Raw genomic sequence first — 56,586 nt, 5'->3', positions numbered from 1 at the left:
ACATGCCAAAAGCACATCCAGAGTGGGATCCGAATAACTTACCAGAAGATGATCCGCATTGGGATGGTGTTAGTAGTATTGCAGATATATTCATAGGTAAATCTATTTATCCATATCCAACATGGGTTGACAATTTACATTGTTTTCCTTCTTTTGCTTCATTACTGGAAGATGCACAACGTGTTCTAAAAGTTGATGTAAAAGAAAAAGTTATAAATCGTCTTAAAGAATTTACCGAAATGCTGTCAACCCACAGTGATTACCAATTTGTTATTATTGATACGAATCCACAGTTTGGCCCACTAACAATGGCAGGGTTGCGAGCAGCAACTCATGGACTATTGCCAACTGAACTAGAACAATATGGTATTAATGGAACCATAGGTATGATCCAAGCAATTTCACAAGAGCAACTTAGAAGAGTAAAAGATGACACAATCAAAATAGCGGGAATTTTACCTAACCAAGTTCGTAAAACAGCAGTACATACTAAGTTCCTTAATGACTTGCGTTCGATAGAGAAATCAGAAGAATGGTTGTTACCTCCGATCGCCCAAAGAACTATTTATTCAGAATTAGTAGTAGAAGATGCAAAACCTAATTGTGTATTTAACCTACCGCAAACACATCTAGCTAGAATTGAGAGTGAAAAATGGTGTTCTTATGTATATGACAGGGTATTTCATAATGTATACAACAAAATAGAAGAAAAGGAGGCTTCTTATGGTTAGTAAATTCAAACTAAATCCAGTCAAAACCGGAGAGACAAAGGAAGCCATATCAAGAACACTGGCGATTGCCAATGATTATGCCGGGGAACTGTCAATAGAAGTATTATCCTTAGATAAAATAGAACTTGATCCAGAAAACAATCGTGAACTAGCACTCACTCTTCATGATGCTATGAATGGAATAGATCCTTCTGATCCTGACTATGCAAAAAAGAAAAATGATTGGAAGTCACTTGAATCATTAGCAAAAACTATACTAGATGATCAGTTAATTAACCCCATATTTGTATACAGGTTTGGGAACAAATGTCGTTTAATCGCTGGTGAACGTAGAACCTTGGCCTCAGCGATTGCTGGTAAAAAGGAAATTATAGCAAGAATTGCAAGTCAACGACCTGTTGGTACAAAGTTAAGAGTTCTACAGTGGATTGAGAATAATGAGCGTGTTGACTTATCTCTGGCTGAAAGAGTTGCGAGTATTGAGGCTATTGTTAAAGAGTATTTAAACGAAAATAAAGAAAAAAGTGATAGCGAGAAAATAACATCAAAAGTATTAAGTGATTTAACGGGAATGTCTATAACACAATCTCGAAGATATATCCTGATTTTGCAAGCTAGTCCAGAGATAAAGCAGGCGATTGCTGAAGGAAAAATAGAGAATGTAAAATTAATTGAATTAATTATTTCAGTTGAAAACGCAGAACATCAACAAGTTCTCTTAAAGGCAGCCATAGAAAATCTATCCTTTGATGCAATTGTTAAGCTAAAAAAAGAACTTGAATTTTCGTTAGTTACAAAAAAAGAAATAAGAGGACGTAAACAATTAAATGTTAGTTTAGGTAAGGTAAAACCCAATATTGCCAAAATTATCTTTGATGCCTTAGTTTCAAGCAACATTCTACACGAGAGCATCGTCGAGCAAATGAATATGTTAAGCAATAATGTCCAATGGAATAATGGTAAATCAGTTGAGGAGTGCTTTAAAAAAATAATTCCTCTAATTGCTCAGGAAGTGTGATTAAAATGAATAAACTGAAACTCAATAATAATGAAGACGATAAGAAAATTATTACATTTACTATTAATAAAGAAATTAAAGAGTCACTCAGAGAAATTCTGTTAAATTCTGAAAAATATAATTTAAAAAAGAAAACTGATTGGGTAAACGAAGCCATCATAATGTTAAAGGAAAATCCTGATTACAAAGAAATGGTACTCAATGCAGAAGGGAATAGTGAAAATTTTGTATTTGATAAAATTTATATGACATTTAAGCAACGATGTTTTTTTTCTGATATGAGAAATGAAGTTGTAAAGGAATATCCTGATATAAGAGGCCCTCAAACTGCCATAATACGCGCTGCTATTTTGAGTAGAATGATGAGGAAAAAATAAGAAAAAAGGCCAAACGGAATGGGTAATGTTCGCTGAAAAAACAATACGTAAACATGTAACAATTATTCATGCATACTCTTTAATGAGTGTATTGCAACGGAAAATTGTCAATGTGCTTTTGTATGAAGCAATAAAAGGAGATGGCCGCATAAATAACCATCAAAATTCGGTCGCTGTCGAATGCAATATGCCTTTTTCTATGCTGTTAAAAGCAGTTAAGTTCAATAGTAATAATACCCAATATCTAAAAGAGTCCATTGATGGGTTGGCATCATTAAAAATAGAATGGAATTTATTGAAAGATAAGGTACCTACAGATATCTCTTTTTTAAATTTACGAGTTTTACATGGAGCACCTACGTTCTATCAGGATAATACCATCAATTTTTCTTTTCATAAAATCATGCTTGATTTACTAGTTAATCCATCTATATACGGTACTATTGACATTGATCTGCAATCTGAATTTGAATCGAAATATGGTCATGCTCTTTATGAAAATAGTACACGGTTTATTAACTTACAAAAAAATAAAATTATTTCGTTAGATACATTTAGAAAAATTTTAGGAGTTCCTGAAGATAAATATCCAAGTATGCGGGAACTTACAAGAAATGTCATTTCGCCTTCATTAGAAGAGGTTAATGATCGAGCTAATTTTGCTGTTAGTTTGGATCCAATAAGAGTTGGTAGAAAAATTACTGGATTTGAGGTGTTAGTCCAGAATAAAAAAAATACAATAAAATCAGAAGTCAGCTGTATTGATTATGAAAATGAGAAGATGCATAAAGAAATAAAAGTAACTTTTGGTATATTAAATGAGTCTATATTAGAAAATATTATAAATAACTACTCAGAAGAATATATTCAAGAGAAGATTAACTATACCAAGAAATATGCAAAAAAAGAGCGCACAGGTTTTTATCCAATTCCATATTTTATTAGTGCTTTAAAATATGATTATAAATTCAAGGAAGAATCTAAGCCAGACGGTTCTCAAGAAAAAGAATCTAATGAACAAATTGAGTGGGAAAAGAAATTATTCGCTTTACAGGCAGAGCTTAATCATTGGGAAAAACTATCAGGTTATACTAAAGCTGGAGATAATCAAGAGCATGTTAAAAACATGCAGAAATTTGTTCTGGAAACCCGAGAAAAATTAAAGCAACATTATTTAGAGAAGCCAATTAAAATGGAGGCGGTTTAATATGAAATTTCCTGCCTTTGAACCAATTAATCTAAAAAATGACATACAATCCTTGGAAGCAATTGATCTGTGTTTATCAAAAATTTATCCAGATCAAAATCAGGCTAGAAAGTTTTTTAGCGATGCTTCACTAGAAGAACTGGCCTCGTCAATTCGACAGCATGGGATTATACAGCCTATTCTTGTCAAAGAAAGAGATCATAATAGGAATGAATATCAAATTATTGCGGGTGAACGGCGTTGGCGTGCAGCTAAAATAGTAGGATTAGAAAAAATCCCTGCAATCATCAGAAAATATAATAAAGCAAACGGGATGGCAGTTTCTTTAATTGAAAACATTCAAAGAGAAGATTTAAACCCATTGGAAGAAGCACAAGCTATACAGCGGTTAATAGAAGAGTGTTACATGACGCATGGTGAAGTTGCTGAAACTTTAGGTAGATCGCGAACAACAGTTACTAATCTTCTTAGATTGCTTACTCTCACGGATGAAGTAAAAGAAATGTTAAAAATGGGATTACTAGAAATGGGGCATGCCAGAGCTTTATTAAGTTTGTCGAGCATACAACAAGCAGAAACAGCAAAAATAATTATCAATAAGTCTTTATCCGTTAGGGAAACTGAAAAATTGGTTCGGCGCTTAAATATGCCAGAAGATAAACAAGAGTTTTTTCTAGATCCCCAATTTGAACAAAAAACGAAAGATTGGATGGCACAATTATCGAAAAAACTTTCATCCAAAGTTAACATGCATTTTAATGATGGAGGAAAAGGTAGGGTGGTGATAAGTTTTGACTCTTTAGAGGAAGCAGATTGGTTAATGGCCCATCTTAAGGTGGAAGGGTAGGGCTATTTTTTTATTCACAAAATTAGTGGATAACTATGTGGAAAAATTAGAAGATGTTTGCCCTCGAGTCTGTAGTTATAATTTTACTGGTATACTGGAAAAAAATGACCTCCAAATTTTACCTTCAAGAGACGATTGGACTACGGCGAATGGTAAAGTGTGGCAAGAGCTCAGCTTCTTTCTAATCACTATTAAAGCGCTCTTAAATCTGTCTGATTATTTAATGATCACTTTTCTTTTTAGAAATTAAAAAAATAAGTCAAGTTGGAATGCTTTTGTATGAGATAAGTTGTTTTGAACAGTCGTGGAACAATTATTTTGACTCAACTCGGATCTTGGTTTTCTCTTGCTTTTGGCATGGGTTTTATTAGCATATTTTTGTGATACTAAAAGAAACAGCAGATTGTGAAGGGAAAAAATATTTTCACTATACAAAATTTTAAGTCGATAATTATGCTGATAACGGATTTTTATCATGATTAAGAATTGAGCAAAAGCATTTGTGTACGTTGAAAAAGCCAATATTCTTCTTTGTCCCAACTTGGATTTTATTCGTCCGTTAATAGCGGTGATTGTCCAATCATCTAGTAAATCTTTCTCTAAACGAAGTACATAATAGCGTTTGTCTTTTTCAAAGCGTGCCTCATGGTAGACTTCATTGTAGGTAAAATCCAAATAGTGTAACCAAGGTAAAGTAATAAACCATGGTGTCATTTAGAATGTAGCCAAGTTAGCAATACGTTTCAGGCGATCAGGGTTGTCTTCAACATAAATTGCGGTGGTGACAATGTTGGCATGACCTGCAAGGCGAGAGACTGCTTTAATATCAGCGCCTTGCTCAATTAAGCGGGTAATGAAAGTACGTCTACCAGAATGAGAACTTGCTCCAATAATTCCTGCCTTATCATAGAGTGACTTGAACCATTTTTGCAAACTATTGGGTGTAAAGCGACTTTTACGTTGGGTCTGAAATAAGGGTTTGTCTCGTGCAACAGGTTTTAGGGTATCGAGATGAGCTTGGAGTGCTTTGCGGATTTTTTCATTGGCAAGATAAGCGTAACGTTGTTTTTCACCTTTGGTCATTGAGCGCTTCAAACAAATCTCTTCAAGTAATTGATAGTTGTAATCGGCTACATCTGCAATAGTGAGAGAGGCGATTTCTTTCACTCGCAATCCAAGTCCAAAAGAACAATACACAAGGGCACTATTTCTTATAGCGAATTGCCCATCTTTGGCAACAATAAGCAGTCGCTTAAACTCTGCTTCACTTAAGACTCTGGCCTTTCCTTCTTTTGGCATAAAAGACTCAATATTTTCCTGTTATAATGGTATTCTAAATAAATCAGGCTGTCTTGGCAAAAGCAAAAATAAAATTGTGGTTTATGGTAGAGCTTTAGTATGAATACACTCATCGATTCAGCAATAAAATATCTTTTTAATCATTATTGCAGTGAAAAAGAGCTCATAAGGCAATTAGAGAGGGATTTTTCGCATGTGCCCGAGTTAGATGCTCAGATTCATGCAACCATAGTTCGCCTTCGGGAATTACATTTAATTAATGATAATCGTTTGGCTGAATCATTAAGTGCCCGTTATATCCATAAAGGAAACCGTTTTATTCAACAAATATTAAAACAAAAGGGCGTTAAAGAAGAGGTGATTGAGCAAATCTTAGAACATATTGAACTGGAAGAAGTTCGCGCCCTGGATGAAGCTCGGAAAAAAATGCGTGGATTTAAAAATGATACAGATGAGGCGATAAATACAAAATTGGCTCGTTTCTTAAGTGGCCGATGTTTTTCCCATGCTACGATAAAAACCGTACTTAAACAGTTAAGTGAAGAACAGACTACTTAAAATTTTAGATAGTGTAGCGGATGAATACAACAATCATTTGCATCTATAAGAAAAGAAAACTGTAAATTACACTCTGAATGAAATGATAAACTTACAACGCATCATGATTATTGGTAGACCAGGAAGTGGCAAGTCCACTTTTTCTGTTATGTTGCAAAAGAGTCTAAATATTCCATTGTTCCATTTAGATAAATATTTTTTTATTGCCGACTGGGTGCCACGAGAATATGAGGATTTTTTGTCACTCCAAAAAGAATTAGTTGCCAAGCCTTGCTGGATTATTGATGGTAATTCCAGTCGATCATTTGAGATGCGTTATCGCGAAGCCGACATGTGCTTGTACTTTAATTTACCCAAATGGCTATGTTATTGGCGGGTGTTTAAGCGCTTGTTTTATAAGGCTTCAGAAATCGATGATAGAGCCGCTGGTTGCAATGAAACGGTACGATGGTCGCTATTAAGTTATATGTGGAACTATGAACAACGGATTAACCCCTTATTAAATGCTTTAAAGAACCAATATCCAAAAGTGAAATTCATTGAGCTGCGTAGTCCATATGATGTGGCGCACTTGATGCGTGTGCTTACACATAAAGAAGAGTACAGTATTGTGACAGGATTTTAATAAATGATGCCGACGAATATGATGATACTCTTGATGGGTATTGCAGGTACCGGTAAAAAAACCATAGGCGAGGCAATTACAACACTGGCTTCTCAGTTTCGATTAGCGCATCACCATGCTTGGATCGATCCGGTTCTAAAACTTCTAGGTAACGATGCTCAAGTATTTTGGTCTCTTGATGATAAAGGATGGGCAGCGCTTAACAAGGCCCGTGATGTTATTTTTGACACTATGATTGAGGTTTGTTCTAAAGAAATGAGCTTTGTTATTACCTATGAGCTCTTAGCAAATAATTCTTGGCATCAGGAGTTTTTTAATCAAGTACAAACCGTTGCTCAAAAACGGGAAGCTATGTTTGTTCCTATCCGATTGATTTGTAATGATGCAGAGCTTGTTAAACGTTTAAAATATTCAGATCGAAAAGGCTATTTTAAAACACAGGATGAGGCACTCATTACAAAAAGACTGTTTGAAGAAGACGTTTATTTTAGCAAAGAGCCGTATGAAATGACTCTAGATGTGAGCCTCCTTTCAGCAGAGGAGTCAGCGCGTCGTATTTTGGATTGGACTTCCTTAATTTATGGCAGTAAAAATCAGAATCTGGAATTTAAACCATTGAGCCAAAGAGATTTGAACTTAATGACCCAATGGTTTGCAGAGCCTACGGTGAAACAAGGTTATGCACGAAATCAGCAGTTTTCTTTAGAAGATATTGTTACTAAGTACTTGCCCAGAATTGAAGGCATTGATCCAGTTCCAAGTTTTATTATTTATTTGAATCAAAAACCAATTGGTTTTATTCAATATTACTGTCTTTCCGACCATTTACCCGAAGGAATTTCAGGAAATAATGCTTCCTTGTTTGACGAGGCAACACCTGAACAATTGGCTGGTATCGACCTTTTTATTGCAGAGCCATCGTTTCGTGGAGTAGGGTTGGGCAGACAAATTATAAGGCGTTTTATTGCCGAACAACTCTACAAATTTAAAGCCGTTGTGGTTGATCCACAAATTGGAAACGAGCAAGCCATTGCGTGCTATCAAAAGGCTGGTTTTCTTCCCACGCAATACAGTGAAGACGCTAATTACCTACTCATGATAAACATGCTTTCTTATAGAGGCTCCTATGAATATTCTTGAAACTTCCCGTCTGATTTTACGTACTTGGAGAGAAGCTGATCTTGATCCTATGTCACTTATTGATCAAGATAAAAAGGTATGCCAATTTTTACCAGGAATAGGGAACAGGAGTGCTACAAAAGCAGGCATTGAGCGGATTATTGCACATTATAAAGAGAAGGGATTTTCTTTGTATGCTGTTGAACTAAAAAATACTGGGGAAATGATAGGATTTTTAGGATTAATGACACCTTCTTTTGAAGCACACTTTACCCCCGCTGTTGAAATTGGCTGGAGACTTTCCTCAACGCATTGGAATCAGGGTTATGCTACGGAGGGAGCAAAAGCGGTTTTGCATTATGCATTTACCTCTTTAAATCTTCCCGAAGTAGTTTCATTTACAGCAGTAAATAATCTAGCTTCGAAACGTGTTATGGAAAAAATTGGTTTACAACATAACCCAAAGGATGATTTTGACCATCCCAAATTGGAGCAAAACAGTCCCTTGAAACGGCATGTGCTTTATCGATTATCTAGGGCTGATTATTTGAAAAACAAGAGTATTCAAGAATGATTTGGGAGACCACATTAAAAAAAATTACGGATGAAACTGCGAATCGTGCTGCTAATAAGTGGGTAAAAAACCCTACCCATCTTAAGCTTATCAATAATCAAATTAACTGTGTTTATCGATTTGAATCTAAGAACCAAGGCTTTTACCTTCGCATGACGCATGAAAAAATACGAAAAGCTCATGAACTTTTGAGTGCCATTGATTTTCAGAAGCATTTATATTTGCATCAAGTTCCTATTTGTGAACCGGTTGTATCCCAAGAAGGAAATGATGTCGAAACGGTACACCAAGATGATTTGGAATTTTTTGTTCATGTTTGCCGTGAGGTGCCAGGGCAAATCATGAATTTTGATTATCCAGATAAAAAAGCTTATCTAACATGGGGCCGCGCCCTAGGTCTATTGCATCAAGCCTCGCAAAGTTATGTTGCATCGGAACATCATTTTTTAACTTGGGAAGATTTGTGGCGTGAAACTTGGGATTATGCGCGTCAAGAAGAGGCTCTGATCCAGGATTTATACCAAACCATCACGACACGCTTCAAAACTTTTTCAAAAAACTCAGCACATTTTGGCCTAACCCATGGGGACCATCGTCCTGGGAATGTGCTTTATGATGGTGAGAGCGTTCATCTGATTGATTTTGATGAGCCAGTTTATCATTGGTATCTTGCCGATATCGCTAAACCTTTTTTGGACTTATGCAATAAGCCATGGCCTCTCTGGAAACCCTTGTTTGAATGGTTTATAGAAGGGTATAGGCAAATCCGGCCATTGAGTTCAGACGAATTAAAAGAAATGAATCATTTTTCGCAAATGAAAAGCTTGGATATCTACCTTTGGTGTAAATACAACTGGTTTGAAGAAACAGCGCCAGGAGGAAAGCCACGCAATGAGTGGCTTCATGACTTAAAAACTATGGCATTAACGCCTTTGTTTTATGTACCATAATCGATTAAGGCGATTTATATTGGGGTGGGTAATGAATAATATCATGGATGCGCGATAGTTCATTGGTTGGATTCCGGTAGCCATGCGGTTGATTGGCATTAAAACGAAGCCCTTCTCCTTTAGAAAGTGTTTTCCAGCTCCCGCCTAACAAAAGCTCAATGGTTCCATCCACAACAATGACATGCTCAATGACTCCATGTTTATGTGGAGGTGAAAGATGTTCACATTCGGGCAATAACTCAATAACAAACAATTCAAAATGTAACTGCTCATCAAAAGGAAATAGAGGCAGTACTCGTATTTTTTCATCATCTGGATGCAAGGTTTCAGCATGTCCCGCCCTATAAGCAGGATTGGTTGAATTATCCAGACTGTCTTCAATAAACGAAGAAAAGGAGGCTTGAAAGCCGCTCGCAATTTTCCATAAGGTAGAAATCGTTGGACTTGATTCTTCTCGTTCAATTTGCCCGAGCATCGCTTTAGAAACGCCGGTTTCAAGCGCTGTTTTTTCTAAACTCCAACCTCGTTCTTGTCTTAATGATTTTAATGTTTTTGCAATACGTTTTGAAATTTCTTGCATGATGTCTCTTAATAAAAAGCTTGTGCGTTTTAGCGCACGAGTATATACTGGTTTATTATGCGTTATAACGCACGAATTGTGAAGTAAATTGTGGAGGACTGTATGGTTGAACACCCTTTTAAAAACAAACTGGTTGCGGTACTTAATAAGCGTATTGAGCCAGGAAAAGTGATGAATGCGCTTGCTCATATGTGTATTGGTTTAGGTTCCGTAATTGGTGAAGAAGAACTGCGTTTAACCGATTATCGAGATGCAGATGGAGGATCTCACCCTTATATTTCAGAAATACCTTTTATCATTCTTTGTGAGAACTCCAACAAAATTAGAACATTACGCCAGAATGCTTTAGCAAAAAATGTTTTTTTTAATGATTTTACCGATACGATGACTGTGGGTACCTATCAAGAGCAAATTGAAAGAACGGCAGAGGTTAAAGAGAACGATCTGATTTACTATGGCATTGTTTTATTTGGGGATTGGGATGTGGTAACAGAGCTTACTAGAAAGTGTTCTTTGTGGCGATGATAAGTAAGTGATCATGATGAATAAAGGTAAAAATTTAAGTAAAAGCGCGCAAATCATACAGGATTTTTTATCTCAAAAGGGTCTATCGTGTGAGATCAAGGAACTTGATTCGAGCACACGCACTGCAAAAGATGCTGCTGATACTTTGGGTTGTGGTGTTGCTCAAATTGTGAAGTCACTATTATTTTGCACTGAAAAAACCAACAAGCCGATATTGGTATTAGCAAGTGGTGTTAATCGTGTGAATGAGAGCCTGATTGGGAATCTCATCAATGAATCTATTGGGAAGGCTGATGCAGATTTTACACGAGAAATAACTGGTTTTGCGATTGGTGGGGTCCCTCCAGTTGGCCACAAAAATGTTATTAATACGGTTCTTATCGATGAAGATTTGTTATGCCATGAAGTCCTTTGGGCCGCAGCCGGAACGCCCAATGCCGTATTTTCATTGTCTCCTGAAACACTTAAGCAGCTAACCAATGGGATAGTGGTAAAGATTAGAGAGTAAGTTATGCAAAAACTATTTTGGGATAATCCCTATCAATGCCAATTAATGACTAAGGTGGTGTCGGTAAATGAGAATCGACTACTTTTTGCAGAGGCTATTGGTTTTTCGTTTTCCGGTGGTCAAGAAAGTGATACAGTTCTCGTGAATGGCCTGATGGTCACTCATTCTGAAATAGAAAATCACTTGATTTATTATACGTTACCTTCGGGGCATGGACTTTCTGAAGGAGATGTTGTCCTTATGGAAATCGATTTTGTTCGTCGTTACAAATTGATGCGTCTTCATTTTGCTGCTGAATTAATCTTAGAGCTTGTTCAAAGAATGCTTCCCATTGAAAAAATAGGTGCGCATATTGCTGAACATAAGGCTAGAATCGACTTTAGCTATCAGCACAATATCTCGGATATTTTTGACTCTCTTTTGTTTGAATACAATCAAATTATTGCAAAAGATATGCTTATTCGCACTGGGTTTTCTGATGAGAAGAGTCAAAGACGTTATTGGGAGATTGAAGGATTTTGTAAGGTTTCTTGTGGTGGAACACATGTACAATCAACCGCGGAAGTTGGATTCATTGCCCTAAAAAGGGTTAATATTGGCAGCGGAAAAGAACGCATAGAAATAAAGCTCCTTGATCCCAACTTAGGTTTAAAAGATGAAAGCAAGCTCCATAAATGAACACAGAATTCTTGATTCTAATCTTCTTGATAAAATCACCTATATATTAAATAAGAGATTTGATGCAGAGGTTAAGATAATTTCCACTCAGTTTTTAAGTGAGCCTGAACGGAGAAATTGCATAGTAAGACTCTTTTTATCAAGCCAAACGAAAGAAATCCCTGAAAGTATTATTTTAAAACAATCTTTACGAGAAGACACCGATGCTAATGATGAGGAAGCTTATGCACGATTTGCAAGGGATTGGGCAGGTCTTGAATTTGCCTCTGAGATTAAGCAAAACAAGCATAATGTCCCAAAGTTTTTTGGTGGAAGTAAAGAGTATCGATTTATTCTGATTGAAGATTTAGGAGTTCAGCATGTTAGTTTAGTCGATTCACTTACTGTAGCTGATCGCAAAAAAGCTATTGCTGCATTGACCCGTTTTATGAAAGCCTTGGGAAGTTTTCATGCAGCAAGTTTTGGAAATACCGGGCTTTATGAACAAATTTTGCAAATGATTCATCCTGAGGCGGAAACGGTTGATGATGAGCTTAATTTCGCATTGAATGATTTATTACCGAAACTGGGATTGGCAAATAAAAATTTAGGCTTAACTTTAACTCATGAATGCATTGAAGAAGCGAAATCTTTAATTGAATATGTAATAAAGCCCGGATCTTTTACTGTTCTGACTCATGGGGACATTTGTCCTGATAATGTATTTGATCATGCAGAAACTAAAGATTTGCAGCTTATTGATTTTGAATGGTGTGTTGTGCGTAATGCTTTGTTAGATGGGACTTATTTGCGAATGAGTATGCCAACGTGCTGGTGTGCTAAAGCCATTCCTACGGATGTTATTGAGCATATGGAACAAATCTATAGGGAGGAACTCAAACAAACGATTTCAGAAGCAACTGATGATAAACAATACAATCAAGCTTATACCTATGCCTGCGGTTTTTGGCTTTTACAACAAACGATACCTTTTATTAATTCAACTTGGGAAAAAGATAGGATTGGACCTTCAGGTCCTGTACCGAAGGATTCTTTATGGAATGAAGAAGATAACTGGGTTAGACCTAGGGTTTTATCGAGGTTGCAAGCATTTATAGATAGTAGCAATGCTTATCAACATTTACCCTACTTACGAGCGATGGCTCAAGCCATGTTAGCTGAATTAAAACGTTGTTGGCCTGAAACATCTTTTCTCAAATTTTATACTGCATTTGAACAAGAATAATAAAAGAATATTTAATTATTCGATAAATGAGTGCTTAAGAAGGCACGCCTAGACAAGACGGAATAATTCATTTTTATTGACAGATTCCGGAAACAGCATCAGGAGTAAAGCCACTCGATGAGTGGCATCATGGAATGATGCAAATGGTGCTTACACCATTATTTGGTAAAAAACTCATTGGATAACAGGTTTTGAATTTGACTATTGACCCTAACATAGTGTCATGCCCTATTCTCAATCTTGGGAGGAGACATGATGACAAAATGGCATATAAAAGAAATCAGTGAGTTAACTCAGACATCGGTTCGCATGTTGCGGCATTATGACAAAATAGGTTTGTTACAACCCTCTTATCTTGAGCCCAATGGTTACCGCTGTTACACCGAGCCGGATTTGGCAAAGTTACAGCAGATTATTGCTTTGAAGTATTTTGGTTTTTCATTAAGCAAAATAAAGGATATTCTGCAAAAACATTCCAACGTTTATGCTCACCTGCAAGCACAACACCAAGTAATCAGAAAGCAAAGTGAAGATTTACTGAAAGTGAATCAAGTGCTTGAAGAAATTCTAAAAAGCCGTTCTGCATCAATGTTTCCTAATTGGCAAGATTTGTTGTTACTCATAGAGGGGTATAAAATGACAGAAAATCTACGAGATAAATTGAAAAAAACGTGGGCTGGAAAACAATTAACTGTTTCTCAATTTGAAGACTACTTGTTTCTTTACGAGCAATTTCCTGAAGAATTTGCACTTAGAGATTCTATTATTGAGGAAATGAACCAACAAAAGGTAGGTGATCCTGAAGGACCAGATGGTGAGCGAATTGCTGCTGTTATGGAAGATTTATCAAAAAAAATGAAGAAATTTTTTACTGAGCAAGTCAAATTGGGAGCCAGTCTTTTGGAAAGCATACAATCTGGGAGACTAACCCAATTGGAAATCACCCCGGAAGGTGCTTATTGGTTGTCGCGTGCGATGATGGCCTATTCATTGAAGCGTTGGAATAATCTGTACAACCAAATCATCGATAACATGAACTCTCCACCTGAAGGAGAGCATGGGAAAAGGCTTGCTCAAGAATGGAAAGACTTAATCGATAATTATTTAGCTGCAGGAAATAGAGATTACTTAATCGGTATTTTATTATGGCAAGAAATTTCGCGACAAGAGCATGAAGTAAAAGCCTTAAAAACAATGCCGCCTCCTCAGGAGATGATAAAGCCATGGCATATTAAATTACTGTTCAATGCAGAAGCATCAGCTTGGATAAGTAAAGCACTAGAAACACATCAATGATGGTTTTTAACTCGCCAGACTTTTTTGAGTTTGGCGAAAATTAATGAAATAGTGAGAATTATGAGATTATTTATTTATCTGATTGGGATTCTGTTTACCGCATATGTTTTTAATCGGTTCTGTTTATGGTTAGAACAGAAAGGATGGTTGTATTATCGTTATAAAAAGCCACAAAAAGGAATTATTGGTTCTGCATTGCAAGAATTGAATGCCCAACTTCTGCCAAATCACCGTCACGTCGTTGTTGCAAAAGAAGAAAAAGTACAAAGTAAAAAATGCGAAAAAGATTTACCGATTGATGGTAATGTCGAAATGACTGATCAAATAAAATAGATCAACCTGGAAATCAGGTGATTTTAGCGAAAAAAAAGGAAACAGATTACATGCGTTGCTCACCTCAAGAAACAATTCAAAAGTTAATTCATGAACGTTACTCAGAAGCACGTGCTGTTTTTTGGGCCGGTTCGGTTTCTCAAGGGGAAGAAACCCAAGTCTCAGATTTAGATCTCGTAATCGTCTATGAAAAATTAATCAGAGTTTATCGTGAAGCCTTTGTTTATGAAGGTTGGCCTATTGATGCTTTTGTACACGACAGAGAATCCATTCGTTATTTTTTTGAAGAATCGAGAATAAATTCCGGTATTTCAGGAACCATTCAAATGATTTTGTCGGGAAAAGATATGATGCCAGCTAGCGATTTTTCAAACGGGATTAGAGAGGAGGCCCATCTTTACTTAAAGCGCGGACCTCTTTCTTGGGATAAAAATCAAATTGATAAAGAGCGTTTTTTAATTACGGATGTCTTAGAAGATATTTTATCTCCTAAGTCTTATGAAGAACAAATTGCCTCAGCCTCATGGCTTTTTGAAGCATTGTCTCAATTTTATTTTAGAGCTCAAAATAAATGGTGCGCCAATGGTAAATCAATCATTCGCTATTTGCATCAAGAAAATCCCAATTTAGCCAGGGAGTTTTCTGAAAGTTTTAATCGAGTTTATAAGGAAGGTGATTCAACTCATTTAAAAAAGTTGGTTGAAAAAATACTACAACCTTATGGAGGTATTCTTTGGAGCGGTTATCATTCCGATGCACCAGAAGATGCAAAAATACCAGAGCTTATAATTTTAGCCAAGAACAATGACTATGAGATTTGTTTCGAAGAACGAACCAACCAAGAAATCACTGCCATTTTATCTGACGGCTTAAAGATCTACAATGAAGAAATGATTGGTGCTTACAATCATACTCCCTTTACCATCTACATAAAATCTATCGACAAAAGGACCGTTTTAGCAGGTTGTTATGGGGATGTCACTCGAGCCAATTGCTATGTCGATTGCATTTGGGTTCATCCGGATTTTAGACAAAAAGGATTAGGACGAAATCTCATGGAAAAACTGGAAATTTTTGCAAAACAAAAGAATTGCCAAGTGATTACCATTGAGACGGCCGAATTTCAGGCAAGATCTTTTTATGAACAGCTTGGGTATTTTGTCATATCCATGACAGAGCATAATTGTTTTTTGGATTTCAACGTTTATTTGATGAGAAAATCGCTATGAAACAAGAACACCAATTGATTTATGAGCTAGAAATTTCTCTATTAAGGTCGGAAACGAGAAAATCTATTGCGCAACTGAAACTATTGATTGCTGATGAATTTATCGAGTATGGGGCCTCTGGCTCAATTTACAATAAGAACGACCTACTTGATTCTCTTCCAGAAGAAGAGCAACGAAGCTATATGGTTAATGATTTTTCAGTTTTAGAGGTGTCGCCTGAAGTCATGTTGGCAACTTATAAGGTTACTGTTGCCTCAAAAAGTTCTTTACGTTCTTCGCTCTGGCAATACAAACACAATCGTTGGCAAATGGTGTTTCATCAAGGAACGCCTTGCCACGAGTGCGAGGAATAATCCATTTTTACAGGTATTATGATGATAACAATAGCCTACCTAAAACAATATTCAGACTGTATTCCAAAGCTTGCTAAGATTTGGCATGAAGTTTTAGGTAAAATCTGGATGCCAGAGATCGGAATTGAAGAAATTGAATCTTTGTATTACGAAGAGCTGAACCAAGAGATGCCTTTTACTTACATTGCGCTATACGATGAAATTCCTGTAGGTTCTTGTACTTTGCAATTAAACGAAGATATTCGACCAGATTTAGGGCCGTGGATTGGTGATTTGGTGGTTGATCCAAAATATCAAAAACAGGGGATCGGAAAAATATTAGTTGATGCCGCAGTCGAGAAAGCAAAAGAACTTGGCTTTGAAAAACTGTACTTGTTTGCTCTTGATCCTACCATACCTGAGTATTATAGGCGCCTTGGGTGGAAAAAAATCGGTATGGATGAATTTAAATCTCATCCTGTAACGGTGATGGAGATCAGTTTATGAAGATAAAAAGGGTAATGCAAGAAGACTGGGAACTATGGAAATCATTTCGATTAGAAGCGCTAAAGAATTCACCTGAAAGCTTTGGCTCTTCTTATGAAGAGGAAGTGCTTATGTCCGATGCTGATTTTCAACATGGATTAAGTAAAGGATATGTATTGGGTGTCTTTGTTGACGATTTATTGGTGTCTTGTGTTGGATTCTATACGCTTATTTCACTTAAAACCAAACACCGAGGTGTACTTTGGGGTATGTATACTCGTCTTGAATACAGAGGAAAAGGTATTGCAACAGCATTAATTCAAACCCTGATACAGCATGCAAGGACCTGCGTCACTCAATTGCACCTAACCTGTGTAGTAAGTAATTTTGTGGCCTGCGCTTTTTATCAAAAGCAAGGATTTCGAATTTATGGTACCGAACCTAAAGCACTTAAAATTAATGGTACCTTCTATGACGAATATTTAATGGTATTGGATTTCAATGAGGAACCCATGAAAAAACTGGAAACTTATCAGAGCCTTTGTACTGAAGTATATGATTTAAGTAAACCTAATGCACCACAAGATGAATACTCATTCTATCGAAGCTATGCCGCAGAGGCTAAAGGCTTGATTTTAGAGCCTATGTGCGGCACAGGTCGATTTTTACTGCCTTTGGCTGAAGAAGGATTTGATGTTCATGGCTTTGACGCAAGTCAGCCAATGCTAGAACGACTGCATGCAAAAGCAAAGAGCAAAAATCTTAAGCCAAAAGCCTGGCATGGTTTTATTGAAGATTTAAAGCAAACCGATAAATATTCTTTAATTTTTATACCCAGCGGTTCATTTGGTCTCATCACAGAAAAGATTGATATTCAAAAAGCCTTAAAAACCATTTATGAACATATGGAAGATAAAGGACTTTTTGTATTTGAAGTAGAAACACTTCATGCGGTTCCTAATGAATTAGGTATATGGAGAGGCACAAGATGGCCAAAAGAAGATGGCACAATCATCCTACTCAGCCAATTAGTTATGCTCGATGAGGAGATTTGTTACTCTATAGGTAAATATGAACTGATTGATAACAACCGTATAATTCAAACAGAGGTTGAGGAATACAAAATTCGAATTTATCAAGACACTTCTTTCTTGCTCAATTTGCTCAATGAGGTTGGTTTTAGCAATGTACGAACGGTTAAAGCATTTGACCGAAGCGCATCGCCTAATGAAACAGACGAAAGTATTGTTTTTGAGTGCAGAAAATAATTGAGGTAATAAATGAATATTCTATGTCCAGAACCACTGCAAAGAGGAGATATCGTGGGGCTTATTTCTCCCTCGAGTCCTATTACGGAAAAAGCAATAGAAGTAGGAGTTCATTTATTAAAGTCGAATGGATTTAATGTAAAGTATGCAAAGCATATGTTTGGATCAGAACGATTTTTAGCTGGTAAAGACCGTGACCGTGCACAAGATGTGATGGATTTCTTTATAGACTCAGAAGTGAAAGCAATTATTGCAACCCGAGGAGGACAAGGTTCGCAACGACTTTTACCTTTCTTAGATTATGAATTGATTAAGAAAAACCCAAAACCATTATTCGGGTTTAGTGATACTACAGCGTTGCAATTAGGCCTATTTAAAAACACTGGCTTAGTAAGTTATACAGGGTTTACTTTGACCATTCATTTAAGTACCCAAGTTAAAAAAACATTATTTTCTTCTTTGTTAGGCCAAGAGTACACAATTCGCAAAGGAATAAAGGTTCATGGAGGCGTTAGCCGAGGTACTCTTCTTGGTGGCAATTTAACCCTTATGACTAATTTAATGGGCACGCCTTACATGCCTACTTTTAAAGGAAGTATTTTGTTGGTAGAAGATGTTGGCGTCGAGCCCTATAATATTGATGGCATGTTCTCACAATTAGATTTAGCAGGAGTTTTTGATGAAGTTTCCGGCGTTATTTTTGGTACATTTGAACAATGTAAAAGTAAGAAGTCGAATCAGAGCGATGGTACGGTAGAAGATGTAATCAATGAATGGGCTTCTAAATTAAAAGTCCCTTGTATTAAAGAGTTTTCCTATGGACATGGTAAGCAAAATTGCATTCTTCCAATTGGCAAAGTAGTTACTTTAGATGCAGATACTACTTGCGTTACGATTCAAAATTAAAAATGAAGAAATAACCACTTGATAAAACTGATGAGAGCATTGGTTTAATAGAGGCATAAATGAATACACAAGAAATACCCAAAGAATATCAACACACTTCACCAGCAGGAGCTGAGGTTCGATTGCTGATGAATAATCATTTAGGTGGAATGGCTCACTGTACTTTGAAGGCAGGCACAATTTCCAAAGCAGTTCGTCATAAAACTGTATCTGAATTTTGGCATGTCCTTTCTGGGGAAGGAACTATTTGGCGTAAGTTGAACGATGAAGAGAGCATTACCCCTTTAACTGCTGGAGTCAGCATCGATATTCCCTTGGGAACACATTTTCAATATCGAAGTGATGCAGCAGATTTGGTGTTTATTTGCGTTACTATGCCACCTTGGTCAGGCAGTGATGAGGCAAGTTATGTGGAGCATGGTGCCTGGCCTCCTACAGTGGAATAAATGAGATGACTTTAAAATTATCGTTTTTAGAAAATCCAAACCCTGATGATGTTCAAATATTAACAAATGGAATTAAGGAGTACGCCAAACAACAAAGAGGATTCGAATCCTTAGATTTCTTTGCATGCTTTATTCGTGATGCAGATAATAGCATTATTGGTGGTTGTAGTGGTGGAACCCTCTATGGAGGTCTTCATATCGATAATCTTTGGGTGAGTGAGTCCATCAGACATCAAGGATGGGGAACAAAGCTCATGCAAGCGGCATTGAGGTATGGCAATGAAAAAGATTGTGCTTTTGCAACAGTTAATACTATGGATTGGGAAGCAATAGAATTTTATAAAAAATTAGGATTTGAACTTGAGTTTGAACGGCATGGGTTTCAGAAAAACTCTATATTCTATTTTTTGCGGAAAGAATTTCAGGCAACAAGAGAAATCGGACTCTTAAATGGTGATTCAGTCTCGAGCTTAAGTCAAAAACCAAAACTGCCTGTATCAGAATCTTCGGTGAGAGAAGAGGTTGTCTCAATAAACAATGCGCCTCATTTTAAGTGGGGACAAAATTGTGATGCATGGTGGTTAAAAAATGATGGTCAGTTTAACGTTCTTTATGAAACGATGCCCTCAGGCAGTTTTGAGGTAAAACATTATCATCAGGAAACAGAACAATTTTTTTATTGTTTGCAAGGACAATTGGTTATTGAGTTTGAAGACTATGAACAGATGTTACAGGAACAGGAAGGAATAAGTATTAAAGCAGGGATAACCCATAAAGTGAAAAATAGTTCTGGAAATTTGGTTTCTTTTTTGGTGATTTCATCTCCTAATCTATCCGGGGATAGAGTTAATCTGGAGGCATAAAGTGCCTTCTGAACTGATTATCCGCAAAGCATTAATTGATGATGCTCAACATCTTCACCCTTTAATGGAGCAATTGGGTTATCCGCAATCGTCTAAGGAGTTGCAAAGACGACTAGAGCTATTTACTAGTGAACTGCATTACGGTGTCCTTCTTGCGGAAATTGCTGGAAAAGTTGTTGGTTGGATTGCTTGGTCTAAGAGTTATCTTTTTGTTTCCGAAATAACAAGATTTCATATTGAAGGCCTTGTGGTCGACCAAGGATATCGTAATCAAGGAATAGGTAAAAAGCTTATGATTACTGTTGAGGAATTTGCCAGAAAGTTTAGTCCCTGTATCATTGATTTGACATCTGGACTTAGGCGAGCGAAAGAGGGCTCCCATGATTTTTACAAATCGCTTGGATATCAGAATGAAGGTCATATGGCGAAACTGTATTTAAGGAAAATGCTGTGAACATCAAAGAATTACACTCTGCTTTAAAAGTTGAGACAGCAACATTAGATGATTATCCTACCATCCAAAACATGGCACGATTTTATGTATATGAACTCTCGCGTGACTGTGGTTTTATTTCAGATGATTGGGCTTTGCCTTCCGATGGCCTGTATGAAAGCTTCGATTTTAAAAAATACTTTGAAGAGCCGACAAGAAAAGCCTTTCTGATTAAAGTTGGTAATGAATTAGCTGGTTTTGCTCTATTAAATCACGAAGGAGTTTACCCTTATACTGCATGGAATATGGGCGAGTTTTTTATTACTGCTAAGTTTCAAGGCAAAGGTTTAGGTTATTTAGTTTCCTCTGAATTATGGAAAATGCATCCAGGCTTATGGGAGGTTTCTGTGATTCCAGAAAATAAGCGAGGGCTTAGTTTTTGGCGCAAAACTATTTCAAAAATTACAATGGGCAATTTCCAGGAAGAAATTAAAACAATCAATTATGATCCGCATCAACCACAACGAGTTATTTTTCGTTTTGATAGTACAGCACATGAATGCAGCAAGCCTTTAGAAAGCAAGAAAGAATATCAAATCCAATTTGTTGATGAACTTGATGAAGCTACGGAAAAACGAATGACAAATGGATTTATTGCCTATGAGGCTCAGCATGGTATTGACGTCAATTATCGACGTTTTTCAGTGACCATTTCTTCTGCCCATGGAGAAATTTTTGGTGCGCTTAATGCCTTTACTGCGTTTGCAGAAATTTATGTGGATGATATTTGGGTAGACAGTGCTTATCGTGGTAAAGGATATGGCAAACAGTTATTACTTGCTCTTGAACATCACTTCAAAGGTCAGGGCTTTAATAATATCAATTTGGTGACCAGTGCTTTTCAAGCTCCAGAGTTTTATAAAAAGTGCGGTTTTATGCCGGAATTTACGAGAATCAATAAAAAAAATCCCAAGTTAAGCAAAACATTTTTTGTTAAATTTTTTAATGAAGAGTCAGAGACACAAGGCATTCTTAAGGCGGCTCATAGTGAATAGAAGTCAACTAGAAACAATCTGTAAAAAATTAAAGATGAACCAACCTTTTGACTTGCCTCAAAGAGTCTATGGCGGTCTTTTACATAAAATGTGGTATCTGAAGTGCAATGGCTCGCAGTTTGCTGTAAAACAACTCAATAGCAGCATCCAATTGACTGAAGAAGTTAAATCCCAATATGAATTGACAGAACAGATAGCTTTCCAATTTTCCCAGCGTACTATTCCCGCAGTTCATGCTCTAAAATTAGAAAATAATTACTTAATCCTTTCAGAAGATGAGGCCTTTCTTGTTTATCCTTGGATAACAGCAAAAGCATTGGATAAAGACGCTATATCTGAGATGCATGCGCTTAAAATAGCCACTCTTTTGGCTGAAATTCATCCTATTAATCTTAATGTTCCCCAGCTAAGTGCTCAAGAATTTGATATTCATCCCAATGAAAAAATTAGTGTGTTAATAGACCAGTCAGCAAGCAAAAATTTGGTGTTTAAGGAGCAATTAAAAAGTAATCAACGAGTTATAATTGAGCTTAACGATATCTATCAAAAAACAATACCTATTCTACAAAGTAGTAGTGTAGTAAGCCATGGTGATTTGGATCAAAAAAATGTTTTATGGGATAAAAATGATACTCCATTTCTCATTGATTGGGAGTCTGCGCGAAAACTTAATCCCACTTATGAAATAGTCAATTGTGCTCTTGATTGGAGTGGAATTACTACTCCGCTGTTTAATAAAACTTTATTTATAAAAATGCTAAATACATATGCGTCTTCTGGAATAACAATAAATCAGGATCATTTGGAAGCTGCTTTTTATGGTGTTCTTGGCAATTGGATCAATTGGCTAGTATATAATATAAACCGTTCTTTTAGTTCTGATAAAGAGCAGCAGGGCATTGGTATTGAGCAGGTGCTTCAGGTTTTATCTACTATTATTCAAGTCAAGGCAAGTATTCCAGAATTAATTCAATTAGTAACACATGAATTAGGAATAACCTTTTAACTTTCGCCAACTTTGATTACCATACCGCACGAACGTAACTTAAGTTTCAAGGAATGCTTCATGACGAACATCAACAATAATAAAGCTGCATTAGTGACCGGAGCCAGCCATGGAATTGGTCTTGAACTTGCTAAAATTCTTTTAGGTGACGGCTGGGTTGTCTATGGAACAGGGCGGGATGTAAGCAGCTTAGAGGATACTAAAGCGCTATATTCTCGTTTTGTTCCCATTCAATCGGATTTTACTCGCAATAGTGATATCGAACAGGTTGCTAAAATTATTAATGATTCTGGAATACCGCTTCATCTTTTAGTTCAAAATGCAGGAATGAAAAGTCCTCCACGTCCGTTGACCGAATACGATTGTGACAGTATTGACGAAGTTTTTCAGGTTAATTTATTAGCTCCAATGAAACTTACAGCACTACTTGCCGCGCAGATGCCTGAGAAGTCTCGGATTTTATTTGTTACATCAAGAGCAGCGACTCTGAAACTTAAAGAAAGCTCAACATACTGTGCCAGCAAAGCGGGTTTGGATGAAGTAACTGCTATTGTGAGAAAAGAGCTAGCAGAGAAAAATATTGGTGTGTCTTGTGTTATTCCAGGGGAGGTGGATACAAGAATTCAAAAAATTTTAAGAGAAACAACTTCATTTCATTTACATAAAATGTTTGATGAGGCTTATCAGTCCGGTCAATTAATAAGCCCGGAAACTTGCGCGGAATTCCTTAAATGGTTTCTTTGCGACTTATCTTTTGATGAATTTAAACAAAGCAATATGCCTGTTTCCATCTATGAAGAATGGCATCATCCATTTTGGCTTAAAGATAGGAATAAGTTACCTCCTTTTCCTTTCTAATTTGTTTATGAACTTTTACGAGCATTTCCAATAAAAGTTTAACTTTGGAGAATAGATGCTTCGTTTGTTCTGTTCTTTTTTCAAGGCATATTTTCTTATGGGGGATATGCTCTCCTCTCTACAATTGCTTCCTAAAATAGATCCGATCATGCCCTTCTAAATAATTTTTAATTGTGCCTAAATGCTGATAGCCTTGTTTTAAATAAAATCTTTCTGCCTGAAAAGAAAAAGTATCTAATGTCGATGCTGGAATTCCTCGTGTAATTGCTTCGGCTTCAACGCTGTGCAATAGTTCAGCACCGATACCAAGACCACGGTATTCCTCCTTAACCCAGAGGACATCAACATATATTGAGCTTTTATGAGCGTACACAATAGCTCCGCCAATAATAATACCCTCGTTATCTTTCACATAGATTGAGTAACGCTCTGGTTTGGTTCCTGTAAAAGGAGCATTAAAATTTACTATCCCATCACGAATAATTTTATCTTGCTGTTCTAGTAGCTTAGCGTCTATAACAAGCTCTAGTTGGTAATTCATTTGCGCTTGATTCATGAGTTACATCTTCTATTAGTTTGAATACAATAAATCATTGACAACTTCCATAGTAATTTCGGGTAGTTTTTGCGTTTGATCAATACACTCTTGAATGGTTATAACCGCTTTTCTAATTTCATTGGGTAACATCTCAGATGGGGCATTTTCGCCTGGCCAAGAAGCATCTCGAGTAGCTTTATCAGGCCAACGAGAATAGGCAAGCCACATACCATCGTTAGTTTTATGCAGGCAAGAACCTAATGCACCGCGATATTGCACAAAATAGGAAGCGACCTGATGCCAGGCCTTTTGATACTCCATCTCAAGCTCAGGCTTAATAAAAGCTCGGTAAATAACAGCAAAACATTTTTTTGAAAGCAACTTAAATTGTTTGAGTGCTTCTTCAGGCGTTATATCCTGGGCACCCAAAACTCCCTCCGCTTTGAATATGTTTATACCTTTGGGAATTGAAAATTGGGACGTAAAATACATCTGATCAAGACCTATTCCAAAAGCACAATGCTCATAGCCTAGGACACGAAAGTAATTAATTGGCCGCTGGTTTTCATTAGCTAAGACATAGTTTCTGAATTTTGGATTATAAAATCCATAAGTCATGTAGTAATGAATACCTTGGCTTTCAAGATGTTGAATGATTTGCACCAAATTCTGGTGCAGTTTTTCAGGCGAATAAAGTTCAATATACATCCCAGCTTTTTCAAGCGTCGAATGTTCATTCTCTGGATAAGGAGGATTCAGTGCCACAAAATCACCAGGTGTCGCAATCGAAATCACGTCCATAAAATCACCACTTCTGAATGAAACTTGATTCGCATTAAGAAGGTTAGATACTCGGTCAATCTCACTCAAGAACATTTCTAGGGACAAATTCGCATGCTCAAGAAATCGATTAGCATTTTTTCCTTCAAAGAGTTCACCTTCGCGATAGATAATATTCAATTCCTTATCATAAAAAAGGATTCCGCCCCATGAATGATTAATGATGAAAGGGAGCAGTAACGCTTTTTCTTCATCAGTTGTTTGGTTGTAATTCCCAATCACTTCAAGGAAAAAATCTTTCTTCGATAGGGAGGCATCATATTTTTCTATTAAGGCAGTATAAGAAGTTTTGACAAGAGCAGGGTTATCTTTAATTAAAAGAAGTGTATTAATCAAAATTTTATTGCTGTCATTGATAATATATTCTTCTGCAACGCCAATCTCCATTGCAGCCAGACTCCAAGAAGCAGAACCTGCAAAAGGCTCAATGGCTTTCTTGTATTTTTGGCCCTTACTATTTGCCAATAATACAGAGAAATGCTCATTCAACCAGCTAGTATCAGGGGACATATGCCCTGTCAAATCTGGAAGAGTAAGGTTCCTATTTCCCAGATAATGGAGCGGTCCCCCATGATTTTGATTTAATTGAATAGAATCTGAGCTCATAATAGCCACTATGTGGTAAATACAACTATAGAGTCGCACATTTTAACATGAAACAAAAAATTCCTTTATTCTTTATTACTAATTAAGTATTGACCCTCACGTTGCGTGATAGCTTAGAATCATCAATTAAGGAGATGATGCTTATGAACTATTATCAAATTAAAGAAATCAGCCAAATGACCTCTCTCTCAATTCGATCATTGCAATACTACGATGAAGTAGGTTTGTTAAAACCAACAAAGCGCTCTGATTCTGGCTATCGTTTGTATTCTGAAGCTGATTTACTCATTTTACAACAAATTATCACTTTAAAATTCCTTGGATTTTCTTTATCTACCATCAAAGAAATCATTGGGAATCCAAACTTTAATCTGGCTGCATCAATGAGCCTTCAAGCACGCGAATTGAGCGAAAAGGCTAATAAAATAAATGAAGCAGCCTCTTTGTTAACTTACATTGCCAGTCAATTGGAAATAAACCAGCCAATCAATTGGCAAAGTAGTGCAAAAATTATTGAAATATTGGAGTTAAATACTATGAGCGATCCTGTATTAAAAAAATATCAAGCAGCTAGTGAATCAGAGTTAGGTAAAAAATCGGACTACGATTCCACCTACAATCCTAATCGGCTCTATCCTATCCCCAGAGCGGGTAAGCGGCAAGAAATTGGCATTGATCCTGCTCATCCGCCTTTTGTGGGTTTTGATTGCTGGAATCATTATGAAGTTTCCTGGCTCAACGAGAAAGGAAAACCGGTGGTCGGGATTGGTGAAATTTTTTATGATTGTAACTCGCCAAAGCTCATCGAATCCAAGTCATTAAAATTATATTTTAATTCATTCAATAACACCAAAATAAAAAGTATTGATGAGTTAGAGAATACGATTAAAAAAGATTTGGAGGCACGTGTTGAATCACCAGTTTTAGTTAAAATTTATTCCTTGGAACAAGCGAGTCAATACGCTGCATCACAAATGTTGACGGGCGAGTGCATTGATCACCTCGATGTCGAGTGCTTTGTCTATTTGGTTGAGCCATCGTTTCTTAGTGTTCAAGATGTGGTGGTGGAAGAACAGTTGTATTCTGACCTTTTAAAATCAAATTGCTTAGTCACCAATCAACCGGATTGGGGAAGTGTGTACATCGCTTACAAAGGAAAAAAGATAGATAGGGAAGGCTTATTAAAATACCTTGTTTCCTATAGAAACCATAATGAATTTCATGAGCAATGCATAGAGCGAATTTTTGTGGATATTATGAATTATTGTAAACCTGAAGTATTAACAGTTTATGGACGTTATACCAGACGTGGAGGATTGGATATTAATCCCTATCGCTCCAGCAAAAATAATACTTTTGATAGAAAAAATATCCGACTCATTCGACAATAAATAATGACTTAATGATCTATCCAAGCTCTTAATTTTCCAGAAAATCGGCCTTGTCGGCGCAATGTTATTAATGCGATTGGGTCGATGCTTTTAATTAGGCGATACTCGCCCAACACCGCATGAATAGACCAACACTGCTGAATAATTGCAATAATTTCAAACAAATGCACAGATGACTCTATCGATAGCCAATTTTTAAAACAAGCTTCCTGCAATTGCCTATATTGACTGGTTGATAATTTTAAAAATTCTGTTACTCGATACAAACAATTAACGAATGAGAAAAAAGGATGAGTAATAACAACTTCCCCTAAATCAATCATCGTGGTTTGATGAGTATGGGGATTCACTAAAATATTTTTACCGTGAAAATCTGCATGGCCAAAAGTATCAGGTACTTTAAAACTGGCTAATTGCTCACAAAAAGTTCTTAATTTACCATCTAAACTTTTTAATTGTTTTAATTCTTCTCGGGTTAATCCATCACCAATCAATAGCTCTTCTTCACATAGTAATTGCTGATAAAGTTTTGGCAATTGCTGCAGGCGCCAATCTGGGACACCTAAATCAAGAAACAAGCTTATTTTATCTGCGGAGTTTATTTGCAGCATTGTGTAATGATGCATCATATCAATTAAAAGATTGGGCTTAACTTCCTGTTTAAAGACCTCATGCAAAGAAATGCCAGCATCTTGCATTAAAAAACAGTGAAGTTCTTGATTATGAGCTATGATTTGCGGAACAGGGGCATTGAATTGTTTCTGCAATAGCTGAATGACATTGGCTTCTAATGACAATGCAGAAGGCACTTTCTTCAAATAGACCAACCCAAGATTTGTTTGAAAACGACACACTTCTGACCAGGCTGTATCGAGAACTATTTCTGGTTTCGTGGTTTCAAGTAGATACCCTGAATCGTTTAAGGTACTAAGAGCCCATTCTATGTGAGAAGTCTTCATAATCATTTCCTATGATCTTCGATCAACTCATGAATCGTGCGCAATGCTTTTTTTGCTTCAAAATTCATCTCGGTTTGTTGGTTAACAAGATACATCATTGCTTTCCATAAAGCCCAAGCACGTCCTCGTGCCCAAGCGTTTGGGTCAAGTGCCAGGGTTTCTAAGAAAATGCTCCGACTTTTTCCTTCAAATAATGTCCAGGCAATAGCAAGATCGCAAGCAGGATCGCCGATGGCAAGTTGGCCAAAATCGATAACTGCACTTAATTTTCCTTGAGAAAGTAACAAATTGCCAACACTGACATCACCATGCACCCAAAGGGGTGGATTCTGCCAAGAAGTTGATAATGCTTTTTCCCAAATTTCTGTTGCAGCACGGAAATCTATAGTGTCCTTCAAATCTTCGATGGCTTTTCGTGTTTCTGAATCATAAACTGCTAAATCACCACCGCGATAAAAACTCTGAGGACCCGCAAGAGGTCCACCCATTGAGTTGATGCTTTGGAGCGCCTTAAGAAATAGAGCTAAATCATGTGCAAACTCAGATAAATCATTAATGGGAGTAGCTGCTGCCGTTTCCCCAGGAAGCCAACGATTAATGGACCACTTCCAAGGATACAGTTCATTGGGTTTTCCCATCGCAAGTGGGGCGGGTATGGGAAGAGGAAGAAGTGGGGCTAATTTGGGTAACCATGTTTGTTCTTTTTCCACTTGCCCTGCGTATTCGGCGCTACTGGGCATGCGAATGAGCATTTCTGTACCTAAATGAAAGGTTCTATTGTCCCAACCGCTATTGTTTACAGTTTGAATAGGTAGCTGACCCCACTGTGGAAATTGTTGCGTAATGAGCTCACGTACTAAGGCTGCAGTAATATTTATTTTGGATTGTGTATTCGTCATTGTTGCACCATAAAATCGATATTCTACTTCATCAAGCAACTTGCCTGACTCACTTGCTTTAATGTATTCATCTTCAATAATGCCACCCATTTTTTCAGCAATTTTCCGGCTAGAGATATTTTGTCTTACAACAGGATATTTTAGATAATCATAAACCATATTAGTTTCAGCCCAGGTTTTTAATAAATTCATCGCTTCAAAACCATAATGAAATCCATGAGCACTTTTCTTTAACCAAATGCCTAATTCAGGTGTCTTTGTATTTGCTTGGTGTAGGCAAGCATATCCTAAAAAATTCTGGTTCTCTTTATTGATGATGACCAATGCGATTTCTGAGCCTGCTTGCATTTTAATTTGCTGTTCAGAAATGTGCTGATTAATTTCCTCTTGTGTTTTCGGAGCACTTGGCCACATGTGCTCTGTAATTTCAGCAGTAAATTCTTTACATAAATCTTCTGCATATTTTAGTGAAACAGGAATTAACTGAAGTCGTTCGGATTGTAAGGTGAGATACAGATAGTTAGGCATAGAATACTTACTCGTAGAAATTGTTATCAATGATTTGTTTGTTATTTTAGCAATGAGTATCTTCTCAAGTGAATGCTTGTAAGAGAAAAACATTGCTATTTTTCCCAAAACTAATTCTTCTGTTAGATTAAAATAATAATCACGTATTCGATACTCACGTAGTTCTACGTATTGATGCATCTTATGGCCTATTTGTATAATTATTATATCATTTGGATTTAGGAGATTAGTAAGAATGAATCAACCTCAACGAATTTTTATTATTGGTCATCATGGTGCTGGTAAAGGATTATTAGCTAAGTCTGTGGCGCAATCTTTAGGGTGGCAATTTGTCGATGCAGATTTAGGGTTAGAATCTCATGTTGGACGACATTTGTCTGAAATACTTGGAAGCCCCGGAAGTGATGTTTTTTATGAGTGTCAGTTTGACATATTAAAGTCCCTTTGCACGCAAGAGCACATTGTCGTAACTACCGATTCCAGTGTTGTTCTAGCTTTAAAAAATTGTCAATTATTGCGAAATGAAATGACTGTATTTTTGGATGTGAGTACTCCGGTTCAAATCGAGCGTACTGCACGCAATCCAGCAAATTTATTGCCTATACCAAGTTTGAGTGATTTTTTTGATCAATTACATGACGAGCGCGATAGTTTATATAAAGAAGTGGCTACACTGACTATTCATGGTGATGATGGCAAATTAGAAGAGCATACGCGTTGTATTGCGAAGGCTATTTTGGGAAATGAAAAAATGCTGCCCAAAAAAACAATTTTGGAGAAAAAAGATTTCACATTATACCATAAAGTATGTCATACGAAAGTTGATTTATCTGAGCAACAAGCCATATACCTTAAGTTGTTGGCTCAAGGAAAAACGGCTAAGGAAATTGCGCGTGAAGCCCATGTTTCTTATAGGACAGTCGAAGGAGTTATTGCTAAATTAATGGATTCGTTAGGATGTTCTTCGAGTAAAGAATTAATTGCTTTATATCATGAACAACCATAAAGCTAAACCTATCTCTTTAAAAAGGCTCTAAAATGGATAGGATGATGTAATGCTAACTCTCCTGGAGTATCTATGCCAAAATATGATTCACCTTATTTACAACATCTTATTGAGGAATTAGCTGTAGCGACTTCTACAGAAGAAAACGATCAAATTTGGCAAAGGGTTGAAACACCCATTATTGAAGATGTTCCAAATCAGCCAGAGCAGTGTTTGGTCACTTTTTTATATAGAGAGGAAAGCGATAAAAAAACAATTTATTTGTGGTCTACATTTACTGGATTACCTTGTTCTTTGCAGAGTCAATTTAAAGCTATTCCAAACACTGATATTAGATACTTAACTTTGATATTGCCGCGCACTTTTCGCTCTTCGTATAACGTACTCATTGTTGATGAAGATACCCCAAAAGAGGAATTCCCAGAACAAGAAAATACTAAAAGCCTCTACCCCGTTCCAACAGGAAAATTCAAAGAATCACAAATGTTATTAATGCACTTATTTAATCAAGGCTGCGTTCAAACTGATCCAAGAAATAAACGGGAAATAACCTATTATATGGATTATGACAATCCCGGCGAATTTTTTGGCAAGGAATCCATTATTGAGCTACCTAATGCACCAACTTTTGTAACTGATTGTTCTTTAGATAAAGCAAAGGAACATCCTGAGCGATGTAAAAAAGAACATCGATTTTTTTCTTTCGAGCTGAACTTCTTGGAAACTCGTTTAAAAAATGTTCCAGGCTATTACGAAAATCCTGAGCAATCGATACGAAAATATTGGGTCTATTTGCCTCCTGATTACGATAAACAGGCAACACCTTACCCTATGATTTTATTTTTAGATGGTAGTGATTATTTAAATCCCATGCCGGCACCGCTTATTTTAGATAAGCTCATTCAAGAGGGAAGTATTCCTCCTTGTGTTGCAGTATTTCTGGAATACTCAAGCATTCATCGTATGCATGAATACAACTGTAATGACGCATTCACCTCATTTTTAGGGCATGATTTTATTCCGATGTTACATGATAAAAACCAATTAAATATCACTCAAGACGCAAGATTAATAACGATTGTTGGGCAAAGTGCCAGTGGCTTAGCTGCTTTTTATGCCGCTTTAACCAAACCAACTGTGTTTGGCAATGCTATTGCTTTATCACCTTCCTTGGAAATGCAAAAATTGACTGATTTAGAACAAAAGATTGAACAACACCATAAAGAAAATCCTAATATGCAATTTATTTTTGATATTGGTACTTATGAAACGATTCCGGTAGACTTAGAATTCGAAGATGGCTCTACTCAATCTATCGCAACATTTGAAGCTAATCGAAGAATTGCTGATTTAATGGAAAAGAAAGGAATGCTTATCCATAAGTCTGAATTTATTGGCGGTCATAATTATGGTTGTTGGTGTGCCAATTTGCCTGTTCATATAAAAACCATTTTTGAACACAGGAAAGTGGCAATCCCATCACAACAAAACAAATCAGTTATAATAAACAAAATTTAACGCTAATGGGTCGAAATGATGCGCGACTGCGAATCTTTACAGCCATTGATTGTACTCATTACGGGTGCATCTGGGGTTGGAAAAACAACATTGCTTAAAGAAATCGAACAGCAATATCCTCAGGAGATCATTTCTTCTCATTTTTTTGATAGCATTGGTGTTCCCAGTTTTGATGACATGATCCAACAATACGGCTCAACCGAAAAATGGCAAGAGGTCACTACAAGATGCTGGATTGAGCGTTTAAGTCAGATTCATGATAAAAAGCTGATTTTCCTAGAGGGGCAATTTAATCCAGAATTTGCTTTAGTACCACTTAGAGAGCAGGGTATAGAAAATTATTTACTGATTTGTTTGCATACGGAGCAAGCCATACGAGAGCATCGGTTGAGTGTACTTCGCAATCAGCCTGAGTTAGCAGATGTCCCTATGAACAATTGGGCTCTATTTCTTAAAAAGAAAACTGTTGAGATGGGTGGCATTATTCTCGATTCTTCGCAGGATAACATCAATACGCTTGCCATGGAACTTATGGAGTTGGTTAGGAAAAAACGGCAGTTCAAGATTGAGTGTAAAGAGATTTCACTTTCTTATCCAGGATTGTCCAATCTCCTTAAACCAAGCGTTGGATGCCCAACACCTGAAAAAATGAAACAGGTACTTCTATCTTATACTCAACTTGGCCAGTATCTTATAGGGGCGTTTTTAAAAAATGACTTGGTTGGTGTGATTGGTCTTCATTTAGAGGAGAGTTTTGCCATAATCAGACATATTTCGGTAATTGAAGCATATAGAAACCAAGGAATAGGTAAGAACATGCTGATATATGTACTCAATCATTTTCCAATACAAACGCTTCGCGCTGAAACAGACGATGAGGCTTACGGTTTTTATCAGCAATGTGGATTTCGATGTGAGGCATTTATAAATAAGCACGGTAAACGTTACACCTGCTATTTAGACAAACAATCTTAGAGGGCTAGAGATGCGCCGTGGAGAATTAAATTATTCTGATGAACAGCTGATGGATTTTTTATATCAAGGCTACCAGATTATGGCCTCAGAGCTCCATTTTGTTGAGGTGGGGTCTTTTTATGGATTTGTTATTTCGACGAATACGACTAAAAAATATTTTCTAAAAGTTTATCCTGAAGGCCAATCGCTGGTTCCAATCCATCCTACGATTGAATCACTCAACCAGACCGGTATCGCTTTAAATCGATTCAGAAACGAATTTGGTATGAAGAACTTGTCCTATATGATTTCAGATGTTCAGGGCCATTATTGTTTTAGGACCAATGAATTGATTTTGACATTGTTTGACTACATTGAAGGAATTCATCCAGCCTATTCGCCCAATCAGCTTTTGGCCGATAAAATGGCTACTCTTCTATTTCAATTACATCAAATTCCAGTTCATGAGTTCTCATTTTTTGAGACAGAACATTTTGATATCAATTATGCGTTAGGAATAAAGGATTGGATTAACAATTCAGTTGAGGTGATTGAGGAAACGCATGCAGAATCGATGTTGTCCCAACTGGAGTGTTATAAAAAGCAATTGTTACAAGGACTATCTCAATTACAAGAATGGAAAAAGAAGTTCACTCAGCAGCCAGTCCCTTTTGCTCTAACTCATGGTGACCCTCACCACTATAATGTACTACAAACTCCTTTTGATGTTTGGTTGGTTGATTGGGATGGAGTTAAAATTGCACCAATTGAGAGAGACCTTTGGCATTATGAACAGGCTCCATTGACTGAGTTCTATTTAAAACTGAATCCCAACTGTAGCATTAACCATGAATTGTGCCGGTTTTACCAACTTCAACGATTTTTTGGGGATGGACGCTATTATCTTGAACAGGTTTTGACTGGAAAAAATAGAACTGCTCAGCAGTCAGAAGAGGACAAAAATACTTTTTTAACTCATTGGGGATGGTCATACTGCGTGTAGTATTAGAGCATGTAACCTTAGCCAAGAAAATTATATTTCACTCTCCTGGATTTACTTCTTAGGCAACTAAATTCCAGATTATTAATCTGATTGATGTGAGTTAAATAAAATTGAAAAATCGTTTGCTTAAGGTCTGTATCTCCTTTTTGATAACGGGTTACTAAAATCAACAAGGCTAATAATCGCTCTTCATTGATGGGTGAATACAACAATTCTTGTAACAAAGAAAAGGGTAGTAATGATTGATAGCATTTGGCGACTTTTCTTAAATCAGGGACGCTTACACCCATAAATTGGTCATGCTCTGCATAATCTCCTGGTCCCGTTTTATAATAGATTGCTTTTTGCTCCGAATCAGGTTTTTTGAGTAACTCGAGCTCGCTTCTAAGTGTTTTGAGTGACTCCATCATTTCGATTTTATTTAGAGTTGTTGTCATAGTTAATGTCTTATGTTGGTTATTTTATGCCTATGTATACTGCACTTTCATGAGGCTTTTTATAGAGCTCAAAATCAGTGAGGTAGGTTCTTTCGTATATTGATTTTTTATTAAAATAGCTCCAAATAGTTTGCCAGGCATTAATGATTGCTGAGGGATTAGGACCGATTGCTTCAAAAACCAGATAGTTGCCCGCTTTTATAGCGACTCTATCTAAGTTCGTAGCTTTAGATTCATTCACAATTTCTATTCCCGCGGTGACTGTATAGTACCCTGATGAGTCGGACTCATAATGGTGGTATACGCCATAAACCGGCTTTTCTTGTTGTGCTCTGATGTTTGAATCAAAGAATTGTTCCCATAGTTGAGGCAGTCTTGCCGTTTGAGGATTAAACTCTTCTTCATTTTTTGTTCTTACACTCATTCCAGTTACTGTAAATTCTTGAATCTGAGTCAATTGGGGGATAATAACAGTCATACCGTTCTCCAAATAGAAGTTTTAATTAATATAAGCCTGCATGGCATTCGCAATGATGCGTTTGTCCTCTTCAGTGATTTTTAATAATCCAAAACGAAAGGGGTATCCCCAATTCTTGTTATTTTTTGTCAATTCAAGTGATTCAATGAGCGCGTGTATGGGAACATCAAATCCTTTATTGGCCCAAAGTACATTGCGTCGAAATGGAAAAAAACCATTGCCCATATCTACCTGGTAGGGGTCACCAGGTAGAATGATTCCAAGTGCTGTAAATGCTTGCAATTTCTCAATCCCTTTAAAGTGCAGAGTTGGTGAGTAATAGATGATGCAATCACCTGCTTGTATTTTTTTTAGAGGCGCAAGTTTACCGTGGCAAACTTGCATAAAGCCTCCTTCCACTCCAATCCGTACGTGGGACGCGCAGGCGACAGCCAGCCAGTTTTGGTTCATGATCAGTTCTTTGAAAAAAAGCGAATTCGATGACCATCTGGGTCGCAGGTTACAAACGTGTAACCAAAATCCATTGGTGTTGGTTCTTGTATCATTTTAAAGTTCTTAGTTTGATAATTTCTAAAAAGTTCATCAACGGCTTGTTCATCGGGAACCAAAATGGCGAGTTCGCTACCGCCACCCAATGCAGTTGGTGCGGGTAACGCAGAATTTTGAGACCATAATCCCAATCGCAAACCGGATTTTAATAGAAACATGGCGTAATCAGGCTCAGTGTGGATAGGCTGGGCATTGAGCAATTCTGAGTAAAAATGAGTACTGTTATCTATATTGCTCACATAAAATAGAACTAAATTGGGGTCGAATGTCATGATTTCTCCTGTTTTTTATTTTTCGTTAAATTCATTGGAGAATATAAAACAGACTCATGACAGTTTTTGTCAGTATCATTCAATAGGATTGGGGAATATTATGTAGGGTGCGCCACTTCTTTAAAAGGGATTGTCGGCGTTCGGAATATTTTTGTTCTTTAATGGATACTTGAAGAATTCTATCGGTTCTGAAGTGACGGAAGTCCTGCCTTAGCTCACACCAACCCACCATGAGATGAACTTCCTCAAAAAAGCCGAGCGCAATAGGCCAGAGTATTCGTGTCGAATGATTGTTTTGGAGATCTTGATATTCTAATTCGATTTTTCGTTCTAAACGTATCGCTTTGCGAATGAGAATAAGATCACTATCCTTACTTTCGGCACATTTTCCTGGGGGAACTAAGAGTCCTGAAGTTTCTAGTTGGTGTTTTAATTCAGTAGGAAGGAGTGCTGAAATTTTTGCAAGCACATTTTGAGCTGCGATTTTAAGTTGAGTATCCGCTCGTTGTGCAACCCAACGTGACCCTAGCACCATTGCCTCAATTTCATCATCTGAAAACATCAAAGGAGGCAACATAAAACCAGATTTAAGCACATAACCAACACCGGGCTCGCCTTCAATTGGCGCGCCTAAGGATTGTAAGGTTATTATATCTCGGTAAAGAGTCCGTAGGCTCACGCCTAATTCTTCTGAAAGATTTTTGCCGCTCACGGGTAATCGATGACGTCGTAGTAATTGAATTAAATCAAATAAACGTTCAGTTCGAGACATTATTGTAATAAATACTGCTGCCAAATCATGTCAGTAGTGTATCATGAATACTTATAGAACTAATAATTTGCTTATTATGATTATTCTAATAGCAACAAACCTTGGGTTTAATGCATGCCCTCAAGAAACGCTTTAAAGCCACCTGCGATCGGGCTATTCTGATTGGGATAATAGGCTTGGTAGGCCTGTCGATCAACACTTAGCATAAACTGATTAGATGCGAGTATATTCCAAAACAGCCGGATTTGTTTGGCTAAAAGGAACGCACTTGATAGCTGTTCCTTTGTCGCTAATCCTAACCATTTTTCGAGGCAAGCATCTTGAAGTTTCTGGTATGTTGAATCACCTTCTGTTACTCCATAGTGAGTAATCGATTGTTCTAGACAGGTATGTAACGAAAAAAATGGATGAATGATCGCGGTCTCTCCCCAATCAACAAACGTCATTCTTTTAGTAATTGGATCAAGAAGAACATTCTTATCATGAAAATCGTGATAACCTATGGTTTCAGGAATCCTAAAGCTTGCTAATAATTTGCACTGCGCTGAAAATTTCGGACTTAGACTGTGTAATGTTTGCAATTCTTTATCCGTTAGACCCTCTGCTTTTAAAAAAGCAGTTTGCTTTAACATGTGATCATAAAGAAAGGGTAATTGATTTAATCGCCAATCAGGTACGCCTAGTTTGAGAAATGTCGCGATACATTCTTCTGCGCTGAGTTGGATTGTGGCATATTGCTTTATTGCTTCGCATAATAGCTTTGGCTTGAAGTTGGTTTTAAGCGTTTGACGCAAAGAAATACCCGCATCCCTCATTAGAAAACAATGTAAATCCTCATTAATTTCAATTATATCGGGCACATTGGCATGGAATTGGGATGACAATACTCGAATGATTTTGGGCTCATTAGATAGAAAAAGAGAGGGTGGTGTTTGTTTTAAATAAAAATTCTCTGTTGATGTTGCAAATCGGATCACATGAGACCACGGTGTTGACAATACAATTTCTGGTGAGTGCTCTATTGAGTAGCCATTAGAAACCAGGTAATCGGTTCCCCATTTGAAAAGTGGTAGTAGATTATTCATTTTTGGAAGTTAAAATGCATAAAAAATGACGAGAAAAATATAAGTCTTACTTAACATAAAAAACTTCCCTTTAAATAGTTACCAAGAGAATATTATACATAAAAAAGCGAGTCTCAATAGAATAGTAAAAGCAGGATAAAATAATGGAACAGTAAGATGATTTACCTATATCCGTGGTATAAACAAAAGGATAATGGATTAATTCTTAGTTTGCTTATTCAACCCGGTGCCAAATGCAATCAAGTAGTAGGTGCTGTTGGAGAGGAACTAAAGATAAAAATCGCGGCACCTTCTATTGAAGATAAAGCCAACATGGAATTAGTGCGATACCTGTCTGTCTTATTCAAAGTCCCTAAAAGTCAAATTAAAATAAAGAGAGGCCTTAAGTCTCGACACAAGATCATTGAAGTCATTGGTTGTGGTGTTGATGCTCTTCAGTGGTGTAAAATTAAAGAATGATTTTAAATAATAAGCCTAAAATGCTGGATACAACAATAATTGAGAACAATTGGCGCTCTCGTGGCTTTAGTTTTGAGCTTTGGGAAGATCCCCCAGGTCAAATTTGGAAGGATTTTAGGCATGAAACGGATGAGTTATTCATGTTGCTTGAAGGTGAAGTTATTTTAACCGTGGGCAATAAAACGTTAAAACCTGCTATTGGAGAAGAAGTATTGATTCCAGCAGGAGTAGATCATACGGTTCAAACCAGTTCCACCACAGGAAGCCGTTGGTATTATGGTTACAAAATAAGAAGGTAAGGGAATGACACAAAAGAAAATATCATTAGAAAATGATGCTGTTCTGCAATTCATTGTTGATGAATTAATATCTTTACATCATTGCCATACAATTATTTTATATGGCTCGCGCGCACGAGGAGACTTCGCAGTAACCAGTGATTATGATGTTGCAGGGATTAGGGAAAAAGGAGATAAGCAACGAATAGCACACTTTGATGAAGCACATCAAGTTTATCATGATATTTTTGTTTATCCTGAGAATGCTTTTGATTCAATTTCTGATGAACATTTATGTATGTCAGATGGCATCGTTGTTCTTGAAAAAGCTCATTTTGGCACAGAGTTATTAAAAAAACTCTCTGCTTTTTTAATATTGCCTGAGTCCCTCCCTCCTGATGAAATTACAGCACGTAGAGTGTGGTATCAAAAAATGCTGGCAAGGGCGTATACTAGAGATTTAGAAGGAAAATATCGCCATATTTGGTCAATCTTCACAATTCTAGAGGATTATTTTGTATTCAAAGAATTGCGTTATCAAGGTCCAAAAAAAGCATTCAAGTATTTAGAAACACACGATCCAGAGACTTTATCATTATTTGATGAGGCCATAACGAATATCGATAATTTGGATGCCTTAAATAGGCTAATTACAAGAGTTATAAAGATAGACAAAACGTAGGATAATTATGCCAGAATTAGATATTGAAATTATCAAAGATAATCCAGAGTACTTTCTTGTGAAAAGGCATCTATTATTTTTATTTAGAGTGCCTAGTAATGAAATTTAATATTTATATTAAAATTTTGACTGCGTTCTTTGTGATTTTTTTAATTCTTGTTTTGGCATTTTTTAAATATTTAAAGTCAGTTGAGACAAAGATAGTTGTTAATGCTGGAAAAACGACCTCGCAAGGGCTTTTAATTAGTTTAGAAAAAGAGTTAATTAATAACCCGAAATCAAACTGGGATGCGATAATAAAGAAGAAAACAGATAATGTTATTCATCTTATAGCAATCGACAGTCTAAAACTCACCCTGGTGCAGAATAATCAATTAAATAATGGTGAAATCATTTTTTTATCAGGTACAACCTATCAATTTCTAAACGAGGTCATTGTAGAACATACTGCGTATAAAAAAATTGGTAATACCCCATATGCATTAGCTTACAATTTTTCAGATCCTGGCGAAATTATTTTTAATTATATGAATCCTGTTTTAAAACAAATCGTTCAACATTTATTATCAAAATCAAAAAATACCTGGAGTAATGAACTATTACATTTAGAAAAAATATATGGTTTCCCTCTTCATGTTTATAAAACTAAAAGTAAATACTTACCAGGTAATATAATTAATTCTTTATCAACAAAGCGTCTAGTATTTGAAACCAATAAAAACTCGTCACAAATTGTTATTCTCTATTATAGTTTTAGTGGTGGAATACTCAAAATTGGCCCACTAAGCTATCTACCAGTTATGGCAAGAATCAGCGATGTTATGTATTATTTTATAGGAACTTTCTTTTTTATATCCCTTTGTCTTATTGCCTTATTTTCATTGCTTTTTGTTAGAAATATGAAAAAGGTGTATCAGATAACTAAAAATTTCAGTCAAGGGAACTTTGATTTTCATCGGAAAATAGGTGCTACCTCTGTTTTGTATGGGCTGTATAGGAATATCATCCAAATGGGTGAGCAATTAAAAGAACTGATTGAATCACATAAACAATTGTGCCGGTTTGTCGCGCATGAAATTAGGACCCCTTTGTCAACCATACAAATGGCGACGGATAGTATCAAAAGGAAAAACGCTGAAGATGCATTGCTCAATAAACAGATAAACAGCATACAAGAAGATATTGCAGATATGAATCGGCTCGTCAGCACTTTTTTGATTTACTCAAAAATGCATGCAAACGAATTGAAATTAAAACAGTCTGAGACCGATATAATAGTATGGTTAAGAAAGTTATTAGAGTCTTATTCTTCCTCAACATTTGAAATTACATTTCATTCTAATGAGTTAAATTCTTTGAAAGCATACATAGATGAAAATATTTTAAAACACGCTGTTACCAATTTGATTACAAATGCCATGAAATTTGCAGAGCACACTATTTCTTTAACCATTTCGCTGGATAATAGTCATATTTTACTTCACGTAGACGATGATGGCCCAGGCTTGCCGGAGGAGGGTGCGGATGACATTTTTTCTGAATATACAATTGCTGAAGACGCAGGAATTGGAGATAAACATATTGGGTTAGGATTAGCTATTGTTAAAAAAGTTGTTAATCTCCACGGAGGAAAGGTCATGTCTACACAATCACCGATATTAAAAGGTGCTCGATTCACCATAGTACTTCCAATATATTCCTAATGATTAAGATTTTAGTTTTGGAAGTTGGTCCTCAACTGTAGCATCTTTTGAAGTATCCATCTCTTGTTTCATCCCAACCAGTGAGTCGATAACCGCTGTTAACTGGAGTTTTGCATTTTCAAAACGTTTGGGGATAAATTCATCTTCCTCACCATCAATCGCTTCTCCAGTTCCAATGCCTTTTTCAAGAGCGCTGATAACCACACTAAGCTCTGATTCAAACGCCGATAATAGTTCATTACTCCCCGTTGCAGATTGCAAGATTCCATGCAATTTTTCCACTACATCTTCAGGAATATAAAGAGTGCCTTCACTGCATTTGCTATATTCACGTTTCGCAATAGGTAATGAAAGTAGTTCATCAGCCTTGTGTTGACTCATCTGAAATATTTGTCTAACAGATTGTTTTAGTTCTATGGGAGTTGGTGGCGAATTGCTAGATTTCAAAGATGCGAGAAGCTTATCACTAGCAGTTACTCTTCCATCTTTGCTATGATCTTGCGCTGTCTCGATAGGAGTCTGTCCTTTTTCATTTCGCACTTCAAGACTAGCACCACACTCTAATAACTTTTTAATGAGATGTAACGGCTCTTTTCTATAATTATAAAAATTCTGTACCGCATAGTGCAAAGCCGTCATGCCTTTTTTATCAGCACTATTAATATCAGCGCCATGTTTTAATAATAAAGCAATGACGCTATCATTACTTGGGCCACCAATAAGGACTTTTCCACAACTTACCATTGCCAGGTTTAACAAAGCCTTATTAGCTAGAATTGACTCTAGCAAGTCTTCATGACCTTTAAATACAGAAGGTTCTTTTAAACCTAAGAGAAGTTCTAGTACCTCTCTATCTGTCAGTTGTTCTATAGGGTCCGCCCGACCTAAGATATGACGGACACGTGTTAAATAATTTTCTTGTTCTTTACCTAATATTTGATTTTCCTGTTCAACAAACTTTGAAACATCTTCTCCTTCAAATCGCAATTCTGGAAAACCCTCAATTTTCTTTAAATCTTGAATGTTTAGAATATCTCGATTTAAAGCGATTTTTGCTATCAGTTCATCGCTACCGTCTTTACCTAGCATTGCACGTGCATATTCTATGGTGTTCACTTTTAATTCTTTAGCTGTTTGTGTTGAGGCAAATAAAGATTTTCGAACGGCAACTTGATATTCACCATGATGAAAAATAACACTGTTTCCAGCCTTCCAAATATTTCCTGCCATCGATGTGATAGGGGATGCCGGCGAAAGGGATCGGAAGCCGGTCTGTACATCTTGCGCATTCCATGGTCCAGTTCCACCAAACGTGATTTCTGGATGTTTCACTGATACTCTTTCTAAAAATGTTTTTTCCTGTGAGTTTGCTGCAGCATTAAGTTGATTGTCTGTATTACAACCTTCTAAAGTCACAAAAACTTCACCATGATGTGCGGGCAATGCTCGTTTAAAACCATGTAATAAATTATCAAAATTATCATCATATAACTGCTCACTTGGGCCATGGCAATTACCCATACCATATTCGCCACCACCAGCATGGCCCATAATAAATAATTTTGGGTTCTTCTCAAATATATTGTCTAGTTCTTCCGGTAAGTCTCGTTTGAGTTCATCCAAACTACTATAGATTTTTGGGGATTTATCACACTGATCGAAAAAATAATACTTCAAATCAGAGCCTTCTAAATAGACGCCAATTGGAACAAATTGCTTGAACCGTTGTTTTAAGTGAGGATTTATCACCACACCTCTCTGATTTTCAGGCAGTGGATGATCTGGATCTGGTTTATATATTAAGATTTCTATTGCAGCGTCTTTCATGGCTCATCTCGACTATTACTTAAAATAATAGGTTGATTTTATCAAAAACACTCAGCTCAAATGTATATATATTGTACAAACGTTCTAAAATGATACTTTTGTCGAGGGTAAATGATTATAGATTTGCGATATATTTGGTGAAGCTTTCATCACTGGACGAAAAATCTCAAGGTCGAGGCAAAAGAATTTTTTACTATTTTTCATAAGTCTTACATAAGATCGGTGGCTGTGATCAGTATTTATTCCCAAGCCGCTGATACAAATACATATCCTTTTTTATGAATTGTTTTTATACGATAGGGCTTTTTATTATTATCATTCAATGCTTTTCTTAAACGTGATATTTTTAAATCGATACCTCTATCAACCCCATCATATTCATGCCCAGAAAGAGCATACATAATGCTATCTCGACTTAGCAACCTATCATGGTTCTTAACCAACAAAGCAAGCATTTCAAAGTCACTGGTACTTATTGAAATTTCTTCATCAAAGAGATGAACACTCTTAGTACTAAAATTGATAGAAAAATTGCCAAATTGAAATTGATTTTGATTATTAACTAAATTGGGTCGACGTAACAATGCCTCTATTCTTGCTTTCAAAACCTCGTCTGCAACAGGTTTAGTTAAGTAGTCATCTGCTCCTAAATTTAAAGAGGATACTTCACTTTCAATATCATTAATTGCTGTTAGCATGAGTATTTTCCCCAAATACTCATCTCTAATGGTATGGCATATTTGATCACCATTCATGCCAGGAAGCATTATATCTAATATTACTAGGCACGGTTGCTCACGAATGATGCGATAGACCGCTCTATCACCACGTTTTTCAATAGAAACATCATAACCTGCTTCTTGTAAGCTTTCTTTGAGGTAATTGGCTAACTTAACGTTATCTTCTACAAGCAATATTGATTTATCTTTCATTCGTTCTGTCTAAGCCTCTTTAAATAAGAAAACTCTCTAAACAAATTTAGTCTGAATTGATTTTTAAGTTCAGTGTTACATAGATATCAGTAGGTAAGCAAACACACGGTGCATCCGTACATTTTATATACAATTGATCTGTTTTAACTCGATATAATGATAGCTAATGGGCGAATCTGTGGAGATAAATTATGAGCGCTTATGTTAAAAATTTTGATGAACATAAAGAAATCAAATCTTCACGTGACATTTGCAAATCATTAAAACCGGTTCCCACAGCATATATGGACAATAAACATTGTGAGCATTGCTATCCCGAAAAACGTTCTCATTTTCGAAGAAAATTTTTTAATTTATTCCATTATTTTATATTCAATCCATTTATCTATCTTTTATCTAAACTCTTTCTCCTATCAGAGCATGATTTTTTACGATTCAATAACCTATTAAATCAGTTGGTCATTAATATTTTTCAAAAACTAAAACTATATACCAAGACTCAGACCATTGATAGGAAACAATTCAATAACAGTGTCCTTGCATTTTGGGATGAAGCACAAAAAAGAGGGCTAGAGCTGTATAATTTTAAGGAATCTAACTTGCATACTCTGTATTTTAAGTTGGTCTACAATAGGAAAAAATATTATTTCATACAGACTCCAATCTCTCTTATTTCTCAAAAAAATACACGCTTTGATGAGGATACTAAATATGATAATAAATGGATCCTCAAGAAAAAATTATTAGATAGCCAAATTCCCTGTCCCTTAGGGAGGGTTTTTATTTCCAGCAAAAAAGCCTACAACTATGGCATTTCATTGGGATTTCCTCTTGTGGTTAAGCCATTATCTGAATCTCTAAGTATTCACACTTCATGTACTATTCAAACTCCAAATGAATTAAAAAAAGCGATAAACATAGTAAAGCAAGTTGATTTTCGCGTGCTGGTTGAAAAACACATACCTGGGGATGTTTATCGGTCATTAATTATTAATGATTCATTAATCGCTTGTGTGAGGAGACAACCTGAGAGCATTGTTGGCGATGGTGTAACTACACTTCAAGAGTTAATTGATAAAAAAAATAAAGTTACGTGGAAAGAAGGTCATGGTAAATATCCATATAAAATTACTCCAAATAGCAACTTGATAAACATTTTGTCAGCCCAGGGAGTTGCTCTTAATACGGTAATAAACAAGGGACAACAAATCTTTATTGCAAAAAAAGTTACTATGAGTAGTGGTGCAAAAATCAGTGATGTTACCGATCTGATACATCCTGAGAACAAACTATTATTGGAAAAAGCACATAAAATCCTCAATATACCGCTTACGGGTCTTGATTTTATTTGTCAGGATATTTCTCTTCCATGGCATAAGCAACAATTTGGAATTATTGAAAATAATAGTTTCCCTTACATTGAATTACATCTCAATCCGTCTGATGGGAAAGGAATTAATGTAGCAGGTAAAATTTGGGACTATGTACTCGATGTTTTAAGTCAAAAAAACGAGTAACCCAATAAATGTACATTTTATATACAATTGGGTTTTTTTAACTCGGTATAATAACAGATAAGTAAATCTTTATTCGGATGAAACCATTATGAACTTGCACTGGAGTATTCTCATGAAAAAAGACAAAGAAAAGCATCGGCCTGTCCTTGAATCCATAACGGCAGATGAACCCCAAACCTCTTCTATAGCATTAGCTTTACAACAATTTAGAAAGGAAGCAGAAAAAAAAGAGGCTGCTGAGGAAGGTGCAAAAGTACGCTGTCCGACTTGTTTTAAAGAAATCGCACCTAAGCGCCTTTGTTCAGGACATGGCGCAGGTGGTAACGGAGGTGATAGTGCCACCTCTGATAAGAAGACATCTGAGGAAAAAGCGAGTCCTGGTGAAGATAAATTCCTAACTAAATCAGGCAAAGTAGTTGGGTCTGAAGATGAATTGGTAGGAGTGTTTGGTTCAGAAGAACTTGATTTAGAGTCTGGTTTTGACCCAGAAATAATTGAAAAATTAATTGCTGATGGGAAATTGTTGGTTGATAGTGATCGTGAATCAATGACTCTTAAGCTTGAATTACAATGTGATCCTAATGAATTAACTCCAAAGCAACGACATGAATTAAAAAAATTCATGGAAGCGATTATAAACGAATTCAGTGAATTTAAAGAAGAAAATCATCTTTCTGATGATTGCATACAAATCCTTCAAGATGAGGAGGGAAACATACGTTCTCTTCGCATTACCATGCCCACATTAGCTTTATACGATGCATTTATCCAACAGCTAGCAAATAATTTAGTACCCGTACCCAGTCCGAAAGCACAAGAAAGAGATGAAGTAACAAAAGAGCAAAGCTTTGCTCCAAGTCCACTTTCGAGAGAACCCAGGCCGTATAATAAAGATCAATCCTCCACACAAGAAGCTAATGAGATACATAATAAATCTGAAGATGGGGAACAAGAAATTTTTAACCCCTCTCCTTTTAATATGAAGCCGTGGTAATAAAGAGCAGAGGTTTATTGATTATTGAAAAGAACTATTCAAGATCCCCTTTCGTATCCAATAATACGATTACGTAATTGGGAAATATCATTTTATGCTTTCTCCAAGACGGAGCCCTTAAGTCTTGACCCAAGAGCGTTGAGGTCATTGGTTGTAGTGTTGATGCTCTTCAGTGGGGCGTCGATTTATAACTGATATTTATTTTCTGGTTTTCTTATTTATCTGATTGAATGGTGTAGCTTTTTAGGCTATGATTGAAGCTTAGTTGGCTTCAATATAAAAATCATGTTTGATACTTCAATATTGTTTTCTGAATATCGGCGGCGTGTGCTGGCACTTTTATTGCTTCATCCTGATGAGCGTTATCATGTCCGAGAGATTGCGCGGTTAACGAATACCACAGCGGGTACACTTCATCGAGAACTATCCAAACTTGCTAAATCCAAAGTACTTCTGCGCGAGCAGAGTGGTAATCAAGTTTATTACCAAGCAAATCGAAATTTTCCTATTTATACGGAGCTTACAAGCATTTTAAAGAAAACGTCTGGTTTGGTGGATGTGTTGTTTGATTTTTTAACTCCATTAGCTGAAAAAATTGAAGTAGCTTTTGTTTTTGGTTCGGTGGCCAAAGGAACTGAAAACCTTGGAAGTGATATTGATGTGCTTATTATTGGTGAGGTTGATTTTACAGAAGCAGTTGAGGCTCTTTATGCTGCTCAAGCTAGTTTAGGGAGAGAAATTAATCCCAAAATATATTCCAGGGAACAATGGAAGGCATCTTTACAAAAACAAGATCTTTTCATTCAGGAGGTTTTAAATAATCCCAAGCTATTTATTATGGGAGCTGAACATGACCTTGGATAATTTAATTGGCATCACCCTGGAAAAAATACCACCTCACCCAGATACCATAAATCGGCTTTTGAATGCTGCTGAACGTAATATTGTGGATTCAAAAATTGACTTGGTTAGCGCGGAGAATCGCTTTGATGCTGCCTATAAAGCAATTATGCAAATAGCAAATGCAGCACTTCAATCTCATGGATATCGAACCTTGACTTCTAAACCAGGACATCATCAAACGATGATTCAGTTATTGCCTCAGACTTTAGGTATTGATAAAAAAACAGTGATTATATTGGATGCTATGCGTAAACAACGCAATATTGCAGATTATTCTGGCGATATTATTCCTGAGAGTGCAGTAATAACTTGTATTGCTCAAGCAGAAGCATTGTTAAAAGATTTTAAAAAATGGCTGAGTGTTAAAGATGGAAAACAACAGTGATGTAAAGCAACAACTCAATGAATGTCTTGAGGTACTAACAAAGATTTTAGGCGCAGATCTTTTGGGTGTTTATCTTTATGGTTCTTATCTTGTAGGTGGTTTGCAAAAATACAGTGACATTGATTTATTTGTTGTAACAAATCGTACTACAACCTCAAAAGAAAAGATGAAGTTGACTACCCATCTTCTCCAAATATCAGGCATTTACATGAAAAGTACAAAGCCACCTATAGAAATGACCCTTGTGGAAAGGGAGGCTATCAATCCTTGGCATTATCCTCCTCTGTTTGATTTTCAATACGGTGAATGGCTTCGTCCATCATTTGAAATGGGTAGTTTTGAACCATGGCCTGGTCGTGAAATGCCCGATCTTGCGCTGATTATCACTCAAGTCTTATTAAAGAGCCATACATTGCTGGGTGAAAGACCTGAACATCTATTAGCCCCTGTCCCATATAGCGACTTTATAAAAGCGATGCTTCATGATCTTGGGAGACTTTCAGCTGAGCTTGAACAGGACACTCGAAATGTATTACTAACCTATGCACGGATTTGGAGTACATTAGAAACTAATGAGATTCGATCGAAACCTGATGCAGCCGATTGGGTAATTGAGCGTCTACCTAAAATGTACCAGCCCGTCATGAACAGAGCGAAACAAATATGCATTGGTTTGGAAGACGAATATTGGGATGATATTAATGTGCTTATAAAACCCTGTGCTGATTTTATATTAACTAGAATTACGGATCAAAAGTTATCAATAAATCTAAAAGATCCTTGCACCTTAATAAAGTTAGCCTAGATAGAGGGCAGGAGACTAAGATTTCTGCCATTAGTATGATTTTCATTAAGGTTTATTCAGTCATTTCCAGGTATTCTGCTACATTGCTACACGTTCATCAAATCATTCAAACCATCTAGATGAAATTATCTATGAATTCATAGAGTAACGCATTTTTTTGTTAAAAATACGATTAATTATTTGTAGCAAAAAAGTTGCTACTGTATTGCTACGACACGCTACATTTCAAATGCTGTAAAACACATCCTGAAATAGACAAAAGAGGACGTCTTCAGTTCTGGACTGGATTATCTTAAGTTGTTCATTTTTACGCACCACCATTTTTTGCAAAGAGTTCCTTATTTATAATAATTTTTTATAAAAAAGGAAAATAGTAAAAAACGAAATTGCGCGAGCATTTTATTTGGGATTGTGTGATGTAGCAAAGAGTAGCGGTTATGTAGCGTTATCATTGCTACATTTTTGCAGGGTATTTTGATACAGAGATAGCGCCACAATCCTTTTATACTCACCTTTATCAAGGCAATACAGATTACTAACCAAGAAAGTGTAGCAAATGTAGCGATGTAATTTGTTATGTAAATTCTGACTGTAATCGGGGTTTGAACGATGCTAAAATCACCAAAATTCAGCTTTCTTTAAATAATTTCTATGACCCATCATCATATAGAAAAAGAAAAATATGAGCCTACTTTAGATCAAGTGCTTTATTCAAATTCATTAACTTTAACTACTTATGACTTAATTGAAGCTCCTATTTTTATCAAAGATAAATTGGGCCGTTATCTTTGGGCAAATGCTTTTTTTATCAGCCGTTCAGCGGGCTATAGTTCACTTGGAGAAATCACTAATAAAACTGATACTGATTTTTCTTGGCATGAGTATGCTACACAACTACGTAACAATGATAGGTCGGTGATAGAAGCCAGGCAGAGCCAAAGCCATTACGAGCAAATTATTCGACACGATGGAACTTACGTTAATATCCTTACTAAAAAATCTCCTCTTGTTGACAGTTCTAGCGAATTAATAGGATTAATCGGATTCAGTATTGCATTACCACAATTGCATGGTATTGCTGCTTTAAGTGCTCGCGAAAGAGAATGCCTTTATTATTTGTCTAAAGGATTTACTGATAAAAAAATTGCGAAACAATTAATTATTTCACCTCGAACAGTAGAAACTCATCTTGGTAATGCGAAATACAAACTAGGGGTCAGCACCAGAGCAGAATTAATAGCGACTTTTTCCCGCGTCTATCCGTCATTTTCCGGATAAAAATTCAAAATCCTAGTGATTATACTACCGCTGAATTAATTAAAAGGACTATAACAATGCTATCAAAAAAATTTAAAAATCAACGTGACTCAATTCTTGAATTGACGCTTTTGCCTAATAATCAGCTTGAGGGCTATTTTACAACAGCAGTAGCTTCCAAAGAATGTCAGCAAATTATTGGCCAAAGGCAACTCATTACTGGACTATGGACAGGGAATACACTGACATTTAGTGTTGTTTATGAGCAATGTGGCTCAATTTATAGTGTGGTTGGTAATTTTGATCAAGAAAAAAATCACATCGATGTGATTGGATTAATCAATCATCAATCAGATGATGCGACAGGAAAAGATTGCGGTTCTCGCTATATTACTCATGATACTTATAACAGCATAAATTAATTACTGGATAGAAGAAGAATTAATAAGAAACTTCAATTATAGGCAGGTGATTATCGCCGCACTTCTCAATGTTGTTTATAACATCTCAAAACGGAAAGCCTGATAAGAAGGTGATTCATATGGATGAGCCTTCTTTAAGGCTGCAACAGCAGCTTTGATTTGCTCTTCAGTACAGATAATTTCTACTTTATATTCAGGTACTCTTTCAAGCTGATTGATTTCTCCAATAAAAGCATGGCTGCCAGGTAATGGCATAAATTGCCCCTCACCCAATGTTTGCCAAGCACAATGTTGATAATGATCAACACTTCCTGCGCCTGTAGCAAAAATAGCATTTTTAACAATTTCTAAATGTGTTTCTGGAACACAAAAACAAAGCATGTACATGATATCACCTATGGGGAAATTAATTCTGATTTCCAAGAATCTTCTATCTTCGTATAGCGAATTACTTCAGAAAAAGAAATAGAGCCGACCGTGTAGAAAATCCATGTTTTTGGGATAAAGCGAAAACCGAAATAATACTCGCTCATAGGGATAGGAAGTCCTGCAAATTGATCACTCAATTCTTTTTTCCTGGTTTCCAATTGGTTTAAATCTTTAATGACAAGTCCTGAAGTAGGAGCATAAGCAGAGAATCTCAATTGGCGTTCACGAGGAAGAGTACTCCAAAAAGCTTCATTTTCTTCTTGAGAAATTGGTATTGCTGTACCTTCTAAAATAACTTGTCGGTTCTGCATCGCAAATAAAAAATTTAAACAGGATTTAGGGTTATTTAATAATTCAGCAACCTTGCGTGTTTTTTGCTGCGTAAAAAATAAAAGACTCTCTGTTTCAATTTCCCGAATGGCAACCACTCGACTATGAGGTTCACCAGAGCTGCTACAAGTACTTAAAACAGCACAGGCAGGGTCCTCAATTCCTCTTTCTTTTTCCTTGTTCAACCATTCTTTTAGCATGTTAAAGGGCATGAGTTTCTCCTGTAAATTGGTGTGATAAAGTTAAAAGTATTAAACAACTCATGTTGGCACTTTGCATGCGCGTGGATTCACTTCCACCATCGTTTTTGAACCTGATTTTACAATACGTATTTGATTGTGCTCCACTAATAATTCAACCGCTTGGTCGCGTTTTATTTTATCTCGCAATGGACTTAATTGTTGAATAGTTCGTAAGGTTGTTGAACTAATATTTTTTTCAATAAACCAGTCCATAAGTTTTAGGGCATCGGAAAACTGCAAAGAAACGGTTTCAGTAGGCATAATTCGTCGTGCTTCTTGCAAATGCCAACTAATTATTTCAATGGCATTTTCAGTATGCTCTACACTAATATCCCCATGGCGTCCTTCAAAGAGATGAAAAAGTGCTGCAAGCCGCGCTGTATTTTCAGCCGCTTTTGACGCGAAGTCAACGACATCGACCCACTGGCCTTGAGGTTTTAACCCAGCTTCTACAGCATTAAAAAATAAAATCCATTGTTGTTTTGCTGCAACACTCATTTTCAACAATGGAAGTTGAATACAACCTTGATGGCTTAATTGTTCTGACTGGTTTAAGCAGGCAGTGACACGTTGCTCATAATGGGTTAGAGAATGTAAAGAGGCAGGCGGCTCTTGGTAAAATCGATTTCCCATGCTGTTGGCAGGATAAGCCATCAGGCAACGAGCTAAAAACCCGCTTTGTCGACTAATACCTGATGCTTTCTTGGTAAGTTGTTGTAATATAAGTGGTTGCATCATCAAGTTAAGTGTTAAACGTCGATTTTCAATGGTAAATCCTTGCGTTGTTTTACGATGAGCCGTAAACGTCTTGCCGTCCCACAAACGATTAAGCAAAGCTACAAAACGAGTCGGATTGCCTTGCATGCTATGGCTACCTAAGATGATGCCTGCCTCATCAGACCATAAGGATGCAGAAGGCCAGCCTTGGGCCAAATGAATAGCCAGTGCTTCTTGGGTAGCATCTTCAAAATAAAGAGTAGGTTGCAAAGGAATTTCCGGTTCTTGATGAATTAATTCATCGAGCATTTCTTTGGCATAATCAGAATCTTCTCCCGTATAAGTTGCACGTTTGATTTGGGAGAATAAACTGTCTTTTTCCATTTGCCATACTTGGTGTTGCGTTAGCGCTGATAACACTTCAGGTTCACGCCTTTTACGAATAAGTGTCTCCCAGTGACGCGCTGCTTTCGAAAAAACATTGTCTGCAGCAGTTTTTCGAGTACCAGAGCCGCTGGCAATTAAAAAATAAAGCGATACAGGACTAATTAAATAGTTGTCTCGTGCTACATTGGCAAGAGATTGGCATGATAGAGACATATTAGCCAAGGCGCTGCATGCAATTAAAGGTAGCGGTTGCTGTCCATATTGTTGATAGTCCACTACGGCTTTTCTAACAATTAAGGGAAGTGCCTCAACTGGATAAGGACAGTCAGGGGCTAAGATTGGAGAAAGCGGGATAGGTTGTCCCCATACGAAGCTTTGATGTGACTTATTTCTGATCTCTAATTCATTTTGTTCGATAGTCATTATTTTAAGGATTGTATTTTGTAATAGACTTTTATTTTACCCTAGCTTCAATATCATGCAAAATGAGAGGACTGAAAAGCTCTGTAGCTAAGAAAATAGAAGATCAAATACAAGAAGTAAATTCTTATTGCTAAATTATTGGGGCAACTACTAATTAATTTTTAGTAGTTGCCGTATAAACCAGCATTATGCTAATAACAGCCAACATTCTGTAAGCAGTTCTGTCTCAGAAACTTCATGATCAAAGTTGTAATAGCAAAAAATACAGGGCAAATCACCCAGCTGTTCATCGGAGCTTGGCAACCAATCACGATATAAACTATAAACGGTATCACTAATAGTATCTCGTGTTCCTTTATGCGTTGCTACAGCATAACGTCCTGCAGGTAAACGTCTTTCAACGATATTACCCTCAAGTTTTATTTGTTCTGGTACAGTAATCGCTAAGTCAAAACGAAAATCGGAAGGCTCTGTTGTCTTAGGATCGTCGTAAGCAAAACCAAACGCTTCTCCTGCTTTTGGCTTTAAGTTAATTGATTGAGATTTTGCCCAATCAATTAGCTGGTTAACACTTTCACCTAATTTTTCAGGCGTACCTCGATGTTCAATAATCGCTAAACGTCTAGCAGGTATTTCTTTAATCAATACATTCATAATATTACCCTGGTTTGGCAATAAATACGGTGGACGCTCCCAAAAACTCCAATTTGAATGCAGCCTAAACTCACTAGGACTCAGTCCACAGCTTTGTTTAAATACACGAGTAAATGCTTCATGAGATTCAAATCCCGCACTTATTGCAATTTCAATAATGGTTTTATTCCTATCTACGATTAATTGATGGGCTGCTCGTTTTAAACGAAGCCACCGAATATATTGTTGTAGTGATAAACCCGTATAAGCAGTAAATAAACGATGAAAATGATATTTTGAAAAGCAGGCAATATAACTCAATTGAGTCAAATCAAGCTTTTCATCAAGATGTTTGCCGATAAACTCAATTACTTTTTCTAATTGTTGCTTGTAATTCATGCTTTCCTCAATTTAAAACCATCAAACTATTTACACAAACCATGTTATCTTATTTATGTAGATATACTTTGACCATTTTTGCTAATTTTAATGCTGTTTCAATTGATGTAGCCAAACTCAGAAGCAACACTAAAAGCGATTCATGTTAAGAGCAAGAAACAAGCTCAAATAAACCTTATCAGGCATTGAGCAAATAAAAAATGACGATAAAATGTAAGAGTCGCAGAAATTCAAACCCACCCCATTTTCAATTTTTATAACTATTCTAATAACAAGATGAGTATATTGGGGCTATAGATAAGAAGATACTATGAGTGTATTAAAATTTATTATTCAAAGAGCAATCCCGTACCGTTGGTATTTGTTCGGCATTTTTGCTGCTATGTGTCTTATCACTATTGATAACACATTAAAGCCTTTTTTGGTCAAACAACTTATCGATACGGTTTCTGGAAGACAAAACACAAATCTATGGCTTATTGCTGGATTCTATGGATTTTTGCAAATAATGCTGGTCAGCAGCTGGACTCTTAGTGATTATTGTTTGACCCGTTACGTTGCCAAATTTAGGCTGGATGTCGCTGAACATTTTATGAAACGTCTCTATGATTATCCTTATAGTTTTTTCCAGAATCAATTGTCAGGAAGCTTAACTTCCAAACTAAATGATGTATTTCAGCATTTGCCCCATCTTATTTTTACTCTCATTAATCCGTTTTGCTATTTTCTGATACTCATTTCTATTTCTCTTGTGTTGCTCTTTTTTGTTGCCCCAGTTTTTGCGGTGATATTAACTCTCTGGGTGCTTTTATTTTTTTTAATCACCTTTTTTTCATTGCGACAAAGCATCATTTTGAATAAGGAATATTCTGAAGAAAAAGCAAATATTATTGGTCTTTGCGCAGATTATCTAAGTAATATGCTAAGCGTTAAAACTTTTACGACCAAGCAATATGAGCTCGGTCGTTTTGAACGTTTAAAGAAGCCTTTTATTGCTATTGCTGAACGTGGCGGCTTTTATCATACCTGGCTTTATGCCATTTTAGGTCTTTTTACTTCAATTTATGCCTTTGGATTTATTGTATTTTTGATTCTCGGTTACCAAAAAGACAGCTTAAGCCCAGGAGATTTTGCGCTGGTTGTAATGCTTAACTTCAATATTATTAATACAGTCTTTGAACTATCACATAAATTAAGAGACTTTGTTGTTGATTGGGGTGCCGTCACTCAAGCATTAGCAATGCTTGAGGAAATGCCCCAGAAACTAGACAAGAAAAATGCAAAAAACCTTGTCGTTAATCAGGGCCAAATTGTCTTTGATAAGGTTAAGTTCAATTATCATGGGGGATATTCACTTTTTCAGAATAAATCGGTTGTCATTGAAGCAGGGCAGAGAGTGGGTTTGGTGGGTTATTCTGGTGGAGGTAAATCGACCTTTGTGAATCTAATCTTACGACTTTATGATGTAGTTGATGGTCAAATTCTAATCGATGACCAAGACATTCAATCTATTACCCAAGATAGCTTACGTCAAGCGATTGCTATGATTCCCCAAGACCCAATGCTTTTTCATCGAAGCCTGATGGATAACATTCGTTATGGCAGGACAGGAGCTTCGGATGAGGAAATCATTTTAGCCTCTCAGAAAGCTCATGCCCATGAATTCATTAGCAAGTTACCTCATGGTTATGATGCTTTGGTTGGAGAGCGCGGAGTTAAGCTTTCAGGCGGTCAGCGCCAGCGTATTGCCATTGCTCGTGCCATTTTAAAAAATGCGCCTATTTTAATCCTGGATGAGGCCACGTCTCAGCTGGATTCCATTACAGAATCCAACATTCAAGACAGTCTTTGGGAGTTGATGCAGGGAAAAACAACCTTGGTCGTTGCTCATCGCCTATCTACTTTGTTGCATATGGACCGAATTTTAGTATTTGATAAAGGACATATTATCGAAGACGGTACACATACAGAGCTATTGATGCTTGGTGGTTTGTACAAAATCCTGTGGGATGCTCAGGTTGGCGGCTTTTTACCAGATAAAAACCCTTCGGATCAACTCAATTAATACTTAGAACAGTCCTAAGTCAGAAGGCTTTTGCTCTCCTTCTTGCTGTCCTATAGTAGCGACTGTCGTCTGCTCCTGTACACGTTGGTTCATTTCTTGAGTTGGATTTTCTTTTACGCGCTTATCAAGAGGTAATTCTTCTCGTATTGATAACCATTGCCTAATAGCACTTAAATCGCCAACGATAGGCTCTGCAATTTCTCGAAAAACAGCGGGTCCATTTTCACTATTGGTGAGACAAACAACCGCTTCATCGGTAGTAAGATTAATCGCTGCTAAATTGCGTCCAGTTCCATTGTCACCCCAATGAAATGCGATACGGGTTCCATCGGTATTTTTCTGAATACCAATGCCTAGACCCCAAGAGATTTGATCTAAAATATCAGTAGAAACTCCCTGGCTCATTGCTTTAGTATCTTTATCTCTTAATGATGAAACAATAGGTTTGAACATTTCCCACCTAACATAGGGATCGTTAACACAGGCTTTTAAAAATTTTGCATAATCAGAAGTTGTTGTATACAAAGAGCCTGCCGGGTGAACCATATAAAATTTTTGCTTAAGATTTACTGAACCATCTTTATCATGACCTATTGCTATTGTTGCAGCATGTGCTGGGGGATGACCAAAAATAGTAGTCACAAGGGGTAATTCCCTTGCTTCAACCGGTATGGGTTTTGACCAAAAAAATGGTGGTATTTGAGCAAAGCGGGCTTTGATTTCTTTTAGACTTTTTTCTTCAACTTGGCTGGAGTTTTTTTCAGTAATTTGTACGCTGCCGTCTACTGCTCTTTCAGCAACAAATAATTTATCCTTATGAAGGATAATACTTAATTGACCATGTACATCTAAAGTATCTTTTAATAATTTTTTAATGCGTTCAGGCGTTGGCTCTTCCTCTTCATCTGACAGTTTAATAAGACTGCAACCCGTTGGTGGCATGAAGCTACTATCGGTCATACCTATATTAGCGAATTCTTCTTGGGCTAAAGCTTCCAGTGATTTTGAAGTAATGTGTTCCACAATTTCACCTAAAAATTGATAAGCCACACCTGAATAATCAAATTGTTTTCCTACTTCAGAAACATACTTTAGAGATTCTGGGGATGAAAATTCATTAGGTAACCCTGCTTGATGAGATAGGATCATACGAGCGGTTAATTTTTTATAATTTTTATCAGCTCGCATCTCCAGAGGACCAAAATCACCGTACTCATGAAGTGGTTTATCTAAATCAATGAGACCTTTTTGCGCTAGTTTCAATACAATATAAGCAAATACAGGCTTACTCAATGAAGCGGCTTCAAAAACAGTTGAACTAGTAACTTCTTCTGGTTTGTTGACATTAGTCACACCCACCTCTTGCGTAGTAACAACTCCGCGGTCAGAAATAATTGCTGTAGCAATACTTGGGATATTAGTTCTTTTTTGCAACTCACCTAAGGAGCTTGTTAGCTCTTTAGATGGATTGGGTCTTGGAAATGGATTTATGCCCCAATTATTCGTTTTACCACATAGCTCATCAAGAGTTCTAGCAAAACCCCATTTGGGGAAAAAATAGTGTGAAGCCAGTTCTATTTGAATTGTCGAAGGGATAATGTGTTCCGCAAGAATATGTCCATTATGCGAA

At 36.6% G+C, this 56,586-nt stretch carries 65 protein-coding genes and 1 pseudogene (2 of these 66 running past the window's edge); 46 read left to right on the top strand and 20 right to left on the bottom strand.

Features of this window, described 5'->3' with window-relative positions:
* The 6 genes in view from LOX96_RS08620 to LOX96_RS08595 are tightly spaced (at most 52 nt apart) and all read left to right on the top strand, a layout consistent with a single transcriptional unit that may run on beyond the window.
* Positions 1-731 carry the 3' portion of a ParA family protein gene (locus tag LOX96_RS08620; protein ID WP_010655313.1) on the top strand. 184 nt of this gene lie to the left of the window's left edge, so 731 of the gene's 915 nt are visible here — the last part of the coding sequence; its start codon lies off the left edge, out of view; its stop codon occupies positions 729-731.
* Entirely contained in the window at positions 724-1,749 is a 1,026-nt protein-coding gene (locus tag LOX96_RS08615) for a ParB/RepB/Spo0J family partition protein (RefSeq protein WP_058478529.1), read from the top strand. Before LOX96_RS08620 ends, LOX96_RS08615 begins: the two co-directional genes overlap by 8 nt.
* A 5-nt stretch (positions 1,750-1,754) precedes the next feature.
* Complete coding sequence (locus LOX96_RS08610) at positions 1,755-2,126, top strand: hypothetical protein (RefSeq protein WP_010655311.1); 372 nt, start codon at positions 1,755-1,757, stop codon at positions 2,124-2,126.
* Positions 2,127-2,151: 25 nt separating this feature from the next.
* A complete protein-coding gene (locus tag LOX96_RS08605; RefSeq protein ID WP_058478528.1) occupies positions 2,152-3,333 on the top strand; it encodes a replication initiation protein in 1,182 nt (393 codons plus the stop codon).
* Positions 3,334-3,385: 52 nt separating this feature from the next.
* The gene (locus tag LOX96_RS08600) at positions 3,386-4,180 is read left to right on the top strand and encodes a ParB/RepB/Spo0J family partition protein (protein ID WP_238585456.1); all 795 of its coding nucleotides are present in this window, start codon (positions 3,386-3,388) and stop codon (positions 4,178-4,180) included.
* A gap of 37 nt (positions 4,181-4,217) precedes the next feature.
* Entirely contained in the window at positions 4,218-4,430 is a 213-nt protein-coding gene (locus LOX96_RS08595; protein WP_082650880.1) for a hypothetical protein, read from the top strand.
* Here the strand turns inward: LOX96_RS08595 and LOX96_RS08590 are convergent.
* On the bottom strand, positions 4,427-4,894 hold the full coding sequence (locus LOX96_RS08590; protein WP_058478525.1) for a hypothetical protein: 468 nt from the start codon (positions 4,892-4,894) through the stop codon (positions 4,427-4,429). The two genes, LOX96_RS08595 and LOX96_RS08590, sit on opposite strands and share 4 nt — an antisense overlap.
* On the bottom strand, positions 4,895-5,479 hold the full coding sequence (locus LOX96_RS08585) for a tyrosine-type recombinase/integrase (protein ID WP_058478524.1): 585 nt from the start codon (positions 5,477-5,479) through the stop codon (positions 4,895-4,897). It lies immediately after the preceding gene.
* 99 nt (positions 5,480-5,578) lie between these two features.
* Between LOX96_RS08585 and LOX96_RS08580 the strand changes: the two genes are divergently transcribed.
* The 5 genes from LOX96_RS08580 (at position 5,579) to LOX96_RS08560 (ending at position 9,305) form a co-directional block, all read left to right on the top strand.
* Entirely contained in the window at positions 5,579-6,037 is a 459-nt protein-coding gene (locus tag LOX96_RS08580) for a regulatory protein RecX (protein ID WP_058478523.1), read from the top strand.
* 82 nt (positions 6,038-6,119) lie between these two features.
* On the top strand, positions 6,120-6,662 hold the full coding sequence (locus LOX96_RS08575) for a P-loop NTPase family protein (protein WP_058478522.1): 543 nt from the start codon (positions 6,120-6,122) through the stop codon (positions 6,660-6,662).
* A 3-nt stretch (positions 6,663-6,665) separates the two neighbouring features.
* Complete coding sequence (locus LOX96_RS08570) at positions 6,666-7,802, top strand: GNAT family N-acetyltransferase (RefSeq protein ID WP_115324600.1); 1,137 nt, start codon at positions 6,666-6,668, stop codon at positions 7,800-7,802.
* Positions 7,789-8,355 (top strand): GNAT family N-acetyltransferase, encoded by a 567-nt coding sequence (locus LOX96_RS08565; protein ID WP_058478643.1) that lies wholly within the window; start codon positions 7,789-7,791, stop codon positions 8,353-8,355. The genes LOX96_RS08570 and LOX96_RS08565 overlap by 14 nt, the downstream gene beginning before the upstream one ends.
* Positions 8,352-9,305 carry a phosphotransferase enzyme family protein gene (locus LOX96_RS08560; RefSeq protein WP_058478642.1) on the top strand — a complete coding sequence of 318 codons (954 nt, stop codon included), beginning with the start codon at positions 8,352-8,354 and terminating at the stop codon, positions 9,303-9,305. Before LOX96_RS08565 ends, LOX96_RS08560 begins: the two co-directional genes overlap by 4 nt.
* A gap of 4 nt (positions 9,306-9,309) precedes the next feature.
* Here the strand turns inward: LOX96_RS08560 and LOX96_RS08555 are convergent, their stop codons facing one another.
* On the bottom strand, positions 9,310-9,885 hold the full coding sequence (locus LOX96_RS08555; protein ID WP_058478641.1) for a helix-turn-helix domain-containing protein: 576 nt from the start codon (positions 9,883-9,885) through the stop codon (positions 9,310-9,312).
* Positions 9,886-9,987: 102 nt separating this feature from the next.
* On the opposite strand from LOX96_RS08555, the gene LOX96_RS08550 reads away from it, so the two are divergent.
* The 18 genes and pseudogenes from LOX96_RS08550 (at position 9,988) to LOX96_RS08465 (ending at position 23,332) form a co-directional block, all read left to right on the top strand.
* On the top strand, positions 9,988-10,410 hold the full coding sequence (locus tag LOX96_RS08550) for a DUF2000 domain-containing protein (RefSeq protein ID WP_058478640.1): 423 nt from the start codon (positions 9,988-9,990) through the stop codon (positions 10,408-10,410).
* Positions 10,411-10,426: 16 nt separating this feature from the next.
* Complete coding sequence (locus LOX96_RS08545) at positions 10,427-10,918, top strand: YbaK/EbsC family protein (protein ID WP_058478639.1); 492 nt, start codon at positions 10,427-10,429, stop codon at positions 10,916-10,918.
* Positions 10,919-10,921: 3 nt separating this feature from the next.
* Positions 10,922-11,596 (top strand): alanyl-tRNA editing protein, encoded by a 675-nt coding sequence (locus tag LOX96_RS08540; protein WP_058478638.1) that lies wholly within the window; start codon positions 10,922-10,924, stop codon positions 11,594-11,596.
* A complete protein-coding gene (locus LOX96_RS08535; protein ID WP_058478637.1) occupies positions 11,574-12,821 on the top strand; it encodes a phosphotransferase in 1,248 nt (415 codons plus the stop codon). Before LOX96_RS08540 ends, LOX96_RS08535 begins: the two co-directional genes overlap by 23 nt.
* Before the next feature lie 252 nt (positions 12,822-13,073).
* Complete coding sequence (locus tag LOX96_RS08530) at positions 13,074-14,117, top strand: MerR family transcriptional regulator (protein WP_082650879.1); 1,044 nt, start codon at positions 13,074-13,076, stop codon at positions 14,115-14,117.
* Between the two features lie 60 nt (positions 14,118-14,177).
* Positions 14,178-14,450: a hypothetical protein gene (locus LOX96_RS08525; protein WP_058453040.1), complete on the top strand. Its 273-nt coding sequence runs from the start codon at positions 14,178-14,180 to the stop codon at positions 14,448-14,450.
* Positions 14,451-14,467: 17 nt separating this feature from the next.
* Complete coding sequence (locus tag LOX96_RS08520; protein WP_058478635.1) at positions 14,468-15,679, top strand: GNAT family N-acetyltransferase; 1,212 nt, start codon at positions 14,468-14,470, stop codon at positions 15,677-15,679.
* Positions 15,676-16,032 (top strand): nuclear transport factor 2 family protein, encoded by a 357-nt coding sequence (locus LOX96_RS08515; RefSeq protein WP_011212577.1) that lies wholly within the window; start codon positions 15,676-15,678, stop codon positions 16,030-16,032. The genes LOX96_RS08520 and LOX96_RS08515 overlap by 4 nt, the downstream gene beginning before the upstream one ends.
* 21 nt (positions 16,033-16,053) lie before the next feature.
* Positions 16,054-16,518 (top strand): GNAT family N-acetyltransferase, encoded by a 465-nt coding sequence (locus tag LOX96_RS08510; RefSeq protein WP_058478634.1) that lies wholly within the window; start codon positions 16,054-16,056, stop codon positions 16,516-16,518.
* Positions 16,515-16,967 (top strand): annotated as a pseudogene (locus LOX96_RS08505) (GNAT family N-acetyltransferase); the annotation flags it as partial. The gene LOX96_RS08510 and the pseudogene LOX96_RS08505, both read left to right, overlap by 4 nt.
* Before the next feature lie 42 nt (positions 16,968-17,009).
* The gene (locus LOX96_RS08500; RefSeq protein WP_058478661.1) at positions 17,010-17,765 is read left to right on the top strand and encodes a class I SAM-dependent DNA methyltransferase; all 756 of its coding nucleotides are present in this window, start codon (positions 17,010-17,012) and stop codon (positions 17,763-17,765) included.
* A gap of 12 nt (positions 17,766-17,777) precedes the next feature.
* Positions 17,778-18,671 carry a S66 peptidase family protein gene (locus LOX96_RS08495; protein ID WP_058478633.1) on the top strand — a complete coding sequence of 298 codons (894 nt, stop codon included), beginning with the start codon at positions 17,778-17,780 and terminating at the stop codon, positions 18,669-18,671.
* A gap of 59 nt (positions 18,672-18,730) precedes the next feature.
* Positions 18,731-19,117, top strand: coding sequence for a cupin domain-containing protein (locus tag LOX96_RS08490; protein WP_058453043.1), 387 nt, complete (start codon positions 18,731-18,733; stop codon positions 19,115-19,117).
* A 5-nt stretch (positions 19,118-19,122) separates the two neighbouring features.
* Positions 19,123-19,980 carry a GNAT family N-acetyltransferase gene (locus tag LOX96_RS08485; protein WP_058478632.1) on the top strand — a complete coding sequence of 286 codons (858 nt, stop codon included), beginning with the start codon at positions 19,123-19,125 and terminating at the stop codon, positions 19,978-19,980.
* Position 19,981: 1 nt separating this feature from the next.
* On the top strand, positions 19,982-20,434 hold the full coding sequence (locus LOX96_RS08480; protein WP_080443927.1) for a GNAT family N-acetyltransferase: 453 nt from the start codon (positions 19,982-19,984) through the stop codon (positions 20,432-20,434).
* Positions 20,431-21,468: a GNAT family N-acetyltransferase gene (locus LOX96_RS08475; RefSeq protein WP_058478631.1), complete on the top strand. Its 1,038-nt coding sequence runs from the start codon at positions 20,431-20,433 to the stop codon at positions 21,466-21,468. Before LOX96_RS08480 ends, LOX96_RS08475 begins: the two co-directional genes overlap by 4 nt.
* Positions 21,461-22,474, top strand: coding sequence for an aminoglycoside phosphotransferase family protein (locus LOX96_RS08470; RefSeq protein ID WP_058478630.1), 1,014 nt, complete (start codon positions 21,461-21,463; stop codon positions 22,472-22,474). The genes LOX96_RS08475 and LOX96_RS08470 overlap by 8 nt, the downstream gene beginning before the upstream one ends.
* 60 nt (positions 22,475-22,534) lie before the next feature.
* On the top strand, positions 22,535-23,332 hold the full coding sequence (locus LOX96_RS08465; RefSeq protein WP_082650877.1) for an SDR family oxidoreductase: 798 nt from the start codon (positions 22,535-22,537) through the stop codon (positions 23,330-23,332).
* Positions 23,333-23,450: 118 nt separating this feature from the next.
* Here the strand turns inward: LOX96_RS08465 and LOX96_RS08460 are convergent, their stop codons facing one another.
* Entirely contained in the window at positions 23,451-23,888 is a 438-nt protein-coding gene (locus tag LOX96_RS08460) for a GNAT family N-acetyltransferase (protein WP_058478629.1), read from the bottom strand.
* Positions 23,889-23,903: 15 nt separating this feature from the next.
* Positions 23,904-25,316 carry a DNA adenine methylase gene (locus tag LOX96_RS08455; protein ID WP_082650876.1) on the bottom strand — a complete coding sequence of 471 codons (1,413 nt, stop codon included), beginning with the start codon at positions 25,314-25,316 and terminating at the stop codon, positions 23,904-23,906.
* 134 nt (positions 25,317-25,450) lie between these two features.
* Between LOX96_RS08455 and queF the strand changes: the two genes are divergently transcribed.
* The gene (queF, locus tag LOX96_RS08450; RefSeq protein ID WP_420798094.1) at positions 25,451-26,707 is read left to right on the top strand and encodes an NADPH-dependent 7-cyano-7-deazaguanine reductase QueF; all 1,257 of its coding nucleotides are present in this window, start codon (positions 25,451-25,453) and stop codon (positions 26,705-26,707) included.
* 8 nt (positions 26,708-26,715) lie between these two features.
* Here the strand turns inward: queF and LOX96_RS08445 are convergent, their stop codons facing one another.
* Both LOX96_RS08445 and LOX96_RS08440 read right to left on the bottom strand, forming a co-directional pair.
* Complete coding sequence (locus LOX96_RS08445) at positions 26,716-27,666, bottom strand: aminoglycoside phosphotransferase family protein (RefSeq protein WP_129796187.1); 951 nt, start codon at positions 27,664-27,666, stop codon at positions 26,716-26,718.
* 2 nt (positions 27,667-27,668) lie between these two features.
* Entirely contained in the window at positions 27,669-29,273 is a 1,605-nt protein-coding gene (locus tag LOX96_RS08440) for a GNAT family N-acetyltransferase (protein ID WP_241652494.1), read from the bottom strand.
* Between the two features lie 55 nt (positions 29,274-29,328).
* Between LOX96_RS08440 and LOX96_RS08435 the strand changes: the two genes are divergently transcribed.
* The 4 genes from LOX96_RS08435 (at position 29,329) to LOX96_RS08420 (ending at position 33,574) form a co-directional block, all read left to right on the top strand.
* A complete protein-coding gene (locus LOX96_RS08435) occupies positions 29,329-30,099 on the top strand; it encodes a shikimate kinase (RefSeq protein ID WP_058478628.1) in 771 nt (256 codons plus the stop codon).
* Positions 30,100-30,171: 72 nt separating this feature from the next.
* Complete coding sequence (locus LOX96_RS08430; protein WP_058478627.1) at positions 30,172-31,617, top strand: alpha/beta hydrolase; 1,446 nt, start codon at positions 30,172-30,174, stop codon at positions 31,615-31,617.
* Between the two features lie 15 nt (positions 31,618-31,632).
* Positions 31,633-32,592, top strand: coding sequence for a GNAT family N-acetyltransferase (locus LOX96_RS08425; protein ID WP_058478626.1), 960 nt, complete (start codon positions 31,633-31,635; stop codon positions 32,590-32,592).
* Between the two features lie 10 nt (positions 32,593-32,602).
* Positions 32,603-33,574 (top strand): phosphotransferase, encoded by a 972-nt coding sequence (locus LOX96_RS08420; RefSeq protein ID WP_058478625.1) that lies wholly within the window; start codon positions 32,603-32,605, stop codon positions 33,572-33,574.
* Between the two features lie 17 nt (positions 33,575-33,591).
* On the opposite strand, the gene LOX96_RS08415 is transcribed toward LOX96_RS08420, so the two are convergent.
* The 6 genes from LOX96_RS08415 to LOX96_RS08390 all read right to left on the bottom strand — a co-directional run bounded on the left by LOX96_RS08415 (position 33,592) and on the right by LOX96_RS08390 (position 37,167).
* Positions 33,592-34,011 carry a DNA alkylation repair protein gene (locus tag LOX96_RS08415; RefSeq protein WP_238585460.1) on the bottom strand — a complete coding sequence of 140 codons (420 nt, stop codon included), beginning with the start codon at positions 34,009-34,011 and terminating at the stop codon, positions 33,592-33,594.
* Between the two features lie 19 nt (positions 34,012-34,030).
* A complete protein-coding gene (locus LOX96_RS08410) occupies positions 34,031-34,489 on the bottom strand; it encodes a GyrI-like domain-containing protein (RefSeq protein WP_010655410.1) in 459 nt (152 codons plus the stop codon).
* A gap of 21 nt (positions 34,490-34,510) precedes the next feature.
* Complete coding sequence (locus tag LOX96_RS08405; protein WP_029489149.1) at positions 34,511-34,939, bottom strand: EVE domain-containing protein; 429 nt, start codon at positions 34,937-34,939, stop codon at positions 34,511-34,513.
* A 2-nt stretch (positions 34,940-34,941) separates the two neighbouring features.
* A complete protein-coding gene (locus LOX96_RS08400; RefSeq protein WP_010655408.1) occupies positions 34,942-35,310 on the bottom strand; it encodes a VOC family protein in 369 nt (122 codons plus the stop codon).
* A 79-nt stretch (positions 35,311-35,389) separates the two neighbouring features.
* Entirely contained in the window at positions 35,390-36,082 is a 693-nt protein-coding gene (locus LOX96_RS08395; protein ID WP_010655407.1) for a helix-turn-helix transcriptional regulator, read from the bottom strand.
* 107 nt (positions 36,083-36,189) lie between these two features.
* Positions 36,190-37,167, bottom strand: coding sequence for a phosphotransferase (locus LOX96_RS08390; protein WP_058478624.1), 978 nt, complete (start codon positions 37,165-37,167; stop codon positions 36,190-36,192).
* 156 nt (positions 37,168-37,323) lie between these two features.
* Here LOX96_RS08390 and LOX96_RS08385 point away from each other — a divergent pair, with 156 nt between their 5' ends.
* The 4 genes from LOX96_RS08385 (at position 37,324) to LOX96_RS08370 (ending at position 40,289) form a co-directional block, all read left to right on the top strand.
* On the top strand, positions 37,324-37,626 hold the full coding sequence (locus LOX96_RS08385; protein ID WP_058478623.1) for a DUF167 domain-containing protein: 303 nt from the start codon (positions 37,324-37,326) through the stop codon (positions 37,624-37,626).
* Positions 37,623-37,925, top strand: coding sequence for a cupin domain-containing protein (locus LOX96_RS08380; protein WP_010655404.1), 303 nt, complete (start codon positions 37,623-37,625; stop codon positions 37,923-37,925). The genes LOX96_RS08385 and LOX96_RS08380 overlap by 4 nt, the downstream gene beginning before the upstream one ends.
* A gap of 4 nt (positions 37,926-37,929) precedes the next feature.
* Entirely contained in the window at positions 37,930-38,586 is a 657-nt protein-coding gene (locus tag LOX96_RS08375) for a nucleotidyltransferase domain-containing protein (RefSeq protein ID WP_058478622.1), read from the top strand.
* Between the two features lie 98 nt (positions 38,587-38,684).
* Positions 38,685-40,289, top strand: a complete 1,605-nt coding sequence (locus tag LOX96_RS08370; protein WP_058478621.1) for a sensor histidine kinase — start codon at positions 38,685-38,687, stop codon at positions 40,287-40,289.
* Positions 40,290-40,292: 3 nt separating this feature from the next.
* Here the strand turns inward: LOX96_RS08370 and LOX96_RS08365 are convergent, their stop codons facing one another.
* Together LOX96_RS08365 and LOX96_RS08360 are read right to left on the bottom strand one after the other, a co-directional pair.
* Positions 40,293-42,116, bottom strand: coding sequence for an ankyrin repeat domain-containing protein (locus LOX96_RS08365; protein ID WP_058478620.1), 1,824 nt, complete (start codon positions 42,114-42,116; stop codon positions 40,293-40,295).
* Positions 42,117-42,355: 239 nt separating this feature from the next.
* On the bottom strand, positions 42,356-43,048 hold the full coding sequence (locus LOX96_RS08360) for a response regulator (RefSeq protein ID WP_011212550.1): 693 nt from the start codon (positions 43,046-43,048) through the stop codon (positions 42,356-42,358).
* Positions 43,049-43,239: 191 nt separating this feature from the next.
* Here LOX96_RS08360 and LOX96_RS08355 point away from each other — a divergent pair, with 191 nt between their 5' ends.
* From LOX96_RS08355 to LOX96_RS08325, 7 genes are all read left to right on the top strand, one after another.
* Positions 43,240-44,565 carry a hypothetical protein gene (locus LOX96_RS08355; protein ID WP_058478619.1) on the top strand — a complete coding sequence of 442 codons (1,326 nt, stop codon included), beginning with the start codon at positions 43,240-43,242 and terminating at the stop codon, positions 44,563-44,565.
* Between the two features lie 112 nt (positions 44,566-44,677).
* A complete protein-coding gene (locus tag LOX96_RS08350; RefSeq protein ID WP_058478618.1) occupies positions 44,678-45,559 on the top strand; it encodes a hypothetical protein in 882 nt (293 codons plus the stop codon).
* A gap of 285 nt (positions 45,560-45,844) precedes the next feature.
* Positions 45,845-46,423 (top strand): nucleotidyltransferase domain-containing protein, encoded by a 579-nt coding sequence (locus LOX96_RS08345; RefSeq protein ID WP_010655397.1) that lies wholly within the window; start codon positions 45,845-45,847, stop codon positions 46,421-46,423.
* The gene (locus tag LOX96_RS08340; protein WP_058478617.1) at positions 46,410-46,847 is read left to right on the top strand and encodes a hypothetical protein; all 438 of its coding nucleotides are present in this window, start codon (positions 46,410-46,412) and stop codon (positions 46,845-46,847) included. Before LOX96_RS08345 ends, LOX96_RS08340 begins: the two co-directional genes overlap by 14 nt.
* The gene (locus tag LOX96_RS08335) at positions 46,831-47,652 is read left to right on the top strand and encodes an aminoglycoside adenylyltransferase family protein (RefSeq protein WP_058478616.1); all 822 of its coding nucleotides are present in this window, start codon (positions 46,831-46,833) and stop codon (positions 47,650-47,652) included. The genes LOX96_RS08340 and LOX96_RS08335 overlap by 17 nt, the downstream gene beginning before the upstream one ends.
* 651 nt (positions 47,653-48,303) lie before the next feature.
* Positions 48,304-48,930: a PAS and helix-turn-helix domain-containing protein gene (locus tag LOX96_RS08330; RefSeq protein WP_058478615.1), complete on the top strand. Its 627-nt coding sequence runs from the start codon at positions 48,304-48,306 to the stop codon at positions 48,928-48,930.
* 56 nt (positions 48,931-48,986) lie between these two features.
* Entirely contained in the window at positions 48,987-49,331 is a 345-nt protein-coding gene (locus tag LOX96_RS08325; RefSeq protein WP_058478614.1) for an avidin/streptavidin family protein, read from the top strand.
* 75 nt (positions 49,332-49,406) lie between these two features.
* On the opposite strand, the gene LOX96_RS08320 is transcribed toward LOX96_RS08325, so the two are convergent.
* The 4 genes from LOX96_RS08320 to LOX96_RS08305 all read right to left on the bottom strand — a co-directional run bounded on the left by LOX96_RS08320 (position 49,407) and on the right by LOX96_RS08305 (position 52,891).
* Complete coding sequence (locus LOX96_RS08320) at positions 49,407-49,718, bottom strand: YqfO family protein (protein ID WP_058478613.1); 312 nt, start codon at positions 49,716-49,718, stop codon at positions 49,407-49,409.
* A gap of 8 nt (positions 49,719-49,726) precedes the next feature.
* On the bottom strand, positions 49,727-50,302 hold the full coding sequence (locus LOX96_RS08315; protein WP_058478612.1) for a pyridoxine/pyridoxamine 5'-phosphate oxidase: 576 nt from the start codon (positions 50,300-50,302) through the stop codon (positions 49,727-49,729).
* Positions 50,303-50,350: 48 nt separating this feature from the next.
* Positions 50,351-51,859, bottom strand: a complete 1,509-nt coding sequence (locus LOX96_RS08310; RefSeq protein ID WP_058478611.1) for a YfjI family protein — start codon at positions 51,857-51,859, stop codon at positions 50,351-50,353.
* Positions 51,860-52,045: 186 nt separating this feature from the next.
* Positions 52,046-52,891, bottom strand: a complete 846-nt coding sequence (locus LOX96_RS08305) for an AraC family transcriptional regulator (protein ID WP_058478610.1) — start codon at positions 52,889-52,891, stop codon at positions 52,046-52,048.
* A gap of 310 nt (positions 52,892-53,201) precedes the next feature.
* Between LOX96_RS08305 and LOX96_RS08300 the strand changes: the two genes are divergently transcribed.
* A complete protein-coding gene (locus LOX96_RS08300; protein WP_058478609.1) occupies positions 53,202-54,956 on the top strand; it encodes an ABC transporter ATP-binding protein in 1,755 nt (584 codons plus the stop codon).
* A 3-nt stretch (positions 54,957-54,959) separates the two neighbouring features.
* On the opposite strand, the gene LOX96_RS08295 is transcribed toward LOX96_RS08300, so the two are convergent.
* Positions 54,960-56,586, bottom strand: the 3' portion of a protein-coding gene (locus LOX96_RS08295) for a serine hydrolase domain-containing protein (RefSeq protein WP_058478608.1). The gene runs 1,475 nt beyond the window's last position; only the last 1,627 of its 3,102 coding nucleotides appear in the window; its start codon lies beyond the right edge, outside the window — the gene reads right to left on this strand; its stop codon occupies positions 54,960-54,962.

Origin of the sequence: Legionella maioricensis, from assembly GCF_023618015.1 — a bacterium.
Classification (GTDB): domain Bacteria; phylum Pseudomonadota; class Gammaproteobacteria; order Legionellales; family Legionellaceae; genus Legionella; species Legionella maioricensis.
This window is presented reverse-complemented; position numbering and strand designations above follow the sequence as displayed.

Bases quoted from the DNA above. Each gene is read 5' to 3' on its own strand.
- LOX96_RS08615 (WP_058478529.1), top strand. From the start codon at position 724: ATGGTTAGTAAATTCAAACTAAATCCAGTCAAAACCGGAGAGACAAAG.
- LOX96_RS08610 (WP_010655311.1), top strand. From the start codon at position 1,755: ATGAATAAACTGAAACTCAATAATAATGAAGACGATAAGAAAATTATT.
- LOX96_RS08605 (WP_058478528.1), top strand. From the start codon at position 2,152: ATGTTCGCTGAAAAAACAATACGTAAACATGTAACAATTATTCATGCA.
- LOX96_RS08590 (WP_058478525.1), bottom strand. From the start codon at position 4,894: ATGACACCATGGTTTATTACTTTACCTTGGTTACACTATTTGGATTTT.
- LOX96_RS08585 (WP_058478524.1), bottom strand. From the start codon at position 5,479: ATGCCAAAAGAAGGAAAGGCCAGAGTCTTAAGTGAAGCAGAGTTTAAG.
- LOX96_RS08580 (WP_058478523.1), top strand. From the start codon at position 5,579: ATGAATACACTCATCGATTCAGCAATAAAATATCTTTTTAATCATTAT.
- LOX96_RS08575 (WP_058478522.1), top strand. From the start codon at position 6,120: ATGATAAACTTACAACGCATCATGATTATTGGTAGACCAGGAAGTGGC.
- LOX96_RS08570 (WP_115324600.1), top strand. From the start codon at position 6,666: ATGATGCCGACGAATATGATGATACTCTTGATGGGTATTGCAGGTACC.
- LOX96_RS08565 (WP_058478643.1), top strand. From the start codon at position 7,789: ATGAATATTCTTGAAACTTCCCGTCTGATTTTACGTACTTGGAGAGAA.
- LOX96_RS08560 (WP_058478642.1), top strand. From the start codon at position 8,352: ATGATTTGGGAGACCACATTAAAAAAAATTACGGATGAAACTGCGAAT.
- LOX96_RS08555 (WP_058478641.1), bottom strand. From the start codon at position 9,885: ATGCAAGAAATTTCAAAACGTATTGCAAAAACATTAAAATCATTAAGA.
- LOX96_RS08550 (WP_058478640.1), top strand. From the start codon at position 9,988: ATGGTTGAACACCCTTTTAAAAACAAACTGGTTGCGGTACTTAATAAG.
- LOX96_RS08545 (WP_058478639.1), top strand. From the start codon at position 10,427: ATGAATAAAGGTAAAAATTTAAGTAAAAGCGCGCAAATCATACAGGAT.
- LOX96_RS08540 (WP_058478638.1), top strand. From the start codon at position 10,922: ATGCAAAAACTATTTTGGGATAATCCCTATCAATGCCAATTAATGACT.
- LOX96_RS08535 (WP_058478637.1), top strand. From the start codon at position 11,574: ATGAAAGCAAGCTCCATAAATGAACACAGAATTCTTGATTCTAATCTT.
- LOX96_RS08530 (WP_082650879.1), top strand. From the start codon at position 13,074: ATGATGACAAAATGGCATATAAAAGAAATCAGTGAGTTAACTCAGACA.
- LOX96_RS08525 (WP_058453040.1), top strand. From the start codon at position 14,178: ATGAGATTATTTATTTATCTGATTGGGATTCTGTTTACCGCATATGTT.
- LOX96_RS08515 (WP_011212577.1), top strand. From the start codon at position 15,676: ATGAAACAAGAACACCAATTGATTTATGAGCTAGAAATTTCTCTATTA.
- LOX96_RS08510 (WP_058478634.1), top strand. From the start codon at position 16,054: ATGATAACAATAGCCTACCTAAAACAATATTCAGACTGTATTCCAAAG.
- LOX96_RS08500 (WP_058478661.1), top strand. From the start codon at position 17,010: ATGAAAAAACTGGAAACTTATCAGAGCCTTTGTACTGAAGTATATGAT.
- LOX96_RS08495 (WP_058478633.1), top strand. From the start codon at position 17,778: ATGAATATTCTATGTCCAGAACCACTGCAAAGAGGAGATATCGTGGGG.
- LOX96_RS08490 (WP_058453043.1), top strand. From the start codon at position 18,731: ATGAATACACAAGAAATACCCAAAGAATATCAACACACTTCACCAGCA.
- LOX96_RS08485 (WP_058478632.1), top strand. From the start codon at position 19,123: ATGACTTTAAAATTATCGTTTTTAGAAAATCCAAACCCTGATGATGTT.
- LOX96_RS08465 (WP_082650877.1), top strand. From the start codon at position 22,535: ATGACGAACATCAACAATAATAAAGCTGCATTAGTGACCGGAGCCAGC.
- LOX96_RS08460 (WP_058478629.1), bottom strand. From the start codon at position 23,888: ATGAATCAAGCGCAAATGAATTACCAACTAGAGCTTGTTATAGACGCT.
- LOX96_RS08455 (WP_082650876.1), bottom strand. From the start codon at position 25,316: ATGAGCTCAGATTCTATTCAATTAAATCAAAATCATGGGGGACCGCTC.
- queF (WP_420798094.1), top strand. From the start codon at position 25,451: ATGATGCTTATGAACTATTATCAAATTAAAGAAATCAGCCAAATGACC.
- LOX96_RS08445 (WP_129796187.1), bottom strand. From the start codon at position 27,666: ATGAAGACTTCTCACATAGAATGGGCTCTTAGTACCTTAAACGATTCA.
- LOX96_RS08440 (WP_241652494.1), bottom strand. From the start codon at position 29,273: ATGCATCAATACGTAGAACTACGTGAGTATCGAATACGTGATTATTAT.
- LOX96_RS08435 (WP_058478628.1), top strand. From the start codon at position 29,329: ATGAATCAACCTCAACGAATTTTTATTATTGGTCATCATGGTGCTGGT.
- LOX96_RS08430 (WP_058478627.1), top strand. From the start codon at position 30,172: ATGCCAAAATATGATTCACCTTATTTACAACATCTTATTGAGGAATTA.
- LOX96_RS08425 (WP_058478626.1), top strand. From the start codon at position 31,633: ATGATGCGCGACTGCGAATCTTTACAGCCATTGATTGTACTCATTACG.
- LOX96_RS08420 (WP_058478625.1), top strand. From the start codon at position 32,603: ATGCGCCGTGGAGAATTAAATTATTCTGATGAACAGCTGATGGATTTT.
- LOX96_RS08415 (WP_238585460.1), bottom strand. From the start codon at position 34,011: ATGACAACAACTCTAAATAAAATCGAAATGATGGAGTCACTCAAAACA.
- LOX96_RS08410 (WP_010655410.1), bottom strand. From the start codon at position 34,489: ATGACTGTTATTATCCCCCAATTGACTCAGATTCAAGAATTTACAGTA.
- LOX96_RS08405 (WP_029489149.1), bottom strand. From the start codon at position 34,939: ATGAACCAAAACTGGCTGGCTGTCGCCTGCGCGTCCCACGTACGGATT.
- LOX96_RS08400 (WP_010655408.1), bottom strand. From the start codon at position 35,310: ATGACATTCGACCCCAATTTAGTTCTATTTTATGTGAGCAATATAGAT.
- LOX96_RS08395 (WP_010655407.1), bottom strand. From the start codon at position 36,082: ATGTCTCGAACTGAACGTTTATTTGATTTAATTCAATTACTACGACGT.
- LOX96_RS08390 (WP_058478624.1), bottom strand. From the start codon at position 37,167: ATGAATAATCTACTACCACTTTTCAAATGGGGAACCGATTACCTGGTT.
- LOX96_RS08385 (WP_058478623.1), top strand. From the start codon at position 37,324: ATGATTTACCTATATCCGTGGTATAAACAAAAGGATAATGGATTAATT.
- LOX96_RS08380 (WP_010655404.1), top strand. From the start codon at position 37,623: ATGATTTTAAATAATAAGCCTAAAATGCTGGATACAACAATAATTGAG.
- LOX96_RS08375 (WP_058478622.1), top strand. From the start codon at position 37,930: ATGACACAAAAGAAAATATCATTAGAAAATGATGCTGTTCTGCAATTC.
- LOX96_RS08370 (WP_058478621.1), top strand. From the start codon at position 38,685: ATGAAATTTAATATTTATATTAAAATTTTGACTGCGTTCTTTGTGATT.
- LOX96_RS08365 (WP_058478620.1), bottom strand. From the start codon at position 42,116: ATGAAAGACGCTGCAATAGAAATCTTAATATATAAACCAGATCCAGAT.
- LOX96_RS08360 (WP_011212550.1), bottom strand. From the start codon at position 43,048: ATGAAAGATAAATCAATATTGCTTGTAGAAGATAACGTTAAGTTAGCC.
- LOX96_RS08355 (WP_058478619.1), top strand. From the start codon at position 43,240: ATGAGCGCTTATGTTAAAAATTTTGATGAACATAAAGAAATCAAATCT.
- LOX96_RS08350 (WP_058478618.1), top strand. From the start codon at position 44,678: ATGAAAAAAGACAAAGAAAAGCATCGGCCTGTCCTTGAATCCATAACG.
- LOX96_RS08345 (WP_010655397.1), top strand. From the start codon at position 45,845: ATGTTTGATACTTCAATATTGTTTTCTGAATATCGGCGGCGTGTGCTG.
- LOX96_RS08340 (WP_058478617.1), top strand. From the start codon at position 46,410: ATGACCTTGGATAATTTAATTGGCATCACCCTGGAAAAAATACCACCT.
- LOX96_RS08335 (WP_058478616.1), top strand. From the start codon at position 46,831: ATGGAAAACAACAGTGATGTAAAGCAACAACTCAATGAATGTCTTGAG.
- LOX96_RS08330 (WP_058478615.1), top strand. From the start codon at position 48,304: ATGACCCATCATCATATAGAAAAAGAAAAATATGAGCCTACTTTAGAT.
- LOX96_RS08325 (WP_058478614.1), top strand. From the start codon at position 48,987: ATGCTATCAAAAAAATTTAAAAATCAACGTGACTCAATTCTTGAATTG.
- LOX96_RS08320 (WP_058478613.1), bottom strand. From the start codon at position 49,718: ATGTACATGCTTTGTTTTTGTGTTCCAGAAACACATTTAGAAATTGTT.
- LOX96_RS08315 (WP_058478612.1), bottom strand. From the start codon at position 50,302: ATGCCCTTTAACATGCTAAAAGAATGGTTGAACAAGGAAAAAGAAAGA.
- LOX96_RS08310 (WP_058478611.1), bottom strand. From the start codon at position 51,859: ATGACTATCGAACAAAATGAATTAGAGATCAGAAATAAGTCACATCAA.
- LOX96_RS08305 (WP_058478610.1), bottom strand. From the start codon at position 52,891: ATGAATTACAAGCAACAATTAGAAAAAGTAATTGAGTTTATCGGCAAA.
- LOX96_RS08300 (WP_058478609.1), top strand. From the start codon at position 53,202: ATGAGTGTATTAAAATTTATTATTCAAAGAGCAATCCCGTACCGTTGG.